The 55798-nt window shown below is 59.7% G+C and carries 55 protein-coding genes and 6 pseudogenes (2 of these 61 only partly in view); 33 read left to right on the top strand and 28 right to left on the bottom strand.

The annotated features are described in order from the left end of the window. Both AU381_RS25440 and AU381_RS25445 read right to left on the bottom strand, forming a co-directional pair. Window positions 1-91: the start of a DUF892 family protein gene (locus AU381_RS25440; protein ID WP_082910359.1), read on the bottom strand. It extends 299 nt beyond the left edge of the window; 91 of the gene's 390 nt are visible here — the first part of the coding sequence; it begins with the start codon at window positions 89-91; its stop codon lies beyond the left edge, outside the window. 90 nt (window positions 92-181) lie between these two features. Then, window positions 182-481 (bottom strand): DUF982 domain-containing protein, encoded by a 300-nt coding sequence (locus AU381_RS25445; protein WP_064244387.1) that lies wholly within the window; start codon window positions 479-481, stop codon window positions 182-184. A 352-nt stretch (window positions 482-833) separates the two neighbouring features. Here AU381_RS25445 and AU381_RS25450 point away from each other — a divergent pair, with 352 nt between their 5' ends. The 19 genes and pseudogenes from AU381_RS25450 to AU381_RS25540 all read left to right on the top strand — a co-directional run bounded on the left by AU381_RS25450 (window position 834) and on the right by AU381_RS25540 (window position 18464). Then, window positions 834-1106, top strand: a complete 273-nt coding sequence (locus AU381_RS25450; protein ID WP_082910360.1) for a DUF2934 domain-containing protein — start codon at window positions 834-836, stop codon at window positions 1104-1106. A 229-nt stretch (window positions 1107-1335) separates the two neighbouring features. Further along, window positions 1336-1521, top strand: coding sequence for a DUF3606 domain-containing protein (locus AU381_RS25455; RefSeq protein ID WP_064244388.1), 186 nt, complete (start codon window positions 1336-1338; stop codon window positions 1519-1521). 141 nt (window positions 1522-1662) lie between these two features. Further along, complete coding sequence (locus AU381_RS25460; RefSeq protein WP_064244389.1) at window positions 1663-2022, top strand: hypothetical protein; 360 nt, start codon at window positions 1663-1665, stop codon at window positions 2020-2022. A 190-nt stretch (window positions 2023-2212) separates the two neighbouring features. Then, window positions 2213-2425, top strand: a complete 213-nt coding sequence (locus AU381_RS25465) for a hypothetical protein (RefSeq protein ID WP_064244390.1) — start codon at window positions 2213-2215, stop codon at window positions 2423-2425. A 965-nt stretch (window positions 2426-3390) separates the two neighbouring features. Then, the gene (locus AU381_RS25470; protein WP_244520137.1) at window positions 3391-4254 is read left to right on the top strand and encodes a ParB/RepB/Spo0J family partition protein; all 864 of its coding nucleotides are present in this window, start codon (window positions 3391-3393) and stop codon (window positions 4252-4254) included. Window positions 4255-4514: 260 nt separating this feature from the next. Beyond that, window positions 4515-5672, top strand: a complete 1158-nt coding sequence (ltrA, locus tag AU381_RS25475) for a group II intron reverse transcriptase/maturase (protein ID WP_425288635.1) — start codon at window positions 4515-4517, stop codon at window positions 5670-5672. A gap of 111 nt (window positions 5673-5783) precedes the next feature. Beyond that, complete coding sequence (locus AU381_RS30900) at window positions 5784-6842, top strand: hypothetical protein (protein WP_244520138.1); 1059 nt, start codon at window positions 5784-5786, stop codon at window positions 6840-6842. 575 nt (window positions 6843-7417) lie between these two features. After that, window positions 7418-8695, top strand: a complete 1278-nt coding sequence (gene repC / locus AU381_RS25485; protein WP_064244391.1) for a plasmid replication protein RepC — start codon at window positions 7418-7420, stop codon at window positions 8693-8695. After that, window positions 8692-9204, top strand: coding sequence for a thermonuclease family protein (locus AU381_RS25490; protein ID WP_064244392.1), 513 nt, complete (start codon window positions 8692-8694; stop codon window positions 9202-9204). The genes repC (AU381_RS25485) and AU381_RS25490 overlap by 4 nt, the downstream gene beginning before the upstream one ends. Before the next feature lie 399 nt (window positions 9205-9603). Beyond that, window positions 9604-9936 carry a DUF736 family protein gene (locus AU381_RS25495; protein ID WP_027991192.1) on the top strand — a complete coding sequence of 111 codons (333 nt, stop codon included), beginning with the start codon at window positions 9604-9606 and terminating at the stop codon, window positions 9934-9936. A 120-nt stretch (window positions 9937-10056) separates the two neighbouring features. Further along, window positions 10057-10260, top strand: coding sequence for an antitoxin VbhA family protein (locus tag AU381_RS25500; RefSeq protein WP_012881325.1), 204 nt, complete (start codon window positions 10057-10059; stop codon window positions 10258-10260). 69 nt (window positions 10261-10329) lie between these two features. Continuing rightward, window positions 10330-11378, top strand: a pseudogene (locus AU381_RS25505) (Fic/DOC family protein). 221 nt (window positions 11379-11599) lie between these two features. Continuing rightward, window positions 11600-12481, top strand: coding sequence for an ArdC family protein (locus AU381_RS25510; RefSeq protein WP_064244393.1), 882 nt, complete (start codon window positions 11600-11602; stop codon window positions 12479-12481). Window positions 12482-13105: 624 nt separating this feature from the next. Then, window positions 13106-14281, top strand: a complete 1176-nt coding sequence (gene repA / locus AU381_RS25515; protein WP_064244394.1) for a plasmid partitioning protein RepA — start codon at window positions 13106-13108, stop codon at window positions 14279-14281. Continuing rightward, window positions 14278-15270, top strand: a complete 993-nt coding sequence (gene repB, locus AU381_RS25520) for a plasmid partitioning protein RepB (RefSeq protein ID WP_064244548.1) — start codon at window positions 14278-14280, stop codon at window positions 15268-15270. Before repA ends, repB begins: the two co-directional genes overlap by 4 nt. Window positions 15271-15449: 179 nt before the next feature. After that, window positions 15450-16664, top strand: a complete 1215-nt coding sequence (gene repC / locus AU381_RS25525; RefSeq protein ID WP_064244395.1) for a plasmid replication protein RepC — start codon at window positions 15450-15452, stop codon at window positions 16662-16664. 53 nt (window positions 16665-16717) lie between these two features. Further along, a complete protein-coding gene (locus AU381_RS25530) occupies window positions 16718-17452 on the top strand; it encodes an NYN domain-containing protein (protein WP_064244396.1) in 735 nt (244 codons plus the stop codon). A gap of 156 nt (window positions 17453-17608) precedes the next feature. Then, window positions 17609-17815 carry a cold-shock protein gene (locus AU381_RS25535; RefSeq protein WP_064244549.1) on the top strand — a complete coding sequence of 69 codons (207 nt, stop codon included), beginning with the start codon at window positions 17609-17611 and terminating at the stop codon, window positions 17813-17815. 307 nt (window positions 17816-18122) lie between these two features. Next, on the top strand, window positions 18123-18464 hold the full coding sequence (locus tag AU381_RS25540) for a hypothetical protein (protein WP_064244550.1): 342 nt from the start codon (window positions 18123-18125) through the stop codon (window positions 18462-18464). A gap of 6 nt (window positions 18465-18470) precedes the next feature. On the opposite strand, the gene AU381_RS25545 is transcribed toward AU381_RS25540, so the two are convergent. Continuing rightward, complete coding sequence (locus tag AU381_RS25545) at window positions 18471-19646, bottom strand: site-specific integrase (protein WP_064244397.1); 1176 nt, start codon at window positions 19644-19646, stop codon at window positions 18471-18473. A 70-nt stretch (window positions 19647-19716) separates the two neighbouring features. On the opposite strand from AU381_RS25545, the gene AU381_RS25550 reads away from it, so the two are divergent. After that, a complete protein-coding gene (locus tag AU381_RS25550) occupies window positions 19717-19995 on the top strand; it encodes a type II toxin-antitoxin system prevent-host-death family antitoxin (protein ID WP_064244398.1) in 279 nt (92 codons plus the stop codon). A gap of 54 nt (window positions 19996-20049) precedes the next feature. Here AU381_RS25550 and AU381_RS25555 read toward each other — a convergent pair whose 3' ends face one another. Beyond that, entirely contained in the window at window positions 20050-20436 is a 387-nt protein-coding gene (locus AU381_RS25555; RefSeq protein ID WP_064244399.1) for a type II toxin-antitoxin system VapC family toxin, read from the bottom strand. Then, window positions 20436-20690 carry a type II toxin-antitoxin system VapB family antitoxin gene (locus AU381_RS25560; protein WP_064244400.1) on the bottom strand — a complete coding sequence of 85 codons (255 nt, stop codon included), beginning with the start codon at window positions 20688-20690 and terminating at the stop codon, window positions 20436-20438. The genes AU381_RS25555 and AU381_RS25560 overlap by 1 nt, the downstream gene beginning before the upstream one ends. Window positions 20691-21389: 699 nt before the next feature. Between AU381_RS25560 and AU381_RS25565 the strand changes: the two genes are divergently transcribed. The 3 genes from AU381_RS25565 to AU381_RS25575 all read left to right on the top strand — a co-directional run bounded on the left by AU381_RS25565 (window position 21390) and on the right by AU381_RS25575 (window position 27506). Beyond that, the gene (locus AU381_RS25565) at window positions 21390-22745 is read left to right on the top strand and encodes an AAA family ATPase (protein ID WP_064244401.1); all 1356 of its coding nucleotides are present in this window, start codon (window positions 21390-21392) and stop codon (window positions 22743-22745) included. Window positions 22746-22755: 10 nt separating this feature from the next. Continuing rightward, window positions 22756-23379 carry an RloB family protein gene (locus AU381_RS25570; protein ID WP_064244402.1) on the top strand — a complete coding sequence of 208 codons (624 nt, stop codon included), beginning with the start codon at window positions 22756-22758 and terminating at the stop codon, window positions 23377-23379. A gap of 257 nt (window positions 23380-23636) precedes the next feature. Beyond that, complete coding sequence (locus AU381_RS25575; protein ID WP_064244403.1) at window positions 23637-27506, top strand: ATP-binding protein; 3870 nt, start codon at window positions 23637-23639, stop codon at window positions 27504-27506. Between the two features lie 617 nt (window positions 27507-28123). Here the strand turns inward: AU381_RS25575 and AU381_RS25580 are convergent. The 3 genes from AU381_RS25580 to AU381_RS25590 are packed head-to-tail and all read right to left on the bottom strand — an operon-like array spanning window position 28124 to window position 31467. Further along, window positions 28124-28960 carry a plasmid partitioning protein RepB C-terminal domain-containing protein gene (locus AU381_RS25580; RefSeq protein WP_244520139.1) on the bottom strand — a complete coding sequence of 279 codons (837 nt, stop codon included), beginning with the start codon at window positions 28958-28960 and terminating at the stop codon, window positions 28124-28126. A gap of 40 nt (window positions 28961-29000) precedes the next feature. Beyond that, window positions 29001-29900, bottom strand: coding sequence for a plasmid partitioning protein RepB C-terminal domain-containing protein (locus tag AU381_RS25585; protein WP_064244404.1), 900 nt, complete (start codon window positions 29898-29900; stop codon window positions 29001-29003). Next, a complete protein-coding gene (locus AU381_RS25590; protein WP_064244405.1) occupies window positions 29872-31467 on the bottom strand; it encodes a recombinase family protein in 1596 nt (531 codons plus the stop codon). Before AU381_RS25590 ends, AU381_RS25585 begins: the two co-directional genes overlap by 29 nt. A gap of 63 nt (window positions 31468-31530) precedes the next feature. Between AU381_RS25590 and AU381_RS25595 the strand changes: the two genes are divergently transcribed. Then, entirely contained in the window at window positions 31531-31893 is a 363-nt protein-coding gene (locus tag AU381_RS25595) for a hypothetical protein (protein WP_064244406.1), read from the top strand. 572 nt (window positions 31894-32465) lie between these two features. Here the strand turns inward: AU381_RS25595 and AU381_RS30905 are convergent. Further along, window positions 32466-32652 (bottom strand): annotated as a pseudogene (locus AU381_RS30905) (trehalose-6-phosphate synthase); the annotation flags it as partial. Window positions 32653-33090: 438 nt separating this feature from the next. Next, window positions 33091-33546, bottom strand: coding sequence for a YybH family protein (locus AU381_RS25600; protein ID WP_082910363.1), 456 nt, complete (start codon window positions 33544-33546; stop codon window positions 33091-33093). A gap of 510 nt (window positions 33547-34056) precedes the next feature. On the opposite strand from AU381_RS25600, the pseudogene AU381_RS30910 reads away from it, so the two are divergent. Further along, window positions 34057-34253: pseudogene (locus AU381_RS30910) on the top strand (LysR family transcriptional regulator); the annotation flags it as partial. 165 nt (window positions 34254-34418) lie between these two features. On the opposite strand, the gene AU381_RS25605 reads toward AU381_RS30910, so the two are convergent. Then, window positions 34419-34802 carry a response regulator gene (locus tag AU381_RS25605; protein WP_064244407.1) on the bottom strand — a complete coding sequence of 128 codons (384 nt, stop codon included), beginning with the start codon at window positions 34800-34802 and terminating at the stop codon, window positions 34419-34421. Window positions 34803-35169: 367 nt separating this feature from the next. Here AU381_RS25605 and petA point away from each other — a divergent pair, with 367 nt between their 5' ends. Beyond that, window positions 35170-35733 carry a ubiquinol-cytochrome c reductase iron-sulfur subunit gene (petA, locus tag AU381_RS25610; protein WP_064244553.1) on the top strand — a complete coding sequence of 188 codons (564 nt, stop codon included), beginning with the start codon at window positions 35170-35172 and terminating at the stop codon, window positions 35731-35733. An 80-nt stretch (window positions 35734-35813) separates the two neighbouring features. Here petA and AU381_RS25615 read toward each other — a convergent pair whose 3' ends face one another. After that, window positions 35814-36521: a L,D-transpeptidase gene (locus AU381_RS25615; protein ID WP_064244408.1), complete on the bottom strand. Its 708-nt coding sequence runs from the start codon at window positions 36519-36521 to the stop codon at window positions 35814-35816. Between the two features lie 187 nt (window positions 36522-36708). Between AU381_RS25615 and AU381_RS29180 the strand changes: the two genes are divergently transcribed. Further along, complete coding sequence (locus AU381_RS29180) at window positions 36709-37077, top strand: hypothetical protein (protein ID WP_082910364.1); 369 nt, start codon at window positions 36709-36711, stop codon at window positions 37075-37077. On the opposite strand, the gene AU381_RS25620 is transcribed toward AU381_RS29180, so the two are convergent. The 7 genes from AU381_RS25620 to AU381_RS25650 form a co-directional block, all read right to left on the bottom strand. Continuing rightward, entirely contained in the window at window positions 36993-38348 is a 1356-nt protein-coding gene (locus AU381_RS25620) for an adenylate/guanylate cyclase domain-containing protein (RefSeq protein WP_064244409.1), read from the bottom strand. The genes AU381_RS29180 and AU381_RS25620 overlap by 85 nt on opposite strands. A gap of 112 nt (window positions 38349-38460) precedes the next feature. After that, complete coding sequence (locus AU381_RS25625) at window positions 38461-38745, bottom strand: copper-binding protein (protein ID WP_064244410.1); 285 nt, start codon at window positions 38743-38745, stop codon at window positions 38461-38463. Window positions 38746-38764: 19 nt separating this feature from the next. Continuing rightward, window positions 38765-39244, bottom strand: a complete 480-nt coding sequence (locus tag AU381_RS25630) for a cupredoxin domain-containing protein (protein ID WP_064244554.1) — start codon at window positions 39242-39244, stop codon at window positions 38765-38767. Between the two features lie 39 nt (window positions 39245-39283). Then, window positions 39284-40633, bottom strand: coding sequence for a multicopper oxidase family protein (locus AU381_RS25635; RefSeq protein WP_064244411.1), 1350 nt, complete (start codon window positions 40631-40633; stop codon window positions 39284-39286). Between the two features lie 14 nt (window positions 40634-40647). After that, the gene (locus AU381_RS25640; protein WP_064244412.1) at window positions 40648-42111 is read right to left on the bottom strand and encodes a TolC family protein; all 1464 of its coding nucleotides are present in this window, start codon (window positions 42109-42111) and stop codon (window positions 40648-40650) included. Then, on the bottom strand, window positions 42108-42335 hold the full coding sequence (locus AU381_RS25645; RefSeq protein ID WP_064244413.1) for a hypothetical protein: 228 nt from the start codon (window positions 42333-42335) through the stop codon (window positions 42108-42110). Before AU381_RS25645 ends, AU381_RS25640 begins: the two co-directional genes overlap by 4 nt. A 92-nt stretch (window positions 42336-42427) precedes the next feature. Beyond that, the gene (locus AU381_RS25650) at window positions 42428-42826 is read right to left on the bottom strand and encodes a hypothetical protein (protein WP_082910365.1); all 399 of its coding nucleotides are present in this window, start codon (window positions 42824-42826) and stop codon (window positions 42428-42430) included. Between the two features lie 285 nt (window positions 42827-43111). Here AU381_RS25650 and AU381_RS25655 point away from each other — a divergent pair, with 285 nt between their 5' ends. From AU381_RS25655 to AU381_RS25670, 4 genes are all read left to right on the top strand, one after another. Then, window positions 43112-43564, top strand: a complete 453-nt coding sequence (locus AU381_RS25655) for a YqaA family protein (protein ID WP_064244414.1) — start codon at window positions 43112-43114, stop codon at window positions 43562-43564. A 70-nt stretch (window positions 43565-43634) separates the two neighbouring features. Further along, entirely contained in the window at window positions 43635-43958 is a 324-nt protein-coding gene (locus AU381_RS25660) for a hypothetical protein (RefSeq protein WP_064244415.1), read from the top strand. A gap of 40 nt (window positions 43959-43998) precedes the next feature. Continuing rightward, window positions 43999-44418, top strand: a complete 420-nt coding sequence (gene copM / locus AU381_RS25665) for a CopM family metallochaperone (protein ID WP_064244416.1) — start codon at window positions 43999-44001, stop codon at window positions 44416-44418. Between the two features lie 30 nt (window positions 44419-44448). Continuing rightward, window positions 44449-44784 (top strand): four-helix bundle copper-binding protein, encoded by a 336-nt coding sequence (locus AU381_RS25670; RefSeq protein WP_064244417.1) that lies wholly within the window; start codon window positions 44449-44451, stop codon window positions 44782-44784. Between the two features lie 64 nt (window positions 44785-44848). Here AU381_RS25670 and AU381_RS25675 read toward each other — a convergent pair whose 3' ends face one another. After that, complete coding sequence (locus tag AU381_RS25675; protein WP_064244418.1) at window positions 44849-47077, bottom strand: copper-transporting P-type ATPase; 2229 nt, start codon at window positions 47075-47077, stop codon at window positions 44849-44851. A 673-nt stretch (window positions 47078-47750) separates the two neighbouring features. On the opposite strand from AU381_RS25675, the gene AU381_RS25680 reads away from it, so the two are divergent. Together AU381_RS25680 and AU381_RS25685 are read left to right on the top strand one after the other, a co-directional pair. Next, the gene (locus AU381_RS25680) at window positions 47751-48260 is read left to right on the top strand and encodes a cytochrome c (RefSeq protein WP_244520153.1); all 510 of its coding nucleotides are present in this window, start codon (window positions 47751-47753) and stop codon (window positions 48258-48260) included. A 198-nt stretch (window positions 48261-48458) separates the two neighbouring features. After that, a complete protein-coding gene (locus AU381_RS25685; RefSeq protein WP_064244420.1) occupies window positions 48459-49679 on the top strand; it encodes an acyltransferase family protein in 1221 nt (406 codons plus the stop codon). Between the two features lie 4 nt (window positions 49680-49683). Here the strand turns inward: AU381_RS25685 and AU381_RS25690 are convergent, their stop codons facing one another. The 8 genes and pseudogenes from AU381_RS25690 to AU381_RS25725 all read right to left on the bottom strand — a co-directional run. Beyond that, complete coding sequence (locus AU381_RS25690; protein ID WP_064244421.1) at window positions 49684-50193, bottom strand: hypothetical protein; 510 nt, start codon at window positions 50191-50193, stop codon at window positions 49684-49686. Beyond that, entirely contained in the window at window positions 50190-50378 is a 189-nt protein-coding gene (locus tag AU381_RS29185; RefSeq protein ID WP_156528663.1) for a hypothetical protein, read from the bottom strand. The genes AU381_RS25690 and AU381_RS29185 overlap by 4 nt, the downstream gene beginning before the upstream one ends. A 64-nt stretch (window positions 50379-50442) precedes the next feature. Then, window positions 50443-50838 carry a hypothetical protein gene (locus AU381_RS25695; protein ID WP_156528664.1) on the bottom strand — a complete coding sequence of 132 codons (396 nt, stop codon included), beginning with the start codon at window positions 50836-50838 and terminating at the stop codon, window positions 50443-50445. A 393-nt stretch (window positions 50839-51231) separates the two neighbouring features. After that, window positions 51232-51668, bottom strand: a pseudogene (gene cueR / locus AU381_RS25705) (Cu(I)-responsive transcriptional regulator). Window positions 51669-51727: 59 nt separating this feature from the next. Further along, complete coding sequence (locus tag AU381_RS25710) at window positions 51728-54211, bottom strand: heavy metal translocating P-type ATPase (RefSeq protein ID WP_064244556.1); 2484 nt, start codon at window positions 54209-54211, stop codon at window positions 51728-51730. Between the two features lie 103 nt (window positions 54212-54314). Continuing rightward, window positions 54315-55313: pseudogene (locus AU381_RS29195) on the bottom strand (FAD-dependent monooxygenase); the annotation flags it as partial. Window positions 55314-55414: 101 nt separating this feature from the next. Beyond that, window positions 55415-55477: pseudogene (locus AU381_RS31295) on the bottom strand (hypothetical protein); the annotation flags it as partial. A gap of 55 nt (window positions 55478-55532) precedes the next feature. Next, window positions 55533-55798, bottom strand: the 3' end of a protein-coding gene (locus tag AU381_RS25725) for a Crp/Fnr family transcriptional regulator (RefSeq protein ID WP_064244426.1). It continues 292 nt past the right edge of the window; 266 of the gene's 558 nt are visible here — the last part of the coding sequence; its start codon lies beyond the right edge, outside the window; it ends in the stop codon at window positions 55533-55535.

The raw sequence follows: 55798 nt of genomic DNA on the forward strand, positions 1-55798 counted from the left end.
CCGATTGGCTCGTCAGCATGGTGATCGCCTGCTCTTCCATCGCATGCGCATCCCTGAGCCATGCATGGAGATGCTCCCTGGGATCAGACATAGTGTTCTCCTTTCTTCACCTTGACTGAAGGGGTGCCAGGGCCCCGCGAGCCCCTTGAGCATGTTGCCACGGCGGATCGAGCAGCTCCGCTCAATGCTGCCGCTCGGCAGCCGCCTTCGCAGACCTCTCGGAAACGCCGGCGGCCTGAGCGTCTTTGAGTGCCAAAGACGCCTCCGCGCAGGCTGCGGCGAACGACGCTCTTGCTATCTGGGCGGCGACGATCCCCGAAAGGGCGGCACGGCAGTCGCGAATCGCGCGGTGGTGCCACTTGCCGTGGCTCGGCCACTCGTATTCCAGAAAATCGAGAGCGTCGTAAGGTCCGCGGAATAGACGAGGCATGCCGTTCTGAAGAGTTACCGAAAGCGGTACGCGCCAGAGAGCTTCCTTCATTGGGGCCTCCCGAATCTTTCCAGGCAGTAACCCGCCGCAAGCTCAACTCGTTCCATTGCGAAAACCTTCGCAGGGTGATTTCCTGCCCGCTGTAGCGATGGCCGGGTTTGGGGAACTTACCGTCAGCGACGCCGTTTCGGACGCGTTCACACGCTGTCCTGGTCTGCACGCCTACCTAAATGTTGGCTGTGCAACGTTGTGGCGGCAAATATTGACCGATGCCAAAGAGCCCGCCTGAGTTCTTCGTTGAAATCGGAGGGACGGCAGCCCTGGAGCACTGCTATTCTGCCGACGAGAGCTCTTGACCTGGCCGTGCACTGGTCGTCAAAATTAATCTGCAAGGGAGGAAATGATGGCTGGTAACAAAAAACGGAACGAAGATCCGGTCGAGGGCTCCAGGGAGACGATTGAACGCGAACTGGAGAGGCCAAACCAGACTGGCACCGAGCCGTCGGATCAAAGCACCGACGAAAAGCGAGAGCGCATTCGGAGGCGCGCCTACGAAATCTGGGAGCGCGAGGGACGACCTGACGGAGGGCATGAGCGCCACTGGCACGAAGCGGAAAAGCAGCTCGACGAAGAAGAAGGACGCACGTCAGGCCACGGCGAGAGCGGAGGCCGATAACGTGCGTCTCGCCCCGTCGTGCAGAATGGCCGCTTGAACGGCGGGACTCCGGCGGCATGAGCTTAAGCGCCCGCGGATTTATGCTGACGGTCTTTGCAAGCCTTCGCCAGGCTTGAACGCCAGCGCGATCTCGTCCCTCCCGACCTCGCGCGATTGCGTTACCCCGCCTAAGGGGAACTTACGATGCGCGATGCCGTTTTTGATGCGTCCACAAAAATGGAGGACGCAGATGCCCGACACTAAGACGTCCGTCGGCCGCGATCGCCGACGCGTTGCCGCCGAGCAGCCCTATGAGCTGAGCTATTTCAAGCGAAAGCACAAACTCACGGAGGAGCAGGCTCGCAAGATCATCAAGGAAGCAGGGAACTCCCGCGAAAAGGCGAACGCCTTGGCAGAGAAGGTGAAGAAGGCTTAACCGCTCATTGCGCCGGTATTGAGGGTGGAGCCGTTTGCCAAGAAAGGCGCCCCTGCAGGACCATCGCTAAACCTGTATTTCAAGGGAGCGATCGCGGAGTCCCGCTTTGGGGATTGAAGCACTTGGCGGAAGGCCAGGGAAATGCGCAAGGAACTGACGGCAGCCGCCGTCCTTATCCCCCTAATGGAAATCGATGCGGAGATGCGTCAGAACCTCCTGGGCAGCCAAGAGCGAGATTTCGCCACCGCGATGGCAATCCACGTCTACCTGCGACTGCGACGGCATTTCCGTTTCTGTCGCTATGGGGTGGAAGCTTCCCTGAAGGAGGTCGTTGAGCAAATCGGCGATACAATCTGGACAGCTCCCGACCAAATCATCACGACCTTTGCGTCCGCGGACGCCGCAGACTCTGCAGCCGCTTCTAATTATCTCGCCCAAGAAATCCTCAGATCCATTTCCGTCATCTTTGAGACCATCAAAGTGAGCCAGGATTATGGGTGATGCACCGCCAGGTATACGACACCCTGATGATCGGCACTCGTGCCCCATCTTTCACTCGTCATGAGATCACCTGCGGCACACGTCTCCGCCGAACCAGGAGTATTTGCCTCCATCAGTGGTTGGTTGCCAGCACGTACCGATGACGGGAAGATGATTTTTCGCTTCGCTCTCCAATAGAGGAGGTACCGTGATGGGCGCCCACCATCGCTGTCTGCCGATCTCCCCCGAAGAGCTCAATGACCTACAGGCCGTCCTCGAAGACGTTCTGCAAGAACTAAAGCTATCTCGGGAGAGTGAAGAAGCCGAAGCAGTCGCGAGGAGGCTAATTCAGCTCTACGAAAGCGGCGTGCGCGACGCCGCCTCGCTCCACACCGTCTTAACTACGCCGGACGGTCAGACATGATCAGTTCCGACTAGGAGTGCCGACGTGCAGATTCCGCTGTCATAGCTCGACGGTATTAGTTGGCTTCGTTTTGTTCTCGAACCGTTTTGCCGCCGTTCATGCTTATTTCAGCCATTTGTTCACGGCATTTGCATTTGGCGTTCAGGATCGATCCCCGAAACTAAGCCATGCTTCGAGCGTGTTCGCACCGATGAAGATGGTGACCGCGCTGGCGGCCGTTCGGCAATTACCGTATGTGCGCGAGTCGCACTTGCCGAGGTCAGATTAAAGTCTGGAGTCAGGCTTTTACTCTTGAGGCGGGGTGATCGCTCCGTCCGCAACCACGCTGTTCCGGCAGATAATATCAAGGGCAAATGAAGTTTCGCATGCCGCGGCCCGAATTGTGCGAGGAGTTTTCCAGCCGCGCCGGCATGGCCGGCATAAGCGGCCGCAGCGAGCCTCAGTGAGCGGAGCAGCCGAAGGCAACCCGCGCCCGCCAGGTAGCGCCGTAGGGTTTGCCGGAGGCTCGTGGGAAACGCCGGCAGATCGAATATTGTGTTGAACCGCTTGCCGGGGACAGTCGGTCCCGGTTTCCGCCCTTTGGGCGGCGCTGATGCTAAACCTCCTGCGGCTGCCCTTTTAACCGGTCAAAGCGGTGCGCGAACGGGCTCGGCTGCGCCTCCGCCTGGTATGCTCATTTGTTTGCTTCAGTGGGGAAAGGGCGCTCTGCCCCCTCTCCCCTGCAAGGGGAAAATCGGTCTCCCCGTCCTTCCTCCGCTCGCCCTTAGCTCGCTCCGTGCAGGATCGACGCGGATCCGCACGAGGCGGATTTTGCGTCGCCCCATTGGGCGGGTGATCCCCCTCCGATTTGTCCCCTTGGCCCCCCTCTCCCCCGCTGCTCCGCGCGAGCTCGGGGAGCAGGAGCGGGGCTCCTGCCCCTTCGGGCATGAGGCCGCTTCGCGGGAATAGGGAAAAAAGGAACCATCATGACTGACATCATCACCGTTGCATTGAGTAAGCTCGACGTCGATCCGAGGAACGTGCGCAAGACCTACAGCGCCGAGGGCATTGAGGCGCTGGCAGCAAACATTCGAGCCGACGGCTACCGGCTTCTGCAGAACCTCGTCGTTCGTAAGGGCGACAAGAAGGGCCGCTATTTCGCCGTCGCGGCCGGCCGCCGATTGGCTGCGCTCAAGCTGTTGGCGGAGGCGGCCGAGATCGCCAAGGATCACCCCGTCGAGTGCAAGGAACGCGAAGGGGAGATCGCCACGGAAATCAGCCTCGCAGAGAACGTCATGCGCGAGGAAATGCACCCGGTTGACCAGTACGAGGCATTTGACGCATTAGCCAAGCAAGGAAAGGAGATTGCCGACATTGCCGCGCGGTTCGGCACGACCGAGGCCATTGTCCGCAAGCGGCTGGCTCTCGCCCGCGTTTCGCCGATCCTTTTGCAGCAGTTCCGCGACGAGGACATGAGCTTCGCGCAGCTGTCGGCCTTCACGGTCAGCGATGATCACGAAAGGCAGGTGACCGTCTGGAACTCGCTTGCTTCTTGGAACCGCGACCCTCATTCGATCCGGCGAGCGCTGACCGAGGAAATGATTCCGGCGACCGATAAGCGTGTGCAGTTCATCGGCGGGCTGGAGGCTTACGAGGAAGCCGGTGGACAGGTTCAGCGCGAGCTTTTTGACGAGCGAAACGCCGGTTACGCGATGGACGTTGCTTTGGTCGAAAAAAACTCGTGGCTGAAAAGCTCGAGGCGGCCGCCGCGACAGTTCGTGCCGAAGGCTGGAAATGGGGGTGCGCCGGGAGACCGGCAAGGAGTAGATGGTGCAAGTCCATTACGATGAAGGAATAGCGAACCGCATCGGCCCCGAGTCATGCGCGTACGGCCGTGAGGCCGGTCGCGAAGCGTTGACAGGGGAACATGCAGGCCAGCCATTGAGCCGCGAAAACAGCGATTTTCCGGGTGCCGACGCCGTCCCATACGCGGAAGGCAATACGATCGGACGTGCTAACGCGAGCGTCCGATCGACCCGGCGTGGTCATAGAACCTGGCATGCATGGACGCTCCTTGCACGGGAACCGGGAGGCCTCGTGTTTGACCAGGATGACAGATCATCACTGGCCCGCATCGGGAAGGCGAGGAGCCGTAGACAGGGGAGCGTATCGCGCCCAGCCGTCACGACGAAGGTACATTCCAAAGTCGGATGGACGACAGCGCCCGCTCGCAGTTGCTGCGCTTGAAGACAAAATAGTCCAAAGAGCAACGGTTGCGGTGCTGAATCAAATCTACGAGGAGGAATTCCTCGGGTTCAGCTATGGATTCCGACCTGAACGCAGCCAGCACGATGCGCTGGATGCGCTCCATGTCGGGATTGATAAGCGGAAAGTGAACTACATTCTGGATGCCGATATTCGATCGTTCTTTGATGAGGTAAGCCAAGAATGGCTTATTCGATTCATTGAGCACCGGATCGGTGACCCGCGCATCATCCGCCTGATCCGCAAATGGCTCAAGGCGGGCGTTCTGGAGGACGGGGTCGTTCGGACGAGTGAACGTGGAACTGGACAGGGGTCGGTAATCTCACCGCTTCTAGCCAACATCTACCTACACTATGTCTTCGATCTGTGGGCTGAACGCTGGCGACGGCGCGAAGCCAAAGGCGACATGATCATCGTACGCTATGCGGATGACATCGTGGTCGGTTTCGAGAAAGAAGCCGACGCCCGTCGCTTCTGGAACATGATGCGTGAGCGGCTACAGGAGTTTGCGTTGGAGCTCCACTCCGACAAGACCCGCTTGATCGAGTTTGGCCGCTTCGCGGCGAGAGACCGAAACAGGAGGGGTGTCGGCAAGCCGGAGACGTTCGATTTTCTCGGTTTCACCCATATCTGCGGGAGGGATCGGCAAGGCCGGTTCCAAATCCGTCGGAAGAGTCGGCGGGATCGTCGATGGGCGAAACTGCGGGAAATTAAGGACGAATTGCGAAAGCGCATGCTGCAAACCATCCCCCAACAGGGGCGGTGGCTGCGGCAGGTCATCACTGGCTACTTTGCCTATCATGCAGTGCCGACTAACCATCGGTCGCTGAATGCATTCCGTGACCACGTCATCAGGCTCTGGGGACGGACGCTTCGGCGCCGTAGCCAGAAGCATGCCCTGACCTGGGTACGGATGGGTGTACTGGCCGACCATTGGCTCCCTAAGCCGCGTACCGTTCATCCTTGGCCAAGCATCCGCTTCGCCGTCAAACACCCAAGGTAGGAGCCGGATGCGGGAAATCCGCTCGTCCGGATCTGTGCGGGGGGCGTCTGGAAACGGACGTCCCTACCGCGAATCGAGTGCTCCGCCACGGCGCCTGCCGGTTATCATGCGATGAAGCGCCACTATCCCGAGGCTCTTCCTCTTTCCGAGGAAGATCAGGCGGCGCTCGATGCCGCACAGGCGGAATATGACGAGCTTGCCGAGTTGATCGAAAGCGGCATGGCCGACGACGAGGCAGAGGCGAAGCTGTCCGACGTCGAAAAGCGGATCGACACTCTCAATGCCCGATCGGAAGCCTATAGCACGGAGGCATTGGCACAGGCAGGAGCCTTCGTATTCCTCGACTATTACGGGCGGCTTGCCATCGAGCGCGGTTTTGTGAAGCCGGAGGCAGTCGGCGAGGACGAGGACAGCGAAGGCTTGCCGAGCGCCAGCAGCGCGGTAAAGCCCAAAGTACCAACGATAAGCCATTCCGCTGCACTGATCGAGGACCTGACGGCTCACAAGACCGCCGCCTTGCGTATCGAACTGGCGAACAATCCTGACGTGGCGCTTGTCGCCGTCGTTCACGCGATGCTGCTCAGCGTGGCCTATCCGTACAATTCGGAGCAGAGCGCATTGCAGTTGTCGTTGACGCACGAACGCTTAGAGCCGTCGATGAAAAGCGCCGAAAGTTGCCGGGGCCTTTCCGCCTTCAATGACCTTGCGGAGAACTATGGCCATCACCTGCCGGGAAGCCCTGCCGATCTGTTCGATTGGCTGTTGGAGCAGCCGCAAGACATGGTGCTGATGCTTCTCGCATTCGGCGCGGCGCACTCGGTCAATGCGGTGGAGAAGAAGTTTATGGACCGCAAGAGGGGCATCGAACAGGCGAACCAGCTTGGCCGAGCGCTCGAAGTGCACATGCCAGATTGGTTCGAGGCGACCGGCGACAGCTATTTCAAGCACGTCAACCGCACGACCATTGAGCTTTCGGTGGCCGAGGCGAGAGGCAGTGACGCGGAATTGTCGGTGAGAGCCGCCGCCAAGAAGTCCGAAGCGGTCACGATAGCAGATCGCCTTGTTGCCGGAACCGGCTGGATACCCTCCCCGCTTCGTATAGCCCCCGCCGAGGCGGAACAGGAGCTTGGAGCCGAGAGCGACGAGCAGTTCCCTCAAGCGGCTGAGTGACATCAGTCGCGGGCCGGTCACGTTCCTCCCGCGTGATCGGCCCTCCCGCTTTCACGGCCGCCGATGACCGTGGGCCAGGATCGACCTGGCCCACGGTCATGTTGAGGGGAGGCCCGATTCCCCCTCCCCTCAAACTCCCCTTCCCGCCCGGTTTTTCTTGCGTTTCAGGTATTGGTTTGCATCAAATTGCTTCAGACATGGGGCTCAAAGCGGGCGTTCTTAAAATAAGTAAAAATGCGGCAAGATACTAAGACATAACGGCATTCTCGGCCTAACACACGCCTTACAGGCGTTTGCGCGTAGCACGTTGTTGCACCGTTTTGGTTTATGAGGTTATTTTTTCAAATGGCGGAATCAGTCGTGATTCCGGCGCTCGCGCATTCTGATCAAATTTCACGGAGATGACAGGCCCGACCAGAAAAGAAAAACCGCTCCCGAACAAGTCCGGAAGCGGGGTCTATGAGTCAATAAATTAGCCGAATCCTTTCTCGCAGACCCTCCCTTCCCTGTCAATTGCAAAAGCACCTTTTCGGTGAACGGCGAAGCTTTGCCTGGTCCCTAAGTGGAGACGAGGAATGGGGAATACCCAAATTCATCAGCGGCCAATCGGCCGCAGGATAACGCCGCAGCGTGCGCAATTCCGGCGTCTGGCAGAGTCTGCGGATATCGGAACCGTGACGCGTGCCCAATTGGCCGTGCTTGCTCAAAGCCTGACATGCACAGGGCTAATCAACGGGACCGAAAGCCACTTGTTGGTCGCGTTGATCAATACGGTTCCCGCTGAATCATTCGACAGGTCCGGCCGTCCGATCGTATTCAAGTCCAACCAGCAACTGGCCTTCGAAATTGGCCGGTCGGTCGGTCGCGTCAGCCGCATGCTATCCAGCCTCTTCGACGCTGGCCTGATCACGATGCAGGACAGTGGCAACTACAAGCGCTATCCCATCCGCAATGGCGACGGCGAGATCACGGACGGTTGCGGAATCGACCTTCGCATCCTGATCGTGCGATATGCCGAGCTTGACGAGCTCGTGAGACAGGTTCGGGCTCAGAAGAAAGCCGCCGACGCGGCGCTACGGCGCTACCGCGGGGCGCTTCGCAATGCTCACTATGCCCTCTCGGCCGCCGCGCGTCTCTCGGAGGATTCTTTGAGCCGTATCGGCGCCCGGATCGAGCGGGTGAGCAACATTGTCGGAATCGCCGGCAAGGCATCGAGTCGCGTGCTACGGCGGGCAACGGCTCTTCTGGAGTGGTTGATAGAGCGGATGATGCAGCTCCCGCGCCGATCGACAGAAGCGCAAGAAACGCAAAATATGACATGCCCGTATGTCGAAAACGGCATGCACAAACAGATTACAACCCGTCATCCCTTTGACGAGAGTAATCAGGAACGGCGTTCGGCTAACGCCGAACAACTCAGTTCGCCTAAGGCTGGCTCCGCCAGCAAATGGGCTTTTGAAGAAAGCTTGAGGCGAGGCCGGAGCAAAATCAACCAGCCACGGCGCTTGCCGCAGGCAATGGTGGCCTTGCAAGACGTGATTAGGGCGGTACCAGCGCTGAAGACCTACGGGTTTGCCCCCAGCAGTTGGGCCGACCTGGCGCGGGCCGTGCCGCTGATGTGCCGGTTTGCCGGGATCTCCGAGGATGCCCGCGCCCGCGCGGTGGAGCAGATGGGCGAGCAGCAAGCCGCCGTCGCCGTCGCCGTGACACTTGAGAAATACGACCGGCAGGAAGTCAGCTCGCCGGGAGGATATTTGCGGGCTGTGACGGACCGCGCCGGCGCGGGCGAATTGCATCTCGCGCGCTCTGTCTTCGGGCTCGCCGCCCGAAATTCCATGGAGGTCAGACATTGAGACGTAACGCTTTACCGGCGCTTTTCGCCGCCCTTGTTATCGTTCACGGTTCGGCGGAGGCCGCGGACTATCCCGGCCGTGCCCGCGTGATCGATGGCGACACCATCAGCATCCGGAATCAGCGAATCAGGATAGCGGCGATCGATGCTTGCGAGCGCGATCAGACCGGATTGAAAGACGGGAAGTTATGGCGCTGTGGCGTCGCAGCCCGCAGCTATCTTGGGAAAATGATCGATGGCCAGCACGTTCGCTGCGACATCATCGATCAGGATCAGTATCGCCGCCTGGTGGGCCAGTGCTTCATTGGAGACGTCGATATCGGCCTTGCGATGGTGAAGGCAGGACTGGCGGAGGCAATGCTACGGTATCTGCCGGCGACCCACTCGATCAGCGAGGTCGAGTACGGCCAGGCCGAGAACCGCGCCCGCGAAAATGGCTTTGGCATGTGGTCAGCCGAGATCGAGAGCCCGCACGTCTATCGTCGTTCCAAACTTTCCGGGAACAAGTGACCCGCGAGATAGCCAATACGGAGCAGTGGCGCCGACGGCGCGCGAAGCAATTTGCTTCAGTGTCGTCGTCGGGATCACCGCAAAACCTGTTGATCAGGTCGCCTCATTGGATCATATTGCTGCAAATTGTGCGGTTGGTACGTCGCTGACAAACGGGGAAACGTTGCCAAAACGGTTCAAGCCACACTCCTCCAGGGCGGTTGCTTTTGACGCTCGTTCGCACGTCGACGCGGTTTACGCAAAGCGGAGGCCACAAAAATTTCCCCGCCTTCGGCTTCCTCGCGAAGCAAATTTTTGCGTCCTCTCGCCTCCTCCGCTCGCGCTCCGGCCTGCGGTGCGCACCGCTTTCCGCCGTGCCTTTGGAACGATCATCGCAACCACCAAAGAGGAGTGAAAGACATGAACATCACCAACTACATCCAGTTCGACGGCGACAATCTCGACACCGCAAAGGGCGCCGGCCTCATCTCCACTATCGACCGCGACATGGACATCAAGGTCGTGCCGTTCGAGTCCGACAATGAAAAGGCCCCGACGCACCGCGTCTACGCCAAGTCACCGCGCGGCCATGACATCGAGGTCGGCGGCATCTGGAAGAAAGAGAACCAGGACGGCAAGCCGTACTACACCCTGTCGATCCGCAAGCTTCGCTACAACGCCAATCTCGGCCGGTTCCCCGGCCAGGACGATGCCTCCCTGCAGGCGATCATCGAATGGGAACCCCGCGATTAATCCGCTCACGGCGCCCGGCCAGTCGCCGGGCGCTCACCTTCGAAAGGCCGGAAAATCCGGCAAATTGCTGGATTTTCAGCATTTTTCCTGCTAGGGTGGCCCGTAACTGGAGATTTGCCGATGAACGTTCATTCCCGCCGTCCGGATCGTTCCCCGGAAGCTATCGAGAAGCGGCGCAAGGCCGCCGAGCAGGCGCGCGCTGCCAATATCCGGCAGGGCTACGTTCACGATCCTGCCCTCGAGGAGGCGACCGCGCGGTATGTCGCCGGCGACATCACCCGCGAGGAATACCGGCAGCTCATGATCGAGCCGCCTGTCAGATAACCTCCCGATCAACCTTCAAGAGCAGAAGGCCGCCTGCTTAGAGCTGGCGGCTTTTTGTTGAGCTTCGCCATGGCTGATGAGCGCCCCAAAGGTTCCTACACCTATCCGAACACGTCGGACGATCCAGACCGGACGAACGTTCTGAAAAACAGATGGGAATTGAAACCCATTCCGAGTTGCGCGTGAAAGAGTATCGCGCGACCGCCGTGCGGATGCAGGAAATTGCTGAAGGAGACGGCCCGCAAGGCAATTTCGACAAAGCTCATCTGAAGGCGATCCACGGCTACATTTTTCAGGATGTGTACGAATGGGCCGGTCATACGCGCAACGAAAGTCCCGTCGTTGAGGGTCAGCGCGTAGAGCCGATCGGCGGCCTCTCTAAGGGCGGCACGTCCTTCCTGCCCGGCTCGCGCATAGAAATGGGTCTGGACGAGGCGCTGAAGCCGATCCGAGATCCGCAGGCCCTTCGCAATGCAACGCCTGAGGAGTTCGCTGAGCGCGCCGGGAAAGTCCTCTCAGAGTTGAACTATGTGCATCCATTCAGAGAGGGAAACGGACGTGCCCAGGAAGCGTTTATTTCCGAGCTGGGCCGCCACTACGGCCACGAAATCGACTTCTCTGTAATCACCAAGCCGCGCATGATCGAGGCGTCGATCGAGACCACAAACGACCCGTCCAGTCCCGCGATGAAGCATGCGATTGAGGACGCGATGAACCCGGGGCGCCGGGAGGCTCTCCGATCCGCATTCGAAGACTTGCGGGAGGTCGGCGAAGAGCCCCTGCAACACCATGTCCGCACCGCCCGCGCCGGCGAGGAGATCACAGGAACGGTTCTCGGCCACGACAATCGCGTTGCCAGCCTTGTGACCGGCCAAGGGATTGTCGTCGCCGATCGCACGGATCTGCCGGAGAGGTTGCCGGACGACGAGGAAATTACCTTCACTGCCCGGTCGGACTTTTCCCGAGTGAGGCGCGAGCAGTCGGCCCAGCAGGCGCAATCGCAGCCGGCGCCAGCGCGGCAGCCACAGCAGGACCATAACCCGGAGTTGAAGGCGATCGAGGCGCAAATGGCGGCACAGCGCAGTCGGGAGCGTGATGACGACGATCGCGAACGGTAACCTGCCCCCCGGCTCTTTAAGCTGAAAGAGCTATCCGTGAGCAGGAGGCGCCGATGTTCTGCGCCCTCTCCTTCCGTTGGGTGATTTGACGGACAAGCTACGATAGCCCCTCCCCCACGCAACTGCTGGCGCGGTCCTCCACTCTGTTGCGGCCCTTCGGGTGCATGGGCTCGCTTCTGCTATCTCCGTTTTTTGCCGTCAACCAACGGAAGGAGACGGCAATGCAGAGCATCAAGGACACCTACCAGCGCATCACCGATACCATCATCGATCAGCTTGAAGCCGGCACAAAGCCGTGGATCCGGCCCTGGCGCGGAAACAGCCGCGGCTCCCTCGTTCCGCGCCGCGCCACAGGCGAAGCCTATCGCGGGATCAACGTCCTGATGCTGTGGCTCGCAAGCGAGCTCGCCGGCTACGAGGAAACCACCTGGATGACCTACCGCCAAGCTCAAGATCTCGGCGGCCAGGTCCGAAAGGGCGAGAAAGGTTCCCTCGTCGTCAAGTACGGCACCTTCACCCCCAAGGAGCGCGAGGATGACGACGAACGCGCAATTCCCTATCTCAAGGGCTACACGGTCTTCAACGTCGAGCAGATCGAGAACCTTCCAGACCGGTTCTATCGACCGGCCGAGGATCTGCCGGCGACGCCAGTTCCGCATCTTGAGACCGTCGAAACCTTCGTCCGCAACACCGGCGCGGCGATCACCTACGGCGGAACAACCGCCTGCTATCGTCCCGCCCCCGACGACATCCTCATGCCCGATCGGGCACGCTTCGTCGACGAGGTTCACCTCTACTCGACCTTGCTTCACGAAATGTCGCATTGGTCAGGCGCAAAGCATCGCCTCGACCGTGACTTGAGCGGCCGATTCGGCAGTGAAAGCTACGCCATCGAGGAGCTAGTTGCCGAGCTCTCAGCGTCATTCCTCTGCGCCGATCTTGGAGTGGCCCACGATCCTCGCGACAATACCGCAACCTACCTGGAAAGCTGGCTCAAGGCGTTGAAGAACGACAAGCGGGCGATCATCACGGCGGCCGCCAAAGCCCAGGCAGCGGCCGACTACCTTCACGGATTTCAAACGACTGGCATTCCGCCAGTCTGATCCAGTGCAAAAGTTCCCCGCGGGGAACCGCGTCGCGAACCCTGTCGCGGCCGGCTGCTTGTTCGTCGACCCAGACGAGCATGTCACTATTTGCGTAGGATGCAGAATCTGGGGCAGGGGGCGCTCGTTTGCCAGGAGCGAGATCCTTGCGGGGGAACCATGCCCAAGCTGCCGCTGCGCAGAGCAAATTGCGCCTTCCTGTGCGCAGCTTTCGCCGCTCATCATTATCTGAGCTATCTTCGTGGAGTTCGAACGACTGACGTGGCGCCAGCCTGATCTCGTCTCATGTCCAGGTTCCCCGCGGGGAACTTGGTCGCAAACTTCGCCGTGGCTGCTGCGGTTCGCCGGCACGACGCGGGAATATCCGATGTTTGGTTTAGGGTCTGCGTGCCGATTTCCCCTCTGGTGCCGGAAGTTCCCCGCGGGGAACTATGCACAAGCACCGCCATTCACATCTGATCTGAATTCACGCGCCATAATTGAAGTGCCTGGCCGAATCGGAGTACCGGTTAGTTGCGGAGAAAACTCGAAATTGCGGGTTTTTGAGTAGTTACGTGGTTGTTAGCAGACCGTTAACCACATTAGCGGTTAAGTGGCGAGAGTAACCACCAAGGATTCGTTTTGATGACGCGACACCTCAGCAGCCTTTCCTTCATGGAGAATTTCTCCAGCAAGCTCGAGCTGGCGTTGAACAATTTGAGCATGGCGCAGTTTCCGCCGGACGCGCGGCGCACTATGCGCAAGTTCACATCTACCGAAGTCGCCCAGCTCCTAGACGTCACCGAAGCCTACATCCGGCAGGTTGCCGCAAAGGAGCAGGGGCCTTCCCCCGAAATCTCCAACGGTCGCCGGCTCTATACACTAGAGCAGGTCCTCGAACTGCGGATGGCGCTCGCCGCCAACGGCCGCAAGAAGTGGATGAATCCGCGCCGTACCGGCAACGAGCAGTGCCAGATTATCGCAGTCACCAATTTCAAGGGCGGCTCCAGCAAGACTTCCACCACCATCCATCTTGGACATTACTTGGCTTTACGCGGCTACCGCGTTCTCGCCGTTGATCTTGATCCTCAGGCGTCTCTGACGGCGCTTCATGGCAACCTCCCGAATTTCGACTACAGGGGAGGAGATACCCTCTACTCCGCGATTCGTTTCGAGGATCCGGTTCCAACAAAGTCTATCGTTCACGAAACGCATATCGCTGGCTTCGACGTCATCTGCGCGGGCCTTGAACTCACCGAATTTGAAACAGCGGTTGCGCTGGAGATGCGACGGGCCGGGGGGACCGGCTTCCTGCTTCGCGTTTCCCAGGCGCTCGAACAGGTTGCGGACGACTACGATTTCATTTTGATGGATTCGGCGCCATCTTTGAACTTCTTGACGCTGTCATCGCTCACTGCCGCGACAGGCGTCGTCATCCCTGTTCCGGCGCACATGCTTGACGTGGACTCGACCGCCAAATTCCTCGAGCTCGCCGCATCATACATGCAGATCCTCGATGAGGTCGGCACATCGGCTCAATGGGATTTCGCAAAGTTCCTCATCACGAAATTCGAACCCAACGACCATCCACAGGCCAATATGTCAGCCCTCATGCGGCAGGTGTTTGGTGACGACCTCCTGCTGAACTCCGTCATCAAGTCAACTGCGGTCGCAGATGCCCTAACCTGGAAGCAAAGTTTGTACGAAGTGCAGCGGGCGCGCTTCTCCGCTCCCAAGACCTATGACCGCGCCATCGAGTCCATCAATGCGGCCAACGCCGAACTGGAAAGCCTGTTCTGGAAGGCATGGGGGAGAGAATGAGCCGCAAGGACTCGAAGGGCCTTTTTGCTAACGTCTTGGGTCAGCTCGAGAGCTCTCCCGAGCGGGGAGGGGGGCAAAGAACGACGTCCCCACATCTTCTGAAAGTAGCGGCTGGGGTCAGGCAGATCCAGGAGCGTAGCGAATTCGCTGAGCGGCTTCTTAAGGATGGCGGTCAGGTCATCGAGATTGACCCAGACGATGTACTGGATTCTGCGATTCCTGATCGTTTCGCGTCGGCATACGACGCGGCAAACCTCACCGAACTCATGCAGTCGATGGGAGAGAATGGGCAGAGTACACCCGGCCTTGTGCGCTCAGTGCAGGGTGCCGCAAAACCGTTTCAGATTGTTTTCGGTCGCCGTCGCCTCGCAGCCGCCAAACTCTTGGGCATCAAGTTCAAGGCGATTGCGCGAGATCTCAGTGATGAGGATGCGGTTGTTCTTCAGGGCGAGGAGAATAGCAACCGCAATGATCTCTCCTTCATAGAGCGTTGCCTTTTCGCGCATTCGCAAGAGGCGGCCGGCTTCGGTCGCGACGTGATCTGCAAGTCACTGAGCACTGGCAAATCGCATATTTCGGAAATGATCCGGCTCGCCAACGCGTTACCGCGAGAGATTGTCCTGGAGATTGGCCCGGCCCCAGAGATCGGCCGCCGGCGCTGGCTAGACTTGGAGGCACGATGGGCGGTACACGCGGCTCCGCTTCAGGCGGCCCGGGAAGCGCTTAGCCGATCCGAAACTCTAAACGGAGGAAGCGACGCACGATTCAACGCCGTTTTTGACGCGCTCGGCGCTGAGCGAGACTCTCCCTCAGCGGCTGTAGACGCCACGCAGCTCGTAGCCCACGGTCTTGTTTTGGGGCAGGTGAGCCACGCCAAATCCGGCTCCAAACTCGCTTTCAACAAATCCGTACCAACCGGGTTCGTCGACTTCGTTGCGGCGCAAATTGAGACGCTGCACGATCAGTTCATGCAGCGAAATAAACAGTAGTTCGCGGACTTGGAACTAGGAGGATAACCGCAAAAGAAAAAGGCCCCCAAACGTTGCCGTCGTGGAAGCCTTCCTCTGATGTAGCGATCTGAGAATCGCATTTCCACGAATCCCCGTCAAGAGTCTTTGGCACCGTTTTTGGTGAGCGGATTTCTTTTGCCATTTGAAAGGTGAAGGAAATGCAGGTTGGAAATGTGACGACGCCCTTCGGGCGGCGGCCGGTTTCGCTTGCCCAAATCAAAGGGCAAATGCGGACGGCCGAAATCAGACCCGGCAAGGCAGCCGACAAATGGAAGGTGTTCCGTGACGCCTGCGAGGCGAGGGCTGTTCTCGGCATCCAGGACCGCGCTCTGGCGGTCCTGGATGCGTTGTTGACGTTCTACCCGGACAACGAGCTTTGCGAGGACCGAAGCCTCGTGGTCTTCCCGTCGAACGACCAGCTCTCGGTGCGTGCGCACGGCATCGCCGGCACGACGCTGCGCCGGCATCTCGCCGCGCTTGTCGACGCCGGCCTGATCCAACGGAAGGACAGCGCCAACGGCAAGCGTTACGCCCGCAAGGATGAGACCGGTGCGATCGAGGAGGCGTTCGGCTTCAGTCTGGCGCCGCTGCTCGCACGCGCCGAGGAACTGGCGCATGCCGCACAACAGGTCGCCGCAGAGCGCAAGCGCTTCCGCATCACCAAGGAAGCGTTATCGATTTGCCGGCGCGACGTTCGCAAGCTGATCAGCGCCGCAATAGAGGAGGGGGCTGCCGGCGACTGGGAACGCATCGAGGAGATATTCCTCGGCCTGACCGGGCGCATCCCCCGCACGCCGACGATCGCGGATCTACAGCAAATCATCGAGGAAATGGAGATGCTCCGCGCGGAAATCATCAACCGACTGGAAATTCAGGAAAATTCCGAAGATACGGGCAGCAATGCTGTTCAAAACGAACGCCACATACAGAATTCAAATACCGAATCCAGCAATGAACTTGAACCTCGCTCCGGAAATGAGCAGGGGGCGAAGGCGAGCCAGACCAGCCGGCCGACGAGCGAGCCGATAAAAGCCTTTCCGTTGGGTATGGTGCTGAAGGCCTGCCCAGCGATCAACGATTATGGGCCGGGCGGCGCGGTTGGAAGCTGGCGCGACCTGATGTCGGCGGCGGTCGTCGTGCGATCGACGCTGGGGGTCAGCCCGTCAGCCTATCAGGACGCCTGCGAGGTCATGGGACAGCAGAACGCCGCGGTTGCTGTCGCATGCATCCTCGAAAGGGCGGGGCACATCCACAATGCCGGCGGCTATCTCCGGGATTTGACTGCAAAGGCGCGGCGAGGGGAATTCTCCCTCGGGCCAATGCTGATGGCGTTGATGCGGGCTAACCAAGGTGCGGGCCGGAAGGCCGGATAGTGCGATCGCAAAGTGGCTGTTAAGCTTCGCTGCGTTGAGGAAAGGAACGCCTGATGCCCTCTGAGCCACGTTCACCGCGCCTCGCGGTCCTGATCGATGCCGACAACACATCGGCAAAGATTGTCGACGGGTTGTTCGAAGAGGTAGCCAAGATCGGTGAAGCGAGCGTTCGTCGCATCTATGGCGATTTCTCAGGCACGCGTTCTAAGGCGTGGGCGGATGTGCTCGCGAAACACGCTATCATTCCGCAGCAGCAGTTTGCCTATACGACGGGAAAGAATGCCTCCGATATCACGTTGGTGATTGATGCAATGGACTTGTTGCACAGCGGCCGCTTCGACGGCTTCTGCCTGGTTTCCTCCGACAGCGACTTCACACGGCTGGCCGCCCGGATACGCGAGCAAGGCGTCGATGTGTTCGGCTTCGGCGAGCAGAAGACGCCGGAGAGTTTTCGCCAAGCCTGCCGACGGTTCGTCTACACCGAGAACTTGCGTCCCGGCGCGATCAAGGACGAGCAGAACACTGCGTCTGCCGACAAGCCGCTGCAGCCAGCGAACGCCGCCGTTCCGCTGATCAAGAAGGTGCTGTCGCAGGAGGACACCGAGGATGGCTGGGTCAACCTGGGCACCGTCGGCAAGCAGCTCCTGAACCTGGCACCGGATTTCGACCCTCGCACCTTCGGCTTCGGAAAACTCAGCGATCTTATCCGCAAGACGAACCAATTCGAAGTTCGCCAGGCCGGGGGCGGTCCCATCAGCATCCGGGTGAAACAACGAAACAAAAACTAGCGCCGCCTCCGCGGGGACTGGGAGGGCGGGAGTGTCGGGACGGGGCGACAGATCGCTCGGCTTTCCCTTGAGGCCAGAAGCGTCTATCAGTGCTGGCGTAAAGAAAAGCATCATCCGATGCTCCGACACTAGCAGACAATGATCAAGGAAGACGTTATGGCGACCGGTACGGTAAAGTGGTTCAACGCAACGAAGGGCTTCGGTTTCATCCAGCCGGACGACGGCAGCGCCGATGTCTTCGTGCACATTTCCGCGGTGGAGCGGGCAGGGTTGCGTGGTCTGAACGAGGGCCAGAAGATCACCTATGAACTGGTAAAGGATCGCAAGTCCGGCAAGATGTCGGCGGACAACCTCCAGGCCTGAGGCCGATTGCGGTGTGTTCGTCGCAGGGCCGGGCGAACCCCGGTCCTTGCAGATCGAAGGTATACGCCCCGGTGTAATCGCGCCGCTTGAATTCGCTGCATCGCAACATTATCTCCTGGGTACCGAAGCGATTTCACCTCCTCCCGAGCCGCTTCGGTTCGACGGACGGCTCTCCTCCTCCCAGGCTGTCGGTCACTATTGAAGCCCGGCGCATCCTCCCGCGCCGGGCTTTTTGTCGTTTTGGCAGGAACTCTATTCAGACTTTGCCATTTTTATCGATCAACGCCCGCAAGGAGGGAGAGGGGTCGTGGAAATCAGCGACAGTGACCGCGAGCTCATCGCGGTAATGAGACAGTTTTTTGCGGCGAAAGCCGAGTTGGAGAACTTGAAGGAACAATTGGAGGCGGCACGACAGGCAGCCGGCGAGGCAATCGCGGTGTTCTACGATCCCCGCCAAAACGCTAAGCACGCCGCCGACCTGCAACGCTCGCATCGCCTCAAGGGAGAGATGGCGTCGCTGATGCAGCGCGCCGAAGCATGGGGCAGGTCAGCATTGGCCGCTGACCGGAGCTATACTTCGGAGACGGAAGCGGAACCGGAAGAGTGGCAGTCGTTTGAGAGGCGAGCAGATGCATTCTTCGGCGCATAGTGCCGCTTAGACGATCAGCCGGGCCGCGCGTCCATTCTTTCGTTCCGCGTTGTTGTAATAGCTTGCCGCCTGGGTCACCGATTTGTGCAGCGACTGCTGCATTGCTTCGGGCAGCGGAATGCCGCGATTGGCGGCCTCGGTCAGATAGCCGGACCGAAGCCCATGTGCCGAAAACAGCGCCGGATCGAGACCGGCCTGTTTGCAGCGGCTTTTGACGATCAGGTTGACCGACTGCGGCGTCAGCGCCCGCCGGTCGACGTTGCCCCACTGGTCGATGCGCCGGAAAACGGGCCCGTCCTTGATTTGCGCCTCCGCCAGCCAGCGCTTCAAGGCGCTCACGGGGCGGCCGATCAAGAGCACATGTTCGTCGTCATCGCTTGTCGTCGTCTTGGTGCGGCCGAGGCTGATCGACAGGCAGGGCCGGGGAGGGGAGTTTTCGTCGGTGGGATCGGCCCGCACCGGCTCCTCGTCGGTGAGATCCTTGACACGCAGAGCCGCCACCTCCGAACGGCGCCGGCCGCCGGAAGCAAAGGCAGTCAGGAGCAGCGCGCGATCGCGCAGGTCCACCAGTCGCTCGCCGGCACAAGCCTGAAGCAGTTTCGTCAGGATATCGACGGTCACCGCCTTTTTGCTCTTGCGCTGTCGCGGCCGGTTACTTGCCCTGACCGCCAGCCTGAGCGCGCTCTTCAGCGATGGCGCACCGAAGGCGCCGGTAAGACCCCGCCAGCGCGTCAGGATCGACCAGGAGGTCAGGCGCCGTTGCACCGTGCCCGGCGCGTGTGGTCCGCCGGCCCTGAGCAGGCGCTCGGCGCGCAATCCCGCCTCGACTTCAGCCGGCATGCCGTGCGCCGGGTCCTCGGCGCGCTTGACCGAATCCCAGAGGTGATGGGCGACGAATTTCAACAGCAGCGATTCCGGCGCCGGCCAGGGGAGGGGGGAACCGGTGGCCAGCCGGCACCAGGCCTCGAGGTAGCCGAGATCGGAGGCGAGTGCCCGAAGCGTGTTCTCACCCATGCCTTCGCTTGCCAGATGTTTCAGGGTCGCGACGTCGTCGTCGGTCAGCAGCGCGGCGAGCTGGTCGCGCCGGTCGAACGGTAGGATGGCGTCAAGAGCGTCGAGCTGTTCGGCGCGGCGATGCACCGCTTGGCTGTCCGAACCCGCTACTCTATGTTTGTCGATCATGGATTCAGCATCCGACGCTCTTGTGGGCATTCCGGAAAATCCGTGTGTTGCGGAAAAGGGGAGCATTGAAATGGCGTCGACCGTGACCGCCGCGGCGGTTTCCAGGAGTTTCGCGGCCTATCAGAATGCCGCCGTGCGCGAGCCGGTGATCATCACTGAGAACGGTCGGCCGCGCACCGTGCTCCTCGCCTATGAGGACTATCTGCGGCTGTCGCGGCGCGGCCGTTGCGCCGAGGCGACGGCGAGCTTGAGCGACGATGACCTCGCCGCGGTCGAAAAGGGGGAAATGGAGCTGGGCCTCGATCATCTCAATGCCGAACGGCTGACGGACAAGCATGCTGCCGACTGAAATCTTCGGTGATCACGCTGCTTGCGGCGGCTGCCGGGTGCAACGGATGCGATCTCATGTCGGCTCGATGTCAGTGCGCGAGAAATCATCACCTTTATAGAGCAGCGGTTCGTTGCGCGTTTTGGCCAGCGCATAGGAGAAACAGTCCCCAAAGTTCAGACCTGCCGGATGTCGGCCCTTGCCATAGCTGCGCCAGGCTCGCCTTGCCACCGCGATCTGTTCCGCGTCGACTGCGACGATTTCGACTCCCGCCTTGTAAAGCCACAGATCGAGCTCCGCGGCACCTGCCTCGCCGAGGCGCGCCTCGATGACGATGGCGAGTTCAAGGACTGTGGCGGCGGAGATGAAGCGCCGTGGAGCGTCGACGACTTTTTGTTCGTAGGTTTCTGCTTCCGGCTCGTTGAATGCGATCGCGACGATGGCGGACGTGTCGATGACCATCAGCCGGGGAGCCCGTTTTCGTCATACCCCAAGATCTCGTCGGCGGAGCGGTTATCAAGCACCGGCAACTTCGCCCAGCGTCTGCGGCTGGCGGCAAGCTCCTCGAGAAGAACATCGCGATTTCCGGCGTTTGCGAGGCGCCGGAGCCGTTCCTCCAATGCCCGGCGGGTCGCCATGGTAATGGTTTCGCCGGTTTTCTCGGCCAGTGCTTTGGCAAGGCGTTCCGTCTCTAGATCTTTAATGCTGAGCGCCATTTCTGGTTCCTAGGTTCCTAATCACCTATATTCTACCTAGTCCCGGCGGCGGCGCAAGCGCCTGGACCTCGTATCTGGTCGAAAACCAAGCGCTCGAGCGCAAATGTGAGCCGGTCCGACTTTGGCTCCTCTGGCTGTGGTCTGGCGCGAGCATTTGCGACTCGAAAACCATCACTATCGATACCGAATACTATCGATAGTGAGCTTTCCGCGGAAAATGCGTTCGGGTAACGGAAAGATCATGGAAGTTAGCTTCCGTTATGTTAAATAATTGTGTCAATTCATATGGTTAATGGATTATGAAACCCGAACTGTCGGGGCGGCGCGATATATTCCCCTAGCCCGTCGCAAGCGGTAGCGCTCAAAGGTACGAGCGGATTGCCGGCGAGCGGGCACACTTGGCCAAATTGCCAGAACTGATCGTGTTCGTCATGGCATGGCCACTGGTCTGTCTGCCCCAAAGACCTTCGACGCCACCCCTCAGGCAGCCCGCCGGATTGCTTGGTAAGTTGGGGTAACGGGAGATGACGAGGAGGAGGAGACGCTGGCGCTTACTTGCGCGCTCTGTCGGCATTGCCCGCCTCAAAGGGCACTGACAACGGTTGTTTATTCTTTGTTTTCGAGATTTTTTCACGAAATCTGTAGATAGTTTGCCCGTTTTAGCCTATCGGTGTCTACGGCCTAATTTTGGAGTGACCCATGCTGCTGCAGTTTTCGGTAGAAAACTTCCTGAGCTTCCGCGGTGAAGCGAAGCTTTCAATGATGGCAAGCGCAGATGACCGCCACCCCCGACATATCTTGTCACCGGGCGATCAAAAACGACGCGTACTGCGATCAGCCGCGATTTACGGCGCCAATGGTCATGGAAAGACGAACCTCGTTCACGCGTTGGTCTTCATCCGAGATCTGATTATCCAGGGTTCAGAAGTCGATAAGCCGATCAGAGTACGAAGATTCAAAACGTCTGCAGGGGAGGATGATTTGCCTGCGACGTTCATATTCAACTTCCTGACAGGCGGGGTCGAATATGAGTACGGACTGAGGGTTCGCAGATCCCACATACAGGAGGAGTGGCTGTTCGCCTCGCCGAAGGGCCGGGAAGTTACGCTTTTTGAGCGGGTCACAGGGAAAGGCAAAGATGGTTTTTCAACCACTGTTGAGGCAGGCCCATCACTCGTAAAAAAATCGAAGTCTCGAAAACTTTCCGGTAAGGAGTACTTGGATTTTGTCGCATTCGGGACACGCCCGAACCAGCCATTCTTAACAGAAGCTATCCAACGAAATGTGGAGGCGCTTCGCCCGATTTATAATTGGTTCCGCAACGACCTTCAGATTATCAGCGCGGAAGGAGAATACGCAGCTCTGGAAATGAGAGCACACAAAGATTCTGATTTCGTTGGTAAGCTATCGACCGCGATCCGCAACGCCGGAATTGGCATCGACCACATCGAGACCGATGTCAGGACAATCGAAATCGATGACTTTCGTGACGTCCCCCCTGAGATGTTGAGGGAAATCTCCGATACATTGGAAACGGGGAGTATGGCGTTACTCGGTGCGCGAGACTCGAATCGAATCATGATCCGGAAGAACGATGATAATGAATTGGAAGTTATAGACCTCGTGTTCGTTCATAAGCGTGAAGATGGTTCAGAGGTTCGCTTCACGCAAGACGAAGAATCCGCCGGCACTCGTCGATTGCTCCACTTGATCCCCATGATCGCTGATCTGTCCCAGTCTGACAAAACCTTCGTAATTGATGAGATCGACCGAAAACTCCACCCGTTGCTCGCCTACAACTTGTTGTCAAATTTCCTTGGCGAGAGCGATTGCGGTCAGCTGGTTTTCACGACGCATAACACCCATCTGCTTGATCTCGATCTGCTGCGACGGGACGAAGTTTGGTTCGTGGAAAAGACCTCTGATGGAGACTCCCAGTTGTATTCGCTCGCAGACTTAAAAGTCCGCGCGGACGTCGAAATCAGAAAAGGCTATTTAAACGGACGCTTCGGTGCGATTCCATTCCTGGGCAGCACACAAGGATTGGGGTGGTAAGAACAAGTCGATGCCGGGATTAACAAGCAGAAAAAAACGACCGCTTGATCGGACGGTCGAAACGCTAAGGGACGCAAGACTGATAATTATCGCGACTGAAGGGAGCCTGACGGAGAAGATCTACTTTGAATCATTCCGGTTCACGAACGTCCAGGTTCGCGTCATCCCCTCTGAGAATGGGAAGTCCTCACCGCAGCACGTACTTGAAAATGCAAAGGTCTATAAAGAAACATTCGACTTAGGGGATGGTGATGAGCTCTGGTTGGTCATCGATGTTGATCGATGGCCTGCAGCTACGCTAAGTGAGGTCGCAGCAGTGACGACCGCCAAAAAAATCGGGTTGGCGGTCAGCAACCCGAGCTTTGAGTTATGGCTCGCCCTTCATCTCGATGTCGAGCTGCCGGAACCCGTCAGCAACGAGGGTCTCATCACTCACTTACGTTCGCAGTTGGGATCCTATAACAAGCACAAGTATGACTGTGGGGCAATTCTGAATGGTCTCGATAGGGCGATTGAACGCGCCAGCGGGCTAGACACATCTCCGCAGCACCGCTGGCCGCAAAGCGTTGGTAGCCGGTGCTACAAGATCATTCAGTCAATTAGAGCCGGCCGCATCGGGCCAGGGTCTGCATAATTTCGAAATGAAGCCACAGTAAGTGCCTGAAATTACGTCAGGACAGAGTGTTGGATCGATTAAGAGTCTCGCATCCACGGATCGTTTCCCTTCAAGGCGAGGGATGAATTTTGGCTCTGGGGCCGATTGCCGACAGTCGGTTTTCAGCGAGAAGCTTAGGATAGCTGTCGTTGAGACCGCATCGCGTTATGTGGTGTTGACATTTTTGATGGCCTGCACCGAGCTTCTCTTCTAGTCTTCTGAGGCGGGGAGGAATCATGGCCGTTTCACTGTCGGAGGCTACAAACAGACTGCTCTCGGGTGAACCCCTCAGCTGGAAGAGCTTCGGGGAGATCAAGGCCGGCCAGATTCAGTTGTCCACGCCTGCCGCAAGGCGCCTTTTTCATTTTCTCCTGTCTTCCGACAAAGCCAAGGTTGCGACGGGCAGCGAAGATTTGTTTGAGGGCCTTATTGCTGCTTGGAATAACTCATCGTTCGATCCTGCTTCGCAGCAGTCTTCTGCCACACCGGCTGAGGGCAGAGCACGCTGGCGACTTGCAAGGGTGGAGGCCGGAGGCTTCGGGGGCCTGAACCTTCTGGATGGCCCTCCGTTCATGCTGGAGGCAAACAGGGAAAACTGGTGCCTCGAAGGCCAGAACGGTTCCGGCAAAACATCGATCGCCAGTGCGATAATCTGGGCGCTGACGGGCTATCGCTGTCGCGACCAGGATGGTCTTGTTAAGGATGACGGGCGGCGTATGCCCGTTTTCAACGACTCGGGCGTGCAGATAGGCGACTGGCCTCCGACGGTCGCCTTTCCTCCCAATGCGCTGAAACTGGCCGGTACAGCTGAGGCGTGGGTCCGACTTTCATTTCAGGATGATGACGGTAACACAGCTGAAGCGTTCCGGCGGCTAATTGCGGCCCCGGTGGGCGAACCGCAGTTTGAAAGCGGGATCGACCCCGCCCTCAGGACAGCGCCGCATCTCATCGAAACCGGATTGCTGATGCCGGCGCGTCTTGCGCGGATAGGTTTCGGCGAGAAGAGCCATTCGATATATGAAGCCGTCAAGCTACTCACAGGCCTGGACCAGCTCGCCGATATCGGCGAAGGCGCGGCCGCTTTTTCTCACAAAGCCAAGCGGTTTCTCAAATACGGTTCCGACAAGGGTATTCAGGGTATTGAAACGAAACTGGAGACGGCGCTCGACCGTGCGACGGAGGAAGCGCGTAAGGCTGGTTTCGTACTGACGATTGCCGATGACCGTGAGAAGAGGACTTATGCGCAGGAGCTTCGCGATCTCGCGGATGGTGCTGCTGCCCTCGCGGCAACACACTCGCGCGCGCTCCAGGCGGAGGTCGCTGCGGGCATAGACACGGCGAACCCGGATCATCGCGCCCGGATTAGGAACGCGGTCAGCGGCGCGCGCGGCGTCCTGCAACAGAATGTGAAAGGCATCCCTCTCTTCGAAGCGTGGGCCGCCCTGAAGGCCGCGCATGCCGATTCCCTCTTCGACGCGCTCTCGCCGATATTGACGAGGGCACGATCGCAAATCGGGCAGGCTATCGCGTGGGACAAACGGCAAGCTGAAGATGCGCGTCTTCGTCTGAAAGCATTGGCGGCCCAGTATTTCGCACCTGCAGGCCACGAGCATGAAGATGCCGAGTGCCCATTGTGCAAAGGCAAGCTCTCGCTTCCCGATCAAAAGGCCTTGGCGGCCGAACTTGATGACCTGAAAGCGGCAGCCGACGCGGCGCAGCGCAAACTCTCTGACGCATGCGCGGCGATAGAAAAAGATGTCAGGGACGCGATCCCCGCGGCACTTGTACCGCACTTCGCATCGCTCGCGGACATGCAGCCCCGCACGGCCTTTGAAAGCGCCATGAGGGAAAGGTTTGTGGAGGAAGCGCCCTTCTCCACGGTCCTGACGGGGATGGCGGATTTCGCTGCAAACACGGCCGCCGGGCTCTCGGAAAAATTGCCCGCTTTCAACCACGTGAACCACGCCGTTTCCGGCGACGTCCCTGTCGCGGCACAGAGTCTCCTCGTATATCTGTCCCGGGCTGAGCGCGTGTCGGCTCTGGTCGAATGGTGGGCTGTGGAACGGCCGTCGTTCGTGGATGCGTGGAGCGCGCTCAAAGGCATTGCCGACGAAAACAGCCTGTTTCCGGCGTCCAGTCTGGAAGGCCGGCTCGCTTCACTGGAAGAAGCCCTTGAGAAGGTTTCCCCACTCGACGATCTGGCGAAGGCGCTCCGCGACGCGGCGAAGCACGCCGAGGACTGGCTTATGATCCAGACCGGTCAGCGCACCCGGGAAGCGATCGCTGAGGCCCTTGAACCTCTTAAAGACCTGCGCGGCCTCGTCACAGCGGAAACCGCCAGTTCCATCTCGGCGTTGTCAGGCCGCATGAAGTCGGTGCTTGACCGTATTCAATTCAGGGAGCGTCTTTCGTTCGAGGATGCCGCGCTTGGCAAGAAATCGGTTCAGGTTTTAGGGAGCTTTGACCATGGCATCCGAATCGATGCCTCCACCGTTGCCAATAGTTCCTGGCTTCGTGCCATTCTCTGGGCTTTCACTTTGGCCATGCGCGAGCAGACCATTGAAGCACTCGGCAAAAATCCATTTCCCCTGATGCTTCTCGACGATCCCCAGGTGACGTTCGATCCGCGCAACAAAAGGAAATGGGCTCAGGAGCTGGCGCGAATTGCGAATGCGGATGCGGCTACGATCGAAGCGGCGCAGCTGGTTCTCATCACCCATGAGCGGCAGTTCTTCCAGCTTCTCGTCAATATCGAGAATCTTTCCGGACAGCAAGGTTTGCTTGCCCGCCTGAATGCCAGCAGCAAGGTCGCAACGGTCGTCAATGGTCATGCCCTGGCGGCCGCATATGCGGAAGCACAAAAGTCCTCTGACGACAGGCTCGCTTACGAATATATCGCTGATGTCCGTAGGTACTGCGAAGACCTGCTGAAGATCATGTTACGCGCGGAAGAGCCTACGGTATGCGACATGACGATCGGCGATCTCGCGAAGCTCCTGAAAGAACGGCGCGATGCAAGCGTAGCGCCGTTCAGCCATGTGGCGTTCGACAAGCTCTACAAGACGCTATCGGGCGGCGGCGGCAAGCAGATGAAGATCATCAATGAATCGCACCATGTTTTCGATGGCACGATCGGGCTGGCCGAAGCGGGCGACGTAAAGATATTCTGGGAGACGACTCTTCAGAGCCAGATTCATACGGGCTTCAAGGTGTACGCTGAGTATGAAGCTTACGCAGGGGAGCCGCGCCTGTTTCCCTGGATGGACAATGTCGTTTCCTTCCCCAACGGAAATGCAGCGGATCTCAGGAAACTGAAACTTGTGCATACGGGCATAGCCGCTGCCGCGCGCACAGACGGCCGCGCCGGCGATGGACTGATCGCGATGGAAGACCTCGCTCAAACCGTCGACATCACGCTCCACAACCATGATGCTTATCAGCTGGCGGCGGGCACGCTCGATCCGGTCGCGGGGGTTGGCGACGTGATCATCACGAGCAACTACGCGAAGATCAATGAGCGCAATCTGGTTACGGCTGCATTCGGCGACAAGCTTCTTGCCCGGCGTTACAACGAAACGGATGCTCACCCTAATATCGCGGTCCTTACCGGCCAGAGCGTTGACCCTTACGTGCTGGCGCAGCCCATCATCGCGCCGCGCGAGAGGCTTTCCTGCCGCAAGATTGTAGGGACGCTGTTTGCAGGACGAGAGCTCCCTGTGCCGCCTGTTAACGCGAATGCCGAATTTATCGCCCTTTCCAACTTTGGCATCATCGCGAAGCTGCTGGAGAAAGCCAGGCTTTTCGCAGTGAGCGGCCGCAGCGCAGAGCCGATTGCTCTTGACGGACAGTACTTGATAGCCCGCGACGCGCTGACGACGCCTGAAGCCTTTAGCCGTCTCGACGGACGTCCCGTTGTCGCCGTTGATGAATCGGGGGCGCGCTATTTCAAGCGCATGCGGCAGCTAGGCATGATTATCGTGCTGGAAAGCCTCAACCCAGATGGCATATCGCCAAGCGTGCTGTTGAGCCCATCCGGCGGAGACGGATTGCCACGTCTGACGCAAATCCTAGAAGTTGTCGGCGTACTTTTCGAACAGCCTGCTTAGATTCTTGCAGTGATTGAGGTCCCGCATCTCTCCCTAGCTTTGATGTGCCGTCGAGTATCTCGGCTGCGAGAGGACACGGATTTCGCGCAATCGAATTTGGAGTTGCTCTACGCCGATGACTGCTTCTGTCAGCGGTACAAATACGCCTGAATGACTGACATGAGGGCGCAATGCTGTCGTTTGCAGACCTAAGCGTGGACGCGTCTTACGGGCCGGACAGAACTGTGCTTCCAGAGCCCTGCAAGCCTTGTTGCTGTGATGTTCACCCTTTGGGCCACGAAGATCGCATAATGTATCGACCGGAACTTTACCCGGTGGCGACGGCGCTCTTAGACAGCCGCGATGAGACCCTCGTGATTTTTTCGCCGACCCACTCGAAAGATCGGTCAAACGCTGCTGATCCAGACCCACATGGCGATGAGATGGCGATGATCTCCCGATGGGAGATCGGCGTGATTGCGGCTTGGCCGCCCAGACTGGCATCAAACAGGCCTGGTTTTGCCCTTCGCGCTGTCGGAAAATTTGGGTGGTCGGCAAAGGCGCGGCGATGGCCCGGCTCGCCGGCATGAACCGGCCGAATAGAAATGGGAGCAGGTCTGGCCTGGTGAGGAGCTGCGCTAGGCGGCTTCTCTCATTTCAGCGATCTTCTGAAACTCAGTCAGAATTTCAGGAAAGCGTTGTGCGAGATAGCGGACCGCGCGTGCGTTGGCGAGCAGTCGTGCGACATATCCGATCGCCAGTACGAGGTCCAGGTGATCGGAGCCATAGTCCTGCTCGATCGTTTTGAACTCGCGGTCCAGATTCGCAGCTTCTGTCTCCATCATTGACATTTGCTCTCGACTTAAGAGCCGAACGGCTTTTTTCGGCCTTACGAGCATCGACTCGGGGGTCGCTGCGACTAGAGAGCGGGCGTAAGGTACGGAAAACTTGTTCATTGCCGACATCAACTGCGCAACCTCGATCTGGCGCATCGGCTTCATCCGCTTGAGCTGTTCAATCGTATTGATCGGTACGTGCTTGTCCTTCAAGATCTCAACCGCCTCGGGACAAATTCCATCCAGCAAAGCCCTCTTTTGCCGTATGCTTGAGATGTTCAGATTTAGGGCGCGCGCCAGGCGTTCCTCGGGAACGCCCTTTTCGATCGCCTTCAAGATCATCTTGTGCTCCTGGATCGTTGCCAATCGGCTGACCCGGCAGTTGTAGGTAAAGGCCTCGTCCTCGGTCGCTACCAAGCACACCACCTCCGTTTCGCCGAGCTTCGTTAGTACGTCGAGCCTAATGTGCCCGTCGAGCAGATGAAATAGCATTGGCTCCTTCCCATCGCGAATAACGACCAGCGGTTCAATAATACCCACCTCGGCAATGGAAGAAGCTATTTGAGCGTACTTAACGGATTTAAGTACGGTGCTGGGAAGTTGCTTTAGCGGCAATATCTCAGCGATGGGTATTCTCATGCTAGTCGCCTCAAAAGACAACGCGACAGCACCTCGCCGTTCAGGCTCCTCCATCATGCAGCCCCTTTCCATTGAGCCGTGACGCTAAAGCGTCGGGGATACTTACAAGGCTCTCTTCCGACAATATGGTGCGAAACTCTGGATCATTCAGGAGCTTGCGCATGGCCTCAGTCACGAACGTCAGCCTTGCTTTTGCGGCCTCTGCCCGCCTTATCAGAATTCGCTTGCGGTCCGCGTCATCTTCAAATGCTCTCAAGAGAGCTTCGGAAGACATAACTCGGGTCCGCGGCACAATCCGGTAATTCAAGGCCTTCCCCTTGTTGCGCCGCATCTCTACGATGCGTTTGGCGGCCATTAGCTTCTTGCCGCGCAACAGGTTTTTTTCGTACGCACTCTGGAGCGCCGATTGAAGGTCCTGATCGTCCGACTCGGCGATCTCAAGCGCGACGCTGAAAGGGATTTGTCCGGTCTCTACGGCTCTCAACAGCCGTTCTTCGCCTTTTTCCAAAAGACGTGCTACCGCGTGGACGTATTCTGCGGAAAGTCCGGTCATCCGGGAAATTTCGGAGACGTTGTGGCCACGTTCTTTCATGCCCCGGATGTCCTGGAGCAGGTCCAAGGCGCGAGGTCTTCTTCTTGCGCAGTTCTCAACGAGACTCGCGATCAGGGCGTCATCTGGGCCGGCGGTTACGATCAGCGCTGGAACTTCTCGCTGTCCAAGAGCGATGAACGCTTCCAGGCGGCCTTGGCCGCACACGAGCTCGTAAGACGCTTCGGTCTCGTCCGGGCGTCGCGTTACCGTAATCGGCCGCTTGAGACCAATCTGGTCAATGTTAGCAATAATCTCCTTGAACTGCTTCTCGTTCCGAAATCGTGGATTGACGACGGTTATTCGGTCGATCGGAATCATTTCAATTTTCTGAGCGGGAACCGCGACCATCAGACGACCTCCAGAATGTGCGTGCCGCCATCGCGTAAAGGCGTGACAGGGTTTCGCAGCGGTAGGAATCAAGCGAAAAGTCATTGATGCCCCAGAACTTCAAAACTGGGCCGTGAACGTCGATTGAGGGTAGCAGGTAATAGTCCTGGGGACAGGCATTCTCTGGGCGCATCCGCACGACAATGAGCAGATCAGGCCTGACCGATTTGTTCAATCTCACCGTCCACCGCAACTTCCCGGCCGCAGTACGCATGCATCTCGCAATAAGAACCGATGCTGTAAACTCACCGTTAACGACAATCAGATCCCGGTTCGTGCGCACCGAAACGGAGCCGCCAGCAGCCTCTATTCCTGAGAGAACATCGGTCAGCACGCGAGAACGGAGATCACTAAGCGCCCGTCGGAATTCAAGATAGGCGTAGTCGCGATCGCTTACATATCCCACTAAGGCGTAGGCTCGACGAAGACTGCCGAAGCGCCTTTCATATCGGCGGCTTGGGCAGTCTCCGGTCGCATCAAGCAGTCCTCTGGACAAGTAGCCATTGCGTTCAAAGAGTGCCGACAACTTCTGCAGCATGGTTTCGTCGGATACGCGCGCGGTTCGTGCGGCGAGGATGGCGCGCGCTTGGTCGAAGATTTCTTGGTCGATGATCGCTTCAAAGGCTCTGGCCGCTCGGATCCAGTTGGACCTTGGGTTCCTTACGTAGGCCTGTTTCAGCTTGCGTGAGGTGCGTCCCCACACGTTGTCGCCAACATATTTGTCGTTGACGAGTATCTGTCGTACAGCGGCTCTAGTCCAGCGGCGCTCGAGATCGGTGACCAACCCGCGTCCGTTCAGCACCTCAGCGATTTCGACTTCGCTGCGGCGCTCTCGAACAAAGAGGTGATAGATCTCTTGAACGACGGCAATTTCTTCCGCGGGGCCTGGCACGAGGATAACTCGGTCAGTGGCGATGCTCTTTTGCTCTCGGCGTGCGAGTTCACATTTGGGCTTTCCCGTCTGGTCAACTAAAAGCCGTCTCAGCCCGTAGCCTGCCGGCCCACCTTGATGGAAGCCAAGGCGGACCAAATTGACCTGTCCGGCGAAAACCTTCGTGGAGAGCTCGCGGCTGTATTCTCCCGCCATGGCTCTCTTCACTGTTTTGAGGATAGTGGAGCCGATCGTGCCATCGTTGCTGAATTGTTCAGCGCAATAGTGGACGTGGGTTCCGCGGCGTTTGCACCGCAGCTCTATTTCGGCGGCCTCGTCCGGATCCTGAAACCGTCCTAAGCGGCTGACGTCGTAAACGAGGATGGTCCGGAAGCTGGCCAAGCCATTCTCGACGTCTTGAAGCAAGTTTTGCAAAGCATCTCTTCCTGCGAGCGAGAGGCCGCTTTTGCCGTCGTCAGCATACGTTCGCACAATTTCGAAGTTATACCGTTCAGCGTAGTGCCGGATCGTGGCGAGCTGGTTGTCGGTCGAGAACTGCTGATGGTCGGTAGACATCCGAACATAAGCCGCTGCTGGAATAGCGATTTCTTTCCGCGGTAAAGCTGCGCACTCGCCTTGCGTCCACTCGATAGCCATGACGTGCCAACGTTCAGCATTGGGCTCGGGCAGGTGGGAGTATAGACCGAGGAGGCGGGAAAAATGGTTCAGAATATGGGCACAATTGTTCCGGCTCATGCGAATAGTCGCGACATGTATATCGTTGCGATTGCCGCTGCCCTCAAAGAGGAGCTTGGCGGCGGCGCAAGGGCGATCAAAACGATCATGCGGTGGACAGGAGCGAGCGGGCGAACAGCCCGGCACTGGCTTGCGGGCGACCGCGGCCCGGAAGGTTGGCATCTAGTCCTGCTCGCTCGTCATTCAGACCAGGTGATGCGCGCCGTCCTGAAGATGGCGGAGCGCGACTTACTGTCGGTGTCGATTGAATTGACTACGGCTGAAGTGGCCCTCGCTCGTGCAACAGCGATAATTAAAGCGCTGCACGTCGACCCGCGCGGTTCTTAATGGGAGGTGGGCGGAATGGTCGGCGCTCCGGACTGGGGGCTTGAAAGCTGGCGCGTCTAAGAATACGGGTAGCGATATGAGAAAGCTTAGTATCACCCCTTGGTTGTTTCTTCCACTGCTGCTGGCGGTATCGTCTTGCAACGAGATTCACTCGGCTCCGGCTGCTAAACCCACTGCTGCAAGAGGAAGGGCACCGGTAACCCAGGTGCGGACGGCGCCGGCGCCTCGACAATGCACGACTCCAGCTCAGGTTTGCTCGTACGGCACTGGACCGGCCGGAGAGCCGTGCTCATGTTGGGCCACGGACGGTTCCCCCGATGTGGGGATTACCACCATCGACAAGCCGGATTCTGCACGGAGCGGCTCCGACAAAGGCTAAAGGGTGTCAGAGCTACGCGGGGCAGAGACTACGACGGTTAGATCGCGTGTTTTCCGCCCGCAAGTACGCAAGCTCGAAGGGCGGCAATGTGCGAAACTCATCTTGAGAAGCAAGAGAGATGAACGCGACGAGCGAATAGCCGCCGCTCACCTTGAAACACGATCGGATGAACCGCTGCATTTGACGCGGAGGGTTGGAAGCAGGCGTTGGAATAATCGAGGCGATCGATGATGAGGCTGCGGTGCTCGATGCTTTCACGCCTTCCTGACCGTGCTGTGGGTCGATGCCTTCTTAGCGAATCCGGCCAAAGCCGCAGTCTCGATGCTGGCATAAACGCCGCCCCTGAATAGGCGGCCATAGGCACTGAAGCGGCCTCCACCCTCGGCGGCGCCGCGCCGACTTTGAGGCCGCGCTTCGCCATCTTCGCGCCGGAGAGACGCTTGCCCACCTCGATGTCCGCGAGGCGGAAATCGCCGCCGTAAAGCCGGCTCGAGGGCAGAATTTACAAGTCTCCCGCAACCAACCTACTAGACTTAGTCTCGTGGATGCAGGAGGGATTTGCAGTCGGCTTGCCGCTGTCCCGTGGACAATCGCCGAACCTTCACAGTGCTGGCGACGAGCTGAACGCGCAGAAAGCGCCAACTTGCGCCAGAGTGATGGTGAACCCGAGCGACCGCGTGGGTCGGACCCTGCCCTTGTGAAACGCCAAGACTGTCGCTTTTCTAACCTGCTGGATGCAGCGCCTCTCTAAATCGCTTTGACGTAGCACGCAGGAAGCGTTTGCATGCCGCAGCCGAGCGGCAACGCGAGCACGAACCCTACTTAGCAGGGTTCGTATTCCAGATATCCCGATGCAGTCGCCATTCGCCGTCGTCGCCCTTCTTCCATACGACAATGTATTTGCCGATTTCCTCGCTGGTCTTGCCGTCCTTGCCGGGAATCTTGATAGAGTAGGTGCCCTCCTCATACGCGAGATTGCCACTCTCCTCGACCTGCGCCGCTTTCAGTGTCAGATCGGTCAATCCGGCATCAATCCAGCTCTGCCACATCTTCTGAACGCTTTCGCGGCCGGCGACCCGGTTCTCGTTGGGAGGAAACGCTACTGCGTCTTCGGTATAGTGTTGAGCCAGGCCTTTCGCATCCTTAGCGGCAAACTTGTCGACGAAGTCGGCATTGTTCGCCTCTATGCTCGCTTGGGCTGTCTGGGCACCGGCAGGTTCACCAGCGCCGATAACGAGTGCGATGAAACAAAAAGACGCTAGAAAGTAGCGCATCGAAATCCTCCCCTGGGCGATTCCGGCACTTGTTCTTGGCCGATGGGTACAACTTTATACCGGCGGCCTCGTGAGAGCAAACAACGCTGCGCGGTTAGGTCCTAAAGTTGCTGGAGATTCAGGGGGGTGCACCCTTTGCTGGGGGATCAGAGCCCATGCCAGTTGGATCCGGACGACGAATGGAACAAAAGCAGGCTTGGCGCCATGTGGCTGGTCACCTTCAGGGTGTTGGCCTCAAGATTGGTGTCGGGACCTTCTTGACCGTGCGTACCCGGTAGCCGATCGCACCGGCGATCAGCAGCCTGATCGCGGCTCAACGACCACTCTACTGGCTAAAATCCAACGCTTGGTACCGGCGTCGTAGGCCGCTCTGGATGGACAGCGGAAGTACGGCCTCCCTCCGGCGTAGGTCTGGTCCCGCCAAGAGCGGTCCTTCAAATGCCACCGCTCAACATTTTGGCGTTACTGATTTAGCTAGTTGGTCAGGCGTTCCACCGGTGAGCGCCTTCCGCTAAGCCGGACGCGCTGCCACATCTGCAAAGCGGCGAGCTCGTCCGAGTTGCGCCCAACTGGTATGTGGACGCAGGTCCGATCTCCATCTACTACGCGGGCAGGAACTGCGGCCATCCAAGAAACGGGCCCTCGTGGACATCTTCGTCGAGGTCTTCCAGCGCGAGAGATGGCCCGAGTGCTTCGCGGGAAGCCTTCGGATAGCGGCGTGCGTCTTCTCGGTGAGCGCAGCGGACAGAACCGAAACACACATGCCGGCGATCGCTCTTTTTCGTGTGATCGTAGGGATGGCCGTGTCATGCCGCGATCGAGAAGCTGACATATCGCGCGTGCAAATGCGATGTCGCGCTGTCTGTGGCTATTTACGAAGGTGGCGACCTGTCGTTCAGCAGTTGAGAGATTGCCGTCACCAACTGTGCCATTGCGAACGGCTTTTCCAGCATGATGCTGTTCGGGACGCCTTTTGAGGCCCAATCGGGAGCGCTGTCCCCGCTGATATATACGACCGCTGTCTCCGGATCGATCTCCCGCGCGACACGTGCGACATCCCAACCATCCGGCGGCTCGCGGAAGCGGATGTCGGTGACCACGCCATGCATGCATGGTTCCGCGGCATTCAGATGCTTTATCGCCTTTATCCCGCTTGTCACCGCTACTACGCCAAATCCTGCGTCGGTAAGCGCCTGTTCGAACTCTGTCAGCAATAGACCTTCATCTTCGGCTAGCAGTATGGTCACCGGTTCCACTTGGTATGCCCCCCAACAACTCCGTGGCAGGTTCTTGAAACGCGGGCCAGGGCATTCTGTTCCGTCCTATTTTGAGGCGATGGACCCGCACGCTTGCGAGTTGGGAATTAGCTTGCTTTACCGGCAAAACGGCAACGGCGACAACAGAGCGCCTTGGCGCTCTGAAGCAACCGAATCGACAGCCCGTTGAAGGACATTTGTGATACCAGGCTCGGCTGCGGAGCGATTGTCCGCCGCCTGAAGCCTTTCCAATACTCGCGGGGGCGATGTAAAATTGGCGGGCATTCTCCCGTATCCCTTGGGATTGCCGGGAGAACTGCTCGTCGCCCGCTCCCGCGGGGGCGAGGCTTGGCAGGGCCGCAGCATGATGGCGATGGATCAGACTCGAGAACCCACCCGACGCGACTTTCTCTATCTGGTGACAACCATGGCAGGGGTGGTGGGCGTCGGCGCCGCGTCCTGGCCGTTCATCGACCAGATGAATCCTGACGCGTCTACGCTTGCGATGGCCTCCATCGAGGTTGACGTATCCTCGCTCGTCGAGGGCATGTCACTGACCGTTAAATGGCGCGGTCGCCCGGTTTTCATTCGCAACCGCACCCAGCAGGAGATCGAGGCGGCCAAGGCGACTGCACTTGATGATCTCAAGGATCCTGTGGCCCGGAATGCCAACCTTGCCGATGACCAATCCGCGACCGATCTTGCTCGCTCTGCCGGGGAGGGGAAGGAGAACTGGATCGTGATGATCGGGGTCTGCACGCATCTCGGCTGCGTGCCGCTCGGGCAGGCGGGCGACTTTGGCGGCTGGTTCTGCCCTTGCCACGGATCGCACTACGATACCGCCGGTCGCGTCCGGAAGGGACCCGCACCGGAGAACCTTGCGATCCCCCCCTTCGAATTCATCTCCGAATCAGTTGTTCTCATCGGATAAGCGCCGCACAAGTACAACACTCACGACCACTCGCTCCACACAGCGAGGCGCTTGTTCCTCGATTTGTCGGCCGCCTTTTTCTACGATCGGTCCGGCTTGTCGTTCGACAGGTCGGTCACGAGAATCGGGGATCCGTCCGACACTCGGTCATAAAGGTCGATAACATCCTGGTTGATCATCCGAACGCAGCCGGACGAGACATGCTTGCCGATGGTCCACCACTCCTGCGATCCGTGAATCCGGTACAGCGTATCCTCGGCATCTTGGAAGATGTATAGGGCGCGCGCACCGAGCGGATTGTTGGCACCCGGCTCCATTCCGCCGTTCTCCAGACTATATTTTTCAAGCTTCGGATCTCGCTCCACCATCTCGTCTGACAGTATCCAGCGCGGCCACTTGCGCTTGTATTGCACGACACCACGGCCCGACCACTCGAAACCGGCGCGGCCCAAGGCGACGCCGTAGCGCATCGCCTGACCCTTCACCTGCACGAGGTAGAGGAAGTGGTTCCCCACATCGACCACGATCGTGCCGGACGGCTCACCTGTCGGGTCGGCCACGACCTGTCGGTGAAACCGGGGGGCGATCTCTTCGTAGGGAACAGCCGGGACAGGATGAGGCTCCATCGGCCGCTCCCCATACATCTCCGCCAAAATAGAACTTGCGCCTGAAGCGCGCGGCAGACTGCCATTGTTTGTCGGCTCGCCCAGGGCGGCTGTCAACCCGAGCGCCGCCGCTGTTGCCGCTAGTTTCAAGAACGAGCGGCGATAGACCTCATGTCCATGCATGTTCCTTCACCTGTCTCCGGTCTCTCGCACTCAGCCGCGCACGAAAACGAAGGCGCTGTGATGTTGATCGTGATTCTTGAACGGGGGACAGGCGGCGTCAGTTCCGCTGGGATCGCGGAAATGGTGATCGCCGACGAGGTCTCGTCGTGATACAGTCAGACCAGCGCATGAACCATGGGAGGTGGGAATGCGTGAGTTTGCATTCGCACTTGCGGCTGTGATGTTTGTCGCTCCGATCGCGGGTGCCGAGGAGCCTCTTGTCTTCCACAGGGCACAGTTCGACGACGCCACCGTCGTCAGCCTCGGGCTCGTCAGTAACAGGACCACCGAACGACCCGGATACGACTACGACGTGGTCATCTCGCTTTGGCAGACCGACGCCCGTGGCGGGGCAATCTACAGCGATCCCGGAAAGCATCGGGCACTGGTCAAGTGCGGTGATCCGGCCAAGGTGTCGGTCAGGGGTGTCGACTACACGGTACCTACATCTGGCGCAGGAGGAGAGGACTGGAAGACGGATCTCTGGAGAGCCGTCTGCGAGACGCCCGTTTCGTAAGCCGGCGCATGTTCGACACCTCCTGAAGCGTTCTCTCGCAGCAGATAGCACACATCTATGGGGAGCCGCCGCCCCGGCAGGTGGGCTGCCTTCAGCGAAATCCATGCCGCGGCCGGAGCCGGGCTTCGCAGGCGGGCGACCAGCTCGGATGAGATCACGACAGGCGCATCGAGCGACTTCGCCAGGGTTTCAAGGCGCTGCGCCACGTTCACCGCATCCCCAATGACGGTGAACTCGCTGTGGCAGCCGCTGTCCAGAACACCGCCGACGACGATGCCATAATGCAGTCCAATCGCAGCATCGAGCGCGGGATAGCCGTTCCGAACGCCGTGATTTCTCCAGTCGTTCAGAGCGTCAACCAGGTCGAGCGCACATGCGAGGGCCCGGTCTGCGTCGTCTTCAGTGGGCCGCGGCTGCCCGAACACGGCCATAACGCCGTCGCCGATGAACTTGTCGACGGTTCCTCCGTGGTCGAAGATAGTCTGAGACACGAGCTGACGAAACTCGGCCAGCACGAAGGCCAGCTCGCGGGCAGTGGCGGTTTCAGCAAAGCTGGTGAAATCGCGAAGATCGACAAACATGATCGCTGCGTTGCGGCGCTGCAGCCCGAGAGCCTGGCCCCGTTCCTGCAGTTCCGAGACGACCAGCGGGGAGAAGAACCGGGAAAGATTGTGCCGTCGCTGGTCCGCCTTGAGGGCTTCCTTACGCGTTCGGTCGTGATCGCGCGCAAGCAGGTAAATCGCAAAGGCGGTGAAGCCAAAGCTGACGGTTAGGCCCAGATCCTCATTGAAGAACGAGGCAAGCAGCGAGCTGACGCTGGCCGTGTGGTGCCTGGCCGCCGTGATCGCCAGCATCGTCACCCAGGCCGTGAGGACGATGCCGGAAAAGACCAGTACGAGACGGCGGTCGAGCTTCAGACCCACATGAGTGAGCAGAATGAAGGCAACCACCAGGCTCGTCGTCGTCAGGTTATGGTTCTCGGTGACCGGTCCAGCAAGAATATGCGCGTAGAGGATCAAGGTGACGAGCAGGGCATCAAGAACGACGAACAGGGTCTTCAGCCAGGAGCGTCCCGGCAGCAAGCGTGCGGTCGCGACGGAAGCGACGCTGATGATGAAATAGCCGATGACAACGACACGCTGCGTGGTTTCGGCCCCTTCTCTGCTGCCGAGTATGAGGTTAGCGAGCAGGATTGCAAAGGCAACGAACCGCAAGAGGATGGCGCGGACTTCGCGCTCGAAAGCCCAGTGGGGATGAAGTGAAGACGTCATGTCTGTCCGCTTGCACTGAGATCGGGTTATTTGACGACCTGGCCACCCGCTTCCTCCCTGCCGGATGGATGGAACGGGACGCGGCCCAATCCTGTCCGCGTCCCGTTCGCGACTACTTGACCTGCGTTACCGTCAGCTTGCCGTTGACACGCTCGGCGACGAACTCGACGTTCGCTCCTTCCTTCAGCTTCTCTAGGATCGCGTCGTCCTGGACACGGAACACCATCGTCATCGCCGGCATCTCGAGGCTCTTCAGCTCTTCGTGGATCAGCGTGACCTTCTTGGCCTTGGCGTCGACCTTCTTGACGGTTCCCTTTGTGAACTCCTGCGCGAGAGCGCCGTAGGCTGTTGCGAGGGCGAGCGCAGAGGCGAGCGTGAGTTTGATGAGCGTTTTCATGTTGAACTCCTTTCGATGATCACTTCTTGGCAACGGTGACGTCGCCGTGCATGCCGGCGTCATAATGGCCGGGTACCAGGCAGGCGATCTTGAACGTGCCGTCGTTGGTGAACTTCCAGATGATCTCGCCGGACTCTCCGGCGGCGAGGCGGATGGCGTTCGGATCGTCGTGCTCCATCTCCGGGAACTTCTCCATCACCGCCTTGTGCTCCATGATCTTGTCTTCCTGATCGAGCACGAACTCGTGGTCGAGCTCGCCGGCGTTCTTGATGGCGAAGCGGACGGTCTGGCCCTTGCGGACCTTGAAGGTCGACGGCGTGAAGATCATCTTGCCGTCTTCCGTCTCCTTCATCGTCACCTGGATCGTCTGGGTGGCGTTGGCTTTCTTGCCGGGCTCGCCGACGGCCATCGCCTCGCCGTGGCCGCCTGCGTGATTGCCGGAGGCGAGCGCCGGCGTGGCGAGCGCGGCGACGAGAAGTCCGAAGATTTGAGCTTTCATGGTGTATTCCTTTGGTTGGTTGAACATCGGCATGCGGGATCAGCCGTGGTTTCCATGTTTCGGCATGATCTGAGTCTTGGCGTCCTTGGCTTTCGGCGCGTCGGGAACCTCGCCCGTCCACTCCCAGGCCTGGGTTCCGGGCGGGTTTTCGTACCAGCCGGGATCGGCGTAATCGCCTGCCGAGATGCCCTCGCGCACCTTGACGACGGAGAACATGCCGCCCATCTCGATTGGTCCGTGCGGACCCCAGCCGGTCATCATCGGGATGGTGTTTTCCGGGATTTCCATTTCCATCTCGCCCATGTCAGCCATGCCTTTGGTCCCCATCGGCATGTATTCCGGGCGAAGCTTCTTGATCTTCTCGGCGACCTTCGATTTGTCGACGCCGATGAAGGTCGGGATGTCGTGCCCCATGGCGTTCATCGTGTGGTGCGACTTATGGCAATGGATCGCCCAGTCGCCCGCGTATTTGGCGTCGAACTCGTAGGCTCGCATCGCCCCCACGGGGATATCGATGCTGACTTCCGGCCATCGCGCCTCCGGCCGAACCCAGCCGCCGTCGGTGCAGGTGACCTCGAAGTCGTAGCCGTGCATGTGGATCGGATGGTTGGTCATCGTCAGATTGCCGACCCGGACGCGCACCCTGTCGTTCTTGGAGACGACGAGCGGGCTGATGTCCGGAAACACGCGGCTGTTCCAGCACCACATGTTGAAGTCGGTCATCTCCATGATGCGCGGGACATAGGAACCGGGGTCGATGTCGTAGGCGTTGAGCAGGAAGACGAAGTCGCGGTCCACGGGCATGAACTTCGGGTCCTTGGGATGGACGACGAAGAAGCCCATCATGCCCATCGCCATCTGCACCATTTCGTCGGAATGCGGGTGGTACATGAAGGTGCCGGATTTCACGAGATCGAATTCGTAGACAAAGGTCTTGCCGACCGGGATATGCGGCTGCGTCAGGCCGCCGACACCGTCCATGCCGGATGGCAGGATCATGCCGTGCCAGTGGATCGTCGTGTGCTCCGGCAGCTTGTTGGTGACGAAGACGCGCACCCGGTCGCCTTCGACCGCCTCGATGGTCGGACCCGGCGACTGGCCGTTATAGCCCCAGAGATAGGCGGTCATGCCTTCCGCCATCTCGCGCTCGACTGGTTCGGCGACGAGGTGGAATTCCTTGACGCCGTTGTTCATCCGGTAGGGCAGTGTCCAGCCGTTGAGGGTGACGACGGGATTGTAGTCCGGGCCGGACGTCGGCTTGAGGGGCGGCTGCGTCTCCGCCGTTTCCATCACCGCCGCCTCCGGCAGGCCCATGTTGGAGGTCTTCGCCCAGGCGGCGGTCGACACCAGTGCGGCGCTCGCGCCGAGCAATTGTCTTCTGTTGAACATGATCTGTTCCTTTCTCAGTGTCCGCCACCGCCGCTTTCGGCCGCCGCCGCGACTTCCGTCTCGCCGGCAGCCGCGCTCGCGCCGCCGCCATATATCGCGGGGGCGAGATTGGCCTCGGCCAGCCAGAAGTCGCGCTTGGCGTTGACGGCAAGCAGCTTCGCATTGACCTTCTCGCGGCTGTCGGCGAGCAGCTCGAAGGTATTGGTGATCATCGCGTTGTAGGTGAGGAGGGATTCTTCCTCGATCTTGGTGCGCAGTGGCACGACGCTGTTGCGGTAGTGCCGGGCGATGTCGTAGTTCGCGCGGTAGGCCTGATAGGCGGAGCGGGCCTCGGAGCGGACGTTGACGGCCTTCTCCGCCAGCAGGTTCGCCGAGCGCATGTAGGCGAGTTCCGCCTTGCGCATGCGTGCCCTGCCGCTGTCGAAGATGGGAATAACGAACTCCAGTTCTGCCTGTCCCGTCGTCTCGGTCTCGACCTCGCCTTCCTCCTTCTCCCGTTCCGTCTCGAAACCGGCGAGAAGCTCGAGGTCTGTGACGTAGCGGGTCGCTTCGGTGAGCTTGTAGGACTTGGCCGTCGCATCGAGACCGAGCTTCGCCACCTGCAGATCGACGCGGCGCTGCAACGCTTCCGCCTCGATCAGGTCGCGCTTCATCAGACCCTTCGGCAAGGACGGCAAGCGGTTCGGAACCTGATAGTCGATGCCCGAGCCCCAGAGCCCCATCAGCCGCGTCAGCTCTTCCTTGGCGAGCCGCGCCTCCAGCCGCGCCTTTGCCGACTGTCCCGCCAGTTCGGCATAGAACACATGCTCGCGGGCTTGACCTTCTTTCGTGAGCGCGCCGCTCTTGCCGAGTTCCTGTGCAAGTTCAGAGGCTGCGTCGGCCGCGGCCTGCGCCTGGTTGAGCTGGGCTACGGTTTCCCAGGCGGCTACCGCATTGATCCAGGCACGGCGTGTGTCTGACGCTAGCTGTAGCGTACGAAGCGCCGCATTCAATTGCGCCCTGCGGAATTCGGTATCGGCGATGGCGATATTCCGGTCTCGGGTGGCAAGCGCGAGAATATTGTTGGCGATCATGCCTTCGACCGACCTGAAGGCTTCCAGCCCCGGCGCGCCGATACCGGTGACTCCGAGGGAAACGGTCGGATTGACGAGCATCGTCGACTGCCAGGCGTCGGCCGCCGAGTCGCCGAGGTCCGCATAGGCCGCCTGCAAGCCCTTGTTGTTCAGCAGCGCCACCTGCACGGCGGTTTCCACATCGACGGTCTTCTTCGCCATCAGCGTCTTCACGCGGTCGGAGACGACACGTGCCTGCTGCTGGTTCTGTACCCAGACCGTCTGCTTGCCCGCAGCTTCGGCCGTCTTCGCCTCGATCGAGGAGAAGCCAGCGTTTTTCGCTGCATATTCACTGGCGGACACACAGCCGCCGAGCACAAGCGGCAGGGCGAAGGCCGCAGCCAGTTTGACAGCGGCTCTGATCATGACGCGCCTCCTTCCGGAGTCTGCGCGCCGTTCTGATTGCGCCACGGCTGGGGATCGACCGGAACGCGGTGGGTGTAACCCGAAACCGGGCTCGTATATCTGAGGGGCCGGACCTGAGCCTGGGAGGCGGCGAGGTCGCCCGTGGCAATGACATCGGGAGGCAATGTGGCGGCGCATCCGCTTGCGAAAAGCGGGAGGGCGGCCACCAGAATAAGCAGTTTCATGGTGTTATCCAAATAGGAGATTGCATCGGCGCTCCGAGCAGATCACGCCCGCAAACGCTCGGGTTCGACCCGTAGAACGGGTGTAAACCTATTCAGATATTCGGCGGACGGTGGAGCGGCGGGAGTTCGCCAACGATATGGGCGTCGTCGATGAATTCGCGGAGAAAAGCCACGCGTGGGCCGCTGACGGGGATGCTGCCGGTCACGATGGCCATGCTGACACAGAAGCTGCTGCAGCATTCCGGCTTGCTCTTTTGCGCCGTATCGTCCTGCAAGGGCGCGTGATCGCCATGCGCATGGTCATTGCTGCCCACATGATGATCATCGGCCTGAACCTGGTGATCATGAGGCTGCACCATGTCCGGACTGGACCACGACCCATGCATCGCGGCGGAGGCGGTAGGCAAGGAGTATCCCGCCAGTGACACGACGATCACCAGGCGGAGCAGAACCAGCACCTTTTGCAATGTGATTCGGTACATCTTGCTCATGTCCGAGGACTACCAGCAGTCCAGAGGTTGTCAATTGCCGACCGCATCTATCAGATGATTCGCGTCGATTATATGGCGCAGCAACCGGGCTTTCACCGGAGCGGCGTCTAACGAGGGTTGTAGGGCTTCCCATCGTGGTAGGGTCAAGAGCCCCTTTCAAAAAATCTGCACCGAAAAGAGCAAAGACGGCTAACGCATTGATCAATAAACGCTTGTTCAGGAGTACCAGGCGGGCCAGTTTGCCGTGGGCGATCGACGGTTTGCCCAGAGAGGGGACTCGAACGAATGACCAGCGTAGCGGCTTACGTCAGCCTTTTCCTCGTCGCCTTTGGGGCGGCGACCATCCTGCCGTTCCAATCCGAGCCGCTGCTGGTCGGCCTGATCGCTTCAGGCCGGTTCTCGCTCCTGGGACTTGTCGTTGTGGCGAGCGTCGGCAATATTCTCGGAGCCGTATGCAACTGGGTTCTCGGGCGCTTCATCGATCGTTTCCACGACAGGCCATGGTTCCCGGTGAAGGAGGCCTCGCTGAAAGGGGCCAGCGCTTGGTATCGGCGCTATGGCCGCTGGTCTCTCCTTCTGTCCTGGATGCCCCTGTTCGGCGATGCCTTGACGGTCATTGCGGGAGTTCTGCGAGAACCCCTGTGGTCGTTCGTCGTACTCGTCACGCTCGCAAAAGCGAGCCGATACGTCGTACTCGCGGCGGCCACGCTGGGGACGATCGAAGGCCTCGGCTTCTGACGACTACAACTAAGAGGCGGGGAACATTCTTCCGAAGGACGCGCTTGGGGGCGGAAGGAATCGCCCTCTCATGCGCGTTCTGAGAACAGCTTGCCGCTTGATCCGAATTGCGGTCCTGTGCGTCATGGTGCTGAACCTCCACGGCACGGCGCTGGCCGACTATGTGGGCGCTTCCCATGATTGTCCGACGATTTCGGAGGCCGACCACGGAACGCCGATATCACTTCAGCCAGGAACCTGCTGTACGAAGACACAGTGCTGCCCGATTGCCGCGGAGCCGCTTCGCGAGAACAGGCGTGCAAAGGTGCGGATCGCGACGCCGCATCTGAACGAACCGACCGCGTTCCTGCTGGTCCGGACGATCCATCATCCGCCAAAGCTCCAGCTCTCCTGAAACGAGCCACGAACCACTCTCGATTTCACAGGAGAATGCCATGAAAACCGTAGTTAAATTCGCGGTCGCAGCAGCGGCCACGCCAATCATCCTTCTGGCGGCAGCGGCAGCGTCGGCACAGATGGCAATGCCCGACGCATGCAAGTCTGAGATGTCCGCCAGTGGCGACATGAAAATGCCAGAAATGCCGATGGGGCAAATGGCCGAGCATCAGAAGGCGATGATGGAGGGGATGCAGAAAATGCACCCGGCCATGATGCAGGGAATGATGGCGAAAGACCCAGATGTTTCCTTCGTCTGCGGAATGATCGCCCACCATATGGGCGCGATCAGCATGTCGGAAGTCGAACTGAAACATGGTGACGACCAGCAGGCGAAGTCGATGGCTCAGAAGATCATCGATGCTCAGAAGAAGGAGATCGAGGAGATGACCAGTTGGGTCAAGGAACACGCCAAGTGATCCTCCAGATTTCGCCGAAAGGAGATTGCCATGCATAATCATCAATCACCCGAAATGAAGGCCTGTATAGACGAGTGCCTCGCGTGCTATCGCGAGTGCGTATCGACTGCCATGGGTCACTGCCTCGAAACCGGCGGCGAGCACACGAAGCCGGAGCATTTCAGGCTGGTCACAGTGTGCGCCGAGATCTGCAGGACCTCCGCGCATTTCATGCTCGTGGGTTCGGAGCACCACATGCATGTGTGCCGGGAGTGCGCCGAGATATGCAGCCAATGTGCGGACGACTGCGAACGGATCGGCGACATGCAGTCCTGCGTCGACGCCTGCCGCCGTTGCGCCGATAGCTGCCTGAAAATGGCAGCCTGAGTGGGGACGCGCGGGGGTGCTGCAACCCACCCCCGCGCTACACTTCTCGCTGCCCCGCACACCGCTATATGCGGACGCCCCTCAATCTGAGCGAATTGGCAATAACGCTCACCGACGACAGCGCCATCGCCGCCGCCGCGATGATCGGCGACAGAAGAAGCCCCAACGCCGGATACAGCACGCCGGCTGCGACCGGGACTCCCGCAGCGTTGTAGATGAACGCGAAGAACAGGTTCTGCCGGATGTTCTTCATAGTGGCATGGCTTAGCTGCCTTGCACGCGCGATTCCCTGGAGATCGCCCTTGAGGAGCGTTACGCCGGCGCTCTCGATCGCCACGTCCGTTCCCGTATCCATCGCAATGCCGACGTCAGCCGCCGCCAGCGCCGGGGCGTCATTGACGCCGTCTCCCGCCATTGCGACGATCCGGCCTTCCCCGCGCAACCGGGCGACGATCTCGCTCTTGTGATCAGGAAGCACCTCCGCCTCGACCTCGTTGATGCCGAGCTTGCGTGCGACGGCAATGGCTGTGGTCTTGTTGTCCCCGGTCAGCATGACCACGCGGACGCCTTCGTTCATCAATGTTTGCACGGCCTCGGGCGTCGTCGCCTTGATCGGATCGGAAATCCCGAACAGGCCGCTGACGCGCCCGTCGATGGCCACGAAGATGACGGTCGCTCCTTCGCCACGCAGCGCCTCGGCCTCCTTCGCCAAGGCCGACACATCGACGCCGGACTCCTCCATGATCCGGTGGCTGCCGATGATCAGCTTGCGCCCGTCGACGGAACCGATGACGCCTTTGCCGACCGGGCTGTCGAAGTTTTCCGCATTGCCGAGGGATAAGCCGCGTTCGGTCGCGGCTTCGACGATGGCGGCCGCGAGCGGATGCTCGCTGGCTCGTTCCAGGGTGGCTGCCAATCGAAGCAGCTCGTTCTCCGTCAGTCCCTCCGTCGTGTCGATCGACGTCACCTTGGGCTTGCCCTCGGTCAGCGTCCCGGTCTTGTCGACCACGAGCGTGTCGACCTTCTCGAAGCGCTCCAACGCCTCCGCGTTCTTGATCAGCACGCCCAGGCCTGCGCCGCGGCCGACACCGACCATGATCGACATCGGCGTGGCGAGTCCGAGAGCGCAAGGACAGGCGATGATGAGCACCGCCACCGCGGCCACAAGGCCGTGAGTGAAACGCGGTTCCGGTCCTACCCACATCCACACGGCGAAGGCGAGTATGGCAACGGCAATGACCGCGGGAACGAACCAGCCGGAAACCTCGTCGGCGAGGCGCTGGATCGGAGCGCGCGAGCGCTGGGCTTCGGCCACCATTTGCACGATCCGCGACAGCATGGTGTCGCGCCCCACCTTGCCAGCCTCCATGACGAAGCCGCCCGTCTTGTTCATCGTCCCACCGATCAGGTTCGCACCGACCTCCTTGGTGACGGGCATGGATTCTCCGGTGATCATCGATTCATCGACCGAGCTGCGGCCTTCCACGAGCGTGCCGTCGACGGGGACCCGTTCCCCCGGCCGCACGCGCAGCCGATCGCCGACCGCAACGGCTTCGAGCGGGACGTCTTCGTCGTTCCCGTCGCCGCGGATTCGCCGGGCCGTCTTCGGCGCCAGGTCGAGAAGCGCGCGTATCGCGCCCCCCGTCTGTTCACGGGCTCGCAGCTCCAGAACCTGTCCGAGCAAGACAAGCACGGTGATGACTGCGGCCGCCTCGAAGTAGATTGGGACCGCTCCCTCGGCGGAACGGAATGTCGCCGGAAACAGACCGGGAAAGACGGTGGCGACAACGCTGTAGATCCAGGCGACGCCGGTGCCCATCGCGATGAGGGTGAACATGTTGAGGTGCCGCGTGACGATGGACCGCCAGGCGCGGTCAAAAAATGGCGCGCCCGCCCACAGGACGACCGGAGTCGCGAAGACGAGTTGCAGCCAGTTGGATGTTTTGGCGTCGAGCAGCATATGCAGATCGACGACGTGGCCGCCCATCTCCAGCGCCAGCACAGGTATCGTCAGAATCAGCCCGATCCAGAACCTACGCCTCATGTCGACGAGTTCTGGGCTCGGTCCCGTTTCAGCAGTCACAACTTCCGGCTCAAGCGCCATCCCGCAGATCGGGCAGTTTCCCGGGCCGATCTGCCTTACCTGGGGGTGCATGGGGCAGGTGTAGATCACGCCTTCGGCCTGATCGAGAACAGCGCGCTTTTCGTCAGTGGCGTGAGCCTCGCGGTGCGAGGCCTGTTGGTAGCGGTGATGATGGTGATGATGACCACCAGGGTCTTTCTTATCTTCCATCGGAATTTGCCTCCGTGAGGGCCCGTCTCTTACCCAGGAAAACTAGCGCTCGCCGTGCCAACTACGAGAGAGCGTAAGAAGGCTCAGTGGTAGGCGGAGCGGCGCGAGATGGCCGCCATTCGGATCAAAGGCGACCGACGATCATCCGCTGGAGCGGAAGACGCTCCGATTACCTATGATCGGGGAGGGCCAAGGGCGGGCGGATCGACAAGGCCCAACATCGATGGTGGCGGCTCGAAGGTTTGCCGTGAATTGGAAGCCCACCCCAGATCGAAGGGCACTGACGCGGGGAGCACGACATGGCACGTTGCACGGGCCGACGCAGCAGGCCTGCTGGTGATCGATGACTTATCGGCCGGACGATCCAGAGTCTGTGAGGCCGTATGCTCAACGTCTTCAGCATGGCTGGAACAACTTGCGCTGCCTGCCACGGCCAACGGGGCGGAGAGGAACATAATTGCGACCAAAACAGCCAGCAATTCTCCCGCACATCTTCGAACGGTCTGTCTTGCGGCGATCATGTGCTCGAACCTTCATCCAGCATTCAAGCACACTGCCGCACTGTTGCTAGAGTGGCGTTGACATTGATCAAATCGGTCGGGCAGTGGACATGCGGTTGAATGCGGACGTTTCGAGGCTATCAGCTCTTATGCTCTCGATAGCCGTCTTGGCCATGCCGATCTTCGTGGAGGCAGCGCAATCGCTTCCGCCCAAGGTTGCGCAGCGGCAGCAGGACATGAAGGCGATGGCAGAAGCGGCCAAGAGCATCAATGCCATGTTCAAAGGCTCGTCGCCCTATGATGCCAAAAGGTTCAAAGGAGCGGCGGAAACCATCCGCTCCACCTCGGGTACCGCCTTGTCGTCCTTGTTCGACGGTTCAATCACAGCGCCGGGGTCAAAAGCCAGCGCGAGCATCGAGACAGACCGGCAGAAATTTGACAAGCTGGCCCTCGACCTTGCTGCCTATGCAGCCGCGCTATCTTCCGCCGCCGACCAGAATCCGGACACGCTCGGTCCCGGCATGCGGATGCAAGCAGGAGATGCGGCCGTCGGGGGAGGGCCTCTGGCAAAGAAGGTTGATCTAGCAAGAGAGGCGGCCTCGATGCCCGCCGAGCATGCCTTTCATTTAATGCTGCAGACCTGCACGTCGTGCCATGCCAAGTATCGGGTCGAAAACAACTAGTGCCCTCCCACCAGCCACTTGAGACAGATGCATCCCCGATGCAAAACCGCTGCGTCTCACTTCGGAGTTTACGCAAAATTTAGGTTAATTTTGTCGTTTTGAGGCCGCCTATTCCGATTTGAAAAAAGAAAGCTAAAACTTTCATTACACGTCTTAGGCGTGTCCCAATCCTTTCAGACACAGCCACGGATCGTCGCAATGAACACCATTGCCAGTTCAGATTCCGCCTTATTTCCAACTGCGCGAAGCCTCTCATCCCGAACCACGGAGAAAGTGCAATCCAGAGCGGTTGGCCCCGATGTTCTGCGGTCATTGGCGATCCTTCTCGTCATGCTCGTGCATCTCCCGATCGAGGCGACGCCGTCCCTGCTTGTTGACATCCGGACCTATGCGTGGCTGGGCGTCGACATTTTCTTTGTCTTGAGCGGGTTTCTGATCGGGACCCAACTCTTCAAAGAAGCCGCGCGGACCGGAGGTGTGAACCTGAAATCCTTCTATCTCCGCCGTGCCTTTCGTATTTTCCCGGCGTTTTTCGTTGTTCTCGGCCTCTATGCCATCTTCCCCGTGCTTCGAGACGCTGCGACGATGCAATCGGTCTGGAGCTTCGCGACGTTTACGGTGAACTTCGATTTCGATCCGCGCATCGGCAGAGCCTTCTCGCAGGCATGGTCGCTTTGCGTCGAGGAACATTTCTATCTAGTTCTGCCGCTGGTCGTCCTCCTCTTGCATCGTCGGATCAGCACGGGTTGGGCGCTTCTGGTCGCTGCTGCCATGGTGATTGCCGGAATGATCCTTCGGTACACGATTTGGGAAACCCAGGTCGGCGTCCTCGTAGACGCCAACAAGCTAAGGGATGCGTTCGCCGTATATCTCAGGGACGTATATTACCCGACATACACTCGCCTGGACGGCCTGATGTTCGGCGTGGTCCTTGCTGCGGCGAGATTCTACAGTCCGGATCTCTGCAAGCGGTACGCGCCTCCGCGTGTTGCCCTGCCGACGGGCGTTGCGCTCGTCACAGCCGCGATTGTGCTGTTCTCAATTCGCGGTCCACTTGAAGGAACCAATCTCTTCCTCGTTTTTCAGGCGCAGCTTGGTGCGGTCGCCGGATTCCCGCTCATCTCGATCGGTATCGCTCTTATTTTCGGCGCTATGCTCGACCTCGAGCAGGTCTTAAGACGGTGGCCGATTCCGGGTGCCGTTACCGTCGCCACCTTGTCGTACAGTCTGTATCTGACCCACAAGTCGGTCTTCCATCTCGACACGCTTATCTTCGGAGAAGAAAGCCTTCAGGGCGGTTTTGGCTTCCTGATCTATCTGGCAACCAGCTTTGCTGTAGCAAGTGTGCTCTGGTTTTGCGTAGAGAGGACCTTCCTCCTCCTTCGGGATCGCGTTCTCGCTCGGAGCGAACGAGCATGATCTACTATTGGCGATGCAACCTCCGCCACCCGTATCTCGTCAACCCGTGAGGCTTCAGCACCGACAGCGTCGTCGTGACGAGAAGCACGACGAGGCCGCCAGCGGCATGCACGACCAGCGACCGTCTCAGGCCGGGAATATCAGTGCTGGAGAACGCTGGGTCGGCCGCCACGGCGGCGAGGTGCGTTATCCCACTCATCTGGAGCATCAGGACGACCGCGGTGAAAATGGTCAGCAGAAGCTTCGCCAGGACCCAATAGTGCCTGAACAGGCCCCATGTCGTGCCCAGCGACTGGACGAGCCCCGTCACCAGGGAGGCGAAAACCAGGGGGACTATGACCGAACGCGCGACGAGCTCCGCGGCAACATAGACGCTCCGCATCACCTGATCGCTCTCGGTGGAGAGTCCGGCGATGGCGAGAGAAAGGAACCCGACGACCGCACCAAGCGACCCGACGGAAGAGACAATGTGGGCAATGAGCGTGATCTTGCGCAGGCGTGGCGGCATCATCAAGGGCGATCACCTGCAGAAGGCATCTGGCTCCCCGTATCAGCAGGTGATAGGTGGCGGCCCGGTCCATGGGGACCACCGATGCCGGTCACCATCAGAATGACGGCCAGCAAAATCAGCACGCCGAGGATTGTTCCGGATATTTTCACCCAGCCTGGCATGCCGGGATAAGGGGACTGATCTGCCATCGTCATTCGCCTCCCGCCTTTGCCATGTACGGACAGACCGCCAGAATGGCGGCTGTTGCCCGGATTATGCGCAACACGAGGGGACTTTCGACCGCCAGGGAAAGAGCGATGTGATCATGAGCGTTCCTAAACCGGCATAGAGCATGAGGTCGGATTCGAGTATGAACTTGCCGATTATGATGGCCATCGCCGCTGCGACGCCCAAGATAATGGGCACTACCCTCTGGCGTCTCCAAGCCAGAAGGGTCAAGGAACCGAGGGCCACAACCAGGGCGAAGGAGGTAAGAGGAATGATGTAAGGCGTGTAGTCGAAGAACTCTATCCCGGCAGCTCCAAGGGCAGCCGTATAGGCAGGCCAGCACGCCGCGCAGACGACCTTCGGCAAGAGCGCCGCGCCAAGAACGGGCGCTGCGGCAAGAAAGCCTTTCTGCCTCTCGCCGGACGCTAGCTTGAATCCCATCAGCATCAAACCCAGACATTCACCTGAAATATTATACGCGGCTCTCGTCTCTGGACAAAGATCGAAGTAAGCAGTGGTCGAGGCGGCCTCCAGAACTTGGCCACGAGCCGGAGCTCACCGGGTTGTTTGGCCGAGGACCAAATATGCTTCCCGCAAGCGCTTCTGATCTGCCGACTTTTCCTGGGCTGCTTCAAGCGCACATAGCAGATGTTCGGCAACATCCAGCCTGTGTTGTCGACAGGCTCGCTTAAACAGCAGGAGGATATCTCGTTCCAGCTTATCGCCCTGCATTGTCATGGGAGAAGTCTCCGATGCACGTGCCCCAATGCTACGGCTTACAACGGTTAGAAGGTCAAGGTACATCTGATGCCTGGATCGAGAAGCCGGTCATTTTTACGATGCGACGCCGAACCGGGTATTGACGTCCGGTCGCTCCTTCCGGAGCCGTTCGCGATCTCTTCGATGATCGGGCACTCCGGGCGGTCGTCGCCGTGGCAGTGGCTGGCGAAATGCTTGAGCGTTCTCGTCATTTCCTGGATCGCGGCAATCTTGCGCTCCAGTTCGGCGACGTGCTCCAGAGCGACGGCCTTGACGTCCGCGCTGGCTCTGGAGCGATCCCGCCAAAGGGCAAGCAGTTCCTTGATCTGTTCCACCGAAAAACCGAGATCGCGTGCCCGGCGTACGAACCGGAGGGTATGAATATCGTTGTCGCCGTAAGTCCGATAGCTGGACGCCGTCCGAAGAGCGGGCCTGATCAGGCCGATCTGCTCGTAGTAGCGGATCATCTTCGAGGAGACGCCGCTGGCCTTGGAAACTTGGCCTATGTTCATGTGTTTCTCCTTGTTTGCCGTTCGGGCGTCCGACCGCGGGGTTGGACGCCCCAATGTGCTCAGGCGGGGTTGACGGACTTCAGCCGCAACGCGTTGCCGAGAACGAAGACGCTCGACATCGCCATCGCCGCCGCCGCGAAGATCGGCGAGAGCAGGGTGCCGTTCACGGGGTAAAGAACTCCCGCCGCGACGGGAATGAGGCTGACGTTGTAGGCGAACGCCCAGAACAGGTTCTGCTTGATATTGCGCATCGTCGCCTTGCTGAGCGCGATCGCCTTCGGCACGCCGTTCAGGTCTCCCGACATCAAGACGATGTCGGCGCTTTCAATCGCGATGTCTGTGCCCGTGCCGACGGCAATGCCGACGTCGGCCTCGGTGAGCGCCGGGGCGTCGTTGATGCCGTCGCCGATGAAGGCAACCCTGCGGTCGTCGTGCCGCAGCTTTTTAATCGCCTCGACCTTCCCGTCCGGAAGCACTTCCGCGACGACTTCGTCGATGCCGAGCTGCCGGGCGATTGCCTCGGCGGCGCGGCGGTTGTCGCCAGTAATCATCGCCACCTTGAGGCCAAGCCCGTGCAAGGCCTTGATTGCCTGAGGAGTGGTTTCCTTGATCGGATCGGAGACGGCGATGATCGCCGCCAGCCGCCCGCCGATCGCCGCATAGAGCGGTGACTTGCCGCTGTTTCCAAGCCTCTCCGCCTCCTGGGCAAAAGCGCTGATAACGATCCCGCTCTTGGCCAATGCACGATCCGCGCCTACGAGAACTTCCAAACCAGAGACATTCCCCCGAACACCGAAGCCCGGAGTGGCTTCGAAGTCAGTCACGGGGACGACCGCAACACCCTTGGACTTTGCCGCCGACACGATCGCTTCCGCGATCGGATGTTCCGAAAGCGCTTCAAGGCTCGCGACGAACGAGAGAACCTCGTCTGCATCGAACCCATCGCTGACAATGAGGTCTGTCAGCTCCGGGCGCCCTTTCGTCAGGGTGCCGGTCTTGTCGAGCGCGACGACATCGGCCTCCCGCAGGCTCTGCAGCGCTTCGCCCTTGCGGAAAAGGATGCCGAGCTCGGCGGCGCGCCCCGTGCCGACCATGATTGATGTCGGCGTTGCCAGGCCCATGGCGCAGGGGCAGGCGATAATCAGGACGGCAACCGCGTTCACTAGCGCGAACGAAAGCGCGGGCGAGGGGCCGAACGCGTACCAGGCACCGAAGGTCACCATCGCCGCGAGGATTACCGCGGGAACGAACCATCCCGTCACCTTGTCGACCAGCGCTTGGATCGGCAGCTTCGATCCTTGCGCTGCTTCGACCATCTTGATGATCTGAGCAAGCAGAGTGTCGCTGCCGACCTTGGTCGCCTTGAAGGTGAACGATCCGGTCTTGTTGATGGTACCGCCGACCACCTCGCTCTCCGCGGCCTTCTGTACGGGGGCCGGCTCTCCGGTGATCATGGATTCGTCGACATAGGAACTGCCTTCGAGGACTGCGCCGTCGACCGGGATCTTCTCGCCGGGCCGGATGCGAATGATGTCACCGGCCACCACGTCGCTGATCTGGATCTCGACGAACTCGCCGCCATGAGAGACGAAAGCGGTTTTCGGCTGCAGCCCAATCAGCCGTTTGATCGCTTGGCTGGTCCGGCCCTTCGCCCGCGCCTCCAGGTAACGACCGAGCAGGATCAGCGTGACGATGACGGCTGCCGCCTCGTAGTAAACATTCGCCGTTCCGGAGGGCAGAATGCCGGGGGCGAAGGTCGCAACGACGGAGTAGCCCCAGGCTGCAGTCGTCCCGAGCACCACCAACGAGTTCATGTTGGGCGTCCAACGCAGGAGGTTCGGCACGCCCTTCGTGAAGAAGCGCAGTCCCGGTCCGAACAGGACCACGCTCGCCAGTGCAAACTGGATATACAGGTTGTCGCGCATGCCGATGGTGTCCATGATCAGTTCGTGGACGCCCGGCAGGAAGTGAGAACCCATTTCGACCAGAAAAAGAGGCAGGGTCAGCAGCGCTGAGAATATCACCAGGATCTTGAGTGTGCGGATTTCCACGGTGCGGTGGTCTTCGGCGTCCTCCGCTGTCTCGGTGACGGCCGCCTTGCGGACCGCATATCCGGCATCTCGAACCGCAGCCTCGAGCGCGGCGACGTCAGCCGCACCGGACACCAGCCGAACGGTGGCCCTCTCCGTTGCAAGATTCACCGACGCATCCGTAACGCCCGAAACGGCCCTCAAGGCCTTTTCGACACGAGAAACGCACGAGGCGCAGGTCATGCCTTCGACATCGAGCTCCCGGGTTTCGACCTTGGACCCGTAGCCGGCTTTCTCGATCGCGCGAAGGACGGCCTTTGTGTCCGGCGTTCCCGTGAACTGAACGGTCGCCCGCTCTGTGGCCAGATTGACGTTTGCCGAGGCGACGCCGGCCACCGCCGCAATCGCCTTTTCCACGCGCCGCACGCATGAGGCACACGTCATGCCTTCGATGCCGAAGTCGGTGGCAACGGGAAGAGAGGTGGACTTCTCAATCTGGGTAAATGCAGTCATCTGGAGCGATCCCAATTGCAACTGCACTATCAGATAATCCTTCCAACAATGGTAAGGTCAAGGGCAGTTGTGAGAAATCTTGCCGCTGTGCCGGGGGGGCACGCTAGGCCGCTGTGCGGATGGGGTCGAATGCGATGTCGAGGACGGCATCGAGCTGCCGGTCCATGAAGCGCTCCGGGATGCTGCTGACTATGAAATTGCGAAGCGGGACGACGAGGGGATTGCGCCATTGCGCCACCCGTGCATAGAGGCGGGACTCGATCGCTATCCGGCGCGCCCGAACGACACGGCGGGCGTCGTATTCGCGCAACGCCCGCTCGCTTGGAAGGCGTGCGAGCAACGCGGCAAGCACGGCAGCATCCTCGATGGCGAGACCAGCTCCTTGGCCAAGGTCGGGAGTCACCGCATGGGCCGCATCCCCAAGCAGCACGACCTTGCCTCGCGTGAACGAAGACATCGGATTGAGGTCGAGAATGTCTGTCCAGATCAACGAGGCCGGAGGCGTGCGAGCGAGCACTTCCGGGATCGGCTCGTGAAAATCTGCAAAGAAGGCCTTAATGCCCTCAAGATCCAGCCTGGCCAGTGCGGGATCATCGGTCCTCTCAGCGCCGCAGCAGGCAAACCAGTAGACTCTGTCGCCCGGGATGGCGGCGAGGCCGAACCGCTTGCTCGCTCCCCAGCTCTCGCTAAGCCGGGCAGGATCCATCCCGCGTGGCACGCCCGGCGAAATGGCGCGCCAGCAGGTGTAGCGGGCAAAATGCTCGCGTCCCTCCGGAAACAGTGCCTTGCGCACCGCAGAGTGAATGCCGTCGCAGGCGAGGACGAAATCAGCCTCGACAGCATCGCCATTCGCAAAGTGGAGCACGATCCGATCTCCAGCTTCGCGAGCGCCGACGCACTCCATTCCCGTACGGATGATTACATCCTGAAGCTTGGAAAGAAGCGCCTTGTGGAGATCGCCTCGATGGAGCACAGCCATCGCGAGATGACCGTAACGGCGGCTGAATTCATCGAAGTCCGTGGTTTGGAGCACATTTCCCCTGTGGTCCAGGAGATCGAGCCGGCGTATCGGCTGCGCCTCGGCAACGACCGCCTCGTAGAGACCAAGCGCACGGAGGGCACGAAGCGTGCGCTGAGGCTGAGACCGGCTCCGAGCGGCGCGAGCTTCTCCGCCTGTTCATAAACCGCCACGTCCCAACCAAGGAGCCGTAGACCGTGCGCCGCTGCCAATCCGGCAATGCCCGCCCCAACAATCGTTGCGCGCATGTCGTAGCCCTTCCTTTTCCCAGGTCGGGCCAACTCCCTGCGCGACCGAATGTTCCTAGAGCGTGCCGGAGCGCCTGCGTTTTGAAAGCTCGCGGTACAGGGCCTCAGGAGAAACGCCGATTTCGTCGGCCAGACCTTTCCACTCACCCAGTGTCGGAAGTGCGACGTCGTTCCATGCAGTCCAGGCATCGAGACGAGCACCGACCGTTCTCAAGGAAGCGATCTCGGATCGCTTTCTTGCGCTTTGAAGCTCGTGCGAAAGATGCGCGATCCATTTCGCCGCGAAGCTGAGGTCGCGTTCCAGCAGCCGCCTGACCTCAA

The sequence above is a fragment of the Sinorhizobium glycinis genome (assembly GCF_001651865.1).
GTDB lineage: Bacteria > Pseudomonadota > Alphaproteobacteria > Rhizobiales > Rhizobiaceae > Sinorhizobium > Sinorhizobium glycinis.

Coding starts and splice junctions, on each gene's coding strand:
- AU381_RS25445 (WP_064244387.1), bottom strand. CDS start 481: ATGAAGGAAGCTCTCTGGCGCGTACCGCTTTCGGTAACTCTTCAGAAC.
- AU381_RS25450 (WP_082910360.1), top strand. CDS start 834: ATGGCTGGTAACAAAAAACGGAACGAAGATCCGGTCGAGGGCTCCAGG.
- AU381_RS25455 (WP_064244388.1), top strand. CDS start 1,336: ATGCCCGACACTAAGACGTCCGTCGGCCGCGATCGCCGACGCGTTGCC.
- AU381_RS25460 (WP_064244389.1), top strand. CDS start 1,663: ATGCGCAAGGAACTGACGGCAGCCGCCGTCCTTATCCCCCTAATGGAA.
- AU381_RS25465 (WP_064244390.1), top strand. CDS start 2,213: ATGGGCGCCCACCATCGCTGTCTGCCGATCTCCCCCGAAGAGCTCAAT.
- AU381_RS25470 (WP_244520137.1), top strand. CDS start 3,391: ATGACTGACATCATCACCGTTGCATTGAGTAAGCTCGACGTCGATCCG.
- ltrA (WP_425288635.1), top strand. CDS start 4,515: ATGACAGATCATCACTGGCCCGCATCGGGAAGGCGAGGAGCCGTAGAC.
- AU381_RS30900 (WP_244520138.1), top strand. CDS start 5,784: ATGAAGCGCCACTATCCCGAGGCTCTTCCTCTTTCCGAGGAAGATCAG.
- repC (WP_064244391.1), top strand. CDS start 7,418: ATGGGGAATACCCAAATTCATCAGCGGCCAATCGGCCGCAGGATAACG.
- AU381_RS25495 (WP_027991192.1), top strand. CDS start 9,604: ATGAACATCACCAACTACATCCAGTTCGACGGCGACAATCTCGACACC.
- AU381_RS25500 (WP_012881325.1), top strand. CDS start 10,057: ATGAACGTTCATTCCCGCCGTCCGGATCGTTCCCCGGAAGCTATCGAG.
- AU381_RS25510 (WP_064244393.1), top strand. CDS start 11,600: ATGCAGAGCATCAAGGACACCTACCAGCGCATCACCGATACCATCATC.
- repA (WP_064244394.1), top strand. CDS start 13,106: ATGACGCGACACCTCAGCAGCCTTTCCTTCATGGAGAATTTCTCCAGC.
- repB (WP_064244548.1), top strand. CDS start 14,278: ATGAGCCGCAAGGACTCGAAGGGCCTTTTTGCTAACGTCTTGGGTCAG.
- repC (WP_064244395.1), top strand. CDS start 15,450: ATGCAGGTTGGAAATGTGACGACGCCCTTCGGGCGGCGGCCGGTTTCG.
- AU381_RS25530 (WP_064244396.1), top strand. CDS start 16,718: ATGCCCTCTGAGCCACGTTCACCGCGCCTCGCGGTCCTGATCGATGCC.
- AU381_RS25535 (WP_064244549.1), top strand. CDS start 17,609: ATGGCGACCGGTACGGTAAAGTGGTTCAACGCAACGAAGGGCTTCGGT.
- AU381_RS25545 (WP_064244397.1), bottom strand. CDS start 19,646: ATGATCGACAAACATAGAGTAGCGGGTTCGGACAGCCAAGCGGTGCAT.
- AU381_RS25550 (WP_064244398.1), top strand. CDS start 19,717: ATGGCGTCGACCGTGACCGCCGCGGCGGTTTCCAGGAGTTTCGCGGCC.
- AU381_RS25555 (WP_064244399.1), bottom strand. CDS start 20,436: ATGGTCATCGACACGTCCGCCATCGTCGCGATCGCATTCAACGAGCCG.
- AU381_RS25560 (WP_064244400.1), bottom strand. CDS start 20,690: ATGGCGCTCAGCATTAAAGATCTAGAGACGGAACGCCTTGCCAAAGCA.
- AU381_RS25565 (WP_064244401.1), top strand. CDS start 21,390: ATGCTGCTGCAGTTTTCGGTAGAAAACTTCCTGAGCTTCCGCGGTGAA.
- AU381_RS25570 (WP_064244402.1), top strand. CDS start 22,756: ATGCCGGGATTAACAAGCAGAAAAAAACGACCGCTTGATCGGACGGTC.
- AU381_RS25575 (WP_064244403.1), top strand. CDS start 23,637: ATGGCCGTTTCACTGTCGGAGGCTACAAACAGACTGCTCTCGGGTGAA.
- AU381_RS25580 (WP_244520139.1), bottom strand. CDS start 28,960: ATGAGAATACCCATCGCTGAGATATTGCCGCTAAAGCAACTTCCCAGC.
- AU381_RS25585 (WP_064244404.1), bottom strand. CDS start 29,900: ATGGTCGCGGTTCCCGCTCAGAAAATTGAAATGATTCCGATCGACCGA.
- AU381_RS25590 (WP_064244405.1), bottom strand. CDS start 31,467: ATGGCTATCGAGTGGACGCAAGGCGAGTGCGCAGCTTTACCGCGGAAA.
- AU381_RS25595 (WP_064244406.1), top strand. CDS start 31,531: ATGGTTCAGAATATGGGCACAATTGTTCCGGCTCATGCGAATAGTCGC.
- AU381_RS25600 (WP_082910363.1), bottom strand. CDS start 33,546: ATGCGCTACTTTCTAGCGTCTTTTTGTTTCATCGCACTCGTTATCGGC.
- petA (WP_064244553.1), top strand. CDS start 35,170: ATGGCGATGGATCAGACTCGAGAACCCACCCGACGCGACTTTCTCTAT.
- AU381_RS25615 (WP_064244408.1), bottom strand. CDS start 36,521: ATGCATGGACATGAGGTCTATCGCCGCTCGTTCTTGAAACTAGCGGCA.
- AU381_RS29180 (WP_082910364.1), top strand. CDS start 36,709: ATGCGTGAGTTTGCATTCGCACTTGCGGCTGTGATGTTTGTCGCTCCG.
- AU381_RS25620 (WP_064244409.1), bottom strand. CDS start 38,348: ATGACGTCTTCACTTCATCCCCACTGGGCTTTCGAGCGCGAAGTCCGC.
- AU381_RS25625 (WP_064244410.1), bottom strand. CDS start 38,745: ATGAAAACGCTCATCAAACTCACGCTCGCCTCTGCGCTCGCCCTCGCA.
- AU381_RS25630 (WP_064244554.1), bottom strand. CDS start 39,244: ATGAAAGCTCAAATCTTCGGACTTCTCGTCGCCGCGCTCGCCACGCCG.
- AU381_RS25635 (WP_064244411.1), bottom strand. CDS start 40,633: ATGTTCAACAGAAGACAATTGCTCGGCGCGAGCGCCGCACTGGTGTCG.
- AU381_RS25640 (WP_064244412.1), bottom strand. CDS start 42,111: ATGATCAGAGCCGCTGTCAAACTGGCTGCGGCCTTCGCCCTGCCGCTT.
- AU381_RS25645 (WP_064244413.1), bottom strand. CDS start 42,335: ATGAAACTGCTTATTCTGGTGGCCGCCCTCCCGCTTTTCGCAAGCGGA.
- AU381_RS25650 (WP_082910365.1), bottom strand. CDS start 42,826: ATGAGCAAGATGTACCGAATCACATTGCAAAAGGTGCTGGTTCTGCTC.
- AU381_RS25655 (WP_064244414.1), top strand. CDS start 43,112: ATGACCAGCGTAGCGGCTTACGTCAGCCTTTTCCTCGTCGCCTTTGGG.
- AU381_RS25660 (WP_064244415.1), top strand. CDS start 43,635: ATGCGCGTTCTGAGAACAGCTTGCCGCTTGATCCGAATTGCGGTCCTG.
- copM (WP_064244416.1), top strand. CDS start 43,999: ATGAAAACCGTAGTTAAATTCGCGGTCGCAGCAGCGGCCACGCCAATC.
- AU381_RS25670 (WP_064244417.1), top strand. CDS start 44,449: ATGCATAATCATCAATCACCCGAAATGAAGGCCTGTATAGACGAGTGC.
- AU381_RS25675 (WP_064244418.1), bottom strand. CDS start 47,077: ATGGAAGATAAGAAAGACCCTGGTGGTCATCATCACCATCATCACCGC.
- AU381_RS25680 (WP_244520153.1), top strand. CDS start 47,751: ATGCCGATCTTCGTGGAGGCAGCGCAATCGCTTCCGCCCAAGGTTGCG.
- AU381_RS25685 (WP_064244420.1), top strand. CDS start 48,459: ATGAACACCATTGCCAGTTCAGATTCCGCCTTATTTCCAACTGCGCGA.
- AU381_RS29185 (WP_156528663.1), bottom strand. CDS start 50,378: ATGGCAGATCAGTCCCCTTATCCCGGCATGCCAGGCTGGGTGAAAATA.
- AU381_RS25695 (WP_156528664.1), bottom strand. CDS start 50,838: ATGGGATTCAAGCTAGCGTCCGGCGAGAGGCAGAAAGGCTTTCTTGCC.
- AU381_RS25710 (WP_064244556.1), bottom strand. CDS start 54,211: ATGACTGCATTTACCCAGATTGAGAAGTCCACCTCTCTTCCCGTTGCC.